The following is a 56,976-nucleotide window of genomic DNA, read 5'->3' as shown; positions in this document are numbered from 1 at the left end:
GTTCCAGCAACATGCATAACGGCAGCCGCCCAGGCTTGAGCCCCTTCAGAGAGTGGTATCTGCTGAACTAAACTAGTCTTTTTGCACTCGATGGGAACACCATCTGAGATGAAACATGGAAGCCCTGCAGCTTGTGCTTCAACCACCGTTAAGGGAAGCCCCTCGTTATGAGAGGGAAACACAAACACGTCCATCGCTTGCAAAAGATCCGCCACATCATTGCGAACTCCCGTAAATATAATCCGTTTTTCGATACCTAATTGGCAAACTTTTGTATATATGTGATTATGTAGGTCTCCATCTCCTACCAACAACAAGGTTGCCTCTCTCTCCTTAACCAGCTCAGCAAAAATATCAATCAAAAAGTCATGGTTCTTTTGAGGAGAAAATCGTCCAACATGCCCCACCACAAAGCTGTCCAGATCAATTCCAAGCGCTTTTCTCTGTGTATCTCTAATCTTTTGATCAAACTGATAAGAGCTTGCATCAATGGCATTGTTCAGCACTTCAAATTCTCGACCACCAAACATCCACCTGCCAGCTGCTTGGCTGCAAGCCATAAGTTTCGTGGCATATTGGGGGATTCTATATTTATATAGAAGTTTTAAAATGTACTTAGCATCTCTATCTTGATTACTATTGTGACTATGGGCAATGCGAACAGGAACTCCAGCTTTTTTAGCTGCCTTAAGAGGAATGGCACTCATACAGTCAATATGACTGTGTACAATTCTGTATTCGGGATGGTCAAAAAAGAACTGCTGCAATCGATTTCTGTAGTGAGGGCTAAAGGGATTCAGCGGGGGCAGGCGATAGATTCTTCCACCCAACGACTCAATCTCATCGTCATAGGCCGCTCTTTTCTCTCGATGAGCCAGAAAATCAAATTGCAACTGATTCCTATCGATATTTCGATAGTAGTTCATCAGCATGGTTTCTAAACCACCGCGATTCATATGCGTAACCACATGTAGCACCCGAATTGGTCCGCTCATAATCCTAAACCTCTCAATGTTTTTTGTACTACCTTCCTCTTGTCGAACACATCTTCCATATGCATACGCCCAGCCAGACCCATCTTCCGCTTTTCCTCATGACTCAACTTCAAAAACTTTTTCATCGTCTCATACAGGCTCTGGGCATCCTTCCGCTGGCACAGAAGGCCGCTTACGCCATCCACCACAGCCTCTTTACAGCCGTGGATGTCGCTGGTAATGACAGGCCGACCACTGGCGGCACACTCCAGATTCGTATTGGCCATACCCTCATGCCAGGAGGGCAGCACAAAGCAATGGCTCTGGGCAATGAAGGGCCGGACATCCTTCTGATAGCCGTGATAATGCAGCCATCCGGCCTCCTGGTATTCCTTCATCTGCTGGGCATAGTTCTCTTCAAATCCACCCAAGACATCCAAAGTACAGGAATAGCCCTCCTGATGCAGCCGCTGCATCGCAGAAAACAGCTCATCGATTCCCTTTTCCTGCATGACTCGCCCCACAAACAGAAAGCGAACGCCACCATGTTCGTCAGGATAGTCCGTCGCCTGGTAGTGCTCCAGGTTTACCCCAGCACCGTTCAGGAGACACGTCTTCTCAGGCTTTACCAACTTCTCATCGATGAAAATCTGCTGATTCTCCACGTTCTCAAAGAACATCACTTTGGCCCCGCTGGTGCCCAGGCGATACAGTGTTGTCACTACCCGGCGCAGCATGCCGTGACCCTGGAATGCAGTACCCAGCCCTGTGATATTCACGGCATAGGGAACCTTTAATAAGCGGCAAGCCATACCGCCGTATACATTGGGCTTAATGGTGTAGGTAATTACCAAGTCTGGTTTTTCTGTCTTGATCAGCTTCCTATAGCGCAGGAACAAGCCAAAGTCCTTGACTGGGTTCACTCCCCTGCGATCCACAGGGGTATCTATAAATTCACAGCCGGCTTCCCGGAGGGGCTCCACCATCTCACCATACGGCAGTGACAGAACTACGGAATTGTCTTTCAGAAGCTCTTGCAGCAATTCCTTCCGAAACTGATACAAACCCACATCGTTATTAGCCAAAACTAATATTTTCATACTTTCTTCCTCGCCGGGACTCCGATGTATGTCCCCTGTTCCACAATATCTTTGCACACCACAGCACCAGCACCAATCATGCAGTTAGCGCAGATGTTTAAGTTATTGCTGACCGTGGCACCAGCTCCTATCCAAGTATGGTGTCCAATCTGGACTGTTCCTGCCACATGGGCTCCCACGGAAACATGTACATAGTCCTCAACGATGCAATCATGGTCGACCGAAGAACAGGTATTGATAATACAACCTTTTCCAATCCTAGCACCGGGATTTATCACCGCACCTGCCGCCACCACAGTTCCCGTTCCAAGCTGAATATCCTCCGCCACCACTGCACTGGGGTGGACCAATACCGGAACGTACTTCTCCTCTCGCTCCAGCTGTTCCAGCAGACGGCTGCGCACCATCGGATTTCCAATAGCGACAAATGCATGGCAGTTGCACTCGAAAATGTTCTGTGTTACTCCGACAACAGGATAAGTACCACAGTAGTCTACCTCTGGATTGTCATCAAAAAACACGATCTCTTCGTATCCCGATTTCTTAGCAATATCAGCTACCACCTTACCGTGTCCGCTGGCACCAATAATCCCAAGCACTTTCATTTACTTTCAACAGTCCCCTTAAACTCTTCCATGGTCGCTGCCGTTTCCGAGTTAATACCCTCTCGCTTGACAAACGCCTTGAGTACTGTACCCAGAATGATCTTCACATCCCCCACAAAGGTCACATGATCCACGTATTCCACATCCATACGGAACTTGTCTTCCCAAGACACGCTATTGCGCCCATTGACCTGGGCATACCCGGACAGACCGGGACGCACCTCATGTCTGCGCTTCTGTTCCTCGTTATAGAGAGGTAAGTACTTGACCAGCAGAGGACGGGGACCGATGATGGACATGTCCCCCTTGAGGATGTTGAACACCTCGGGCAGCTCGTCCAAACTGGTGGAACGCAGCAGCTTCCCGAACTTGGTCAGGCGCACATCATCAGGCAGAAGATTCCCATTCTCATCCCGGGCATCCGTCATGGTGCGGAACTTGTACAGCTTGAAAATCTTCTCGTCCTTGCCCGGTCGGTCCTGGGTAAACAGCACAGGACTTCCCAGCTTCAACCGAACCAAAATGGCCACGATCACATATAGCCACCAAAACACCAGAAGTGCCATCAAAGAACAGAAAATATCTAGAGCACGTTTAAAAAAACGCTCATACAAACCATAGGGTGTGTGCTTTGTCTGCACCATACTCTCTCGTCTCTCCTCCATTATGCAAAACAGCTCTTCACGATCTCAATGACCTGGGCCTGTTCCTCTTCGGTCATCTTATTATCACTGGGCAAACACAGGCCACGCTGGAAAATATCCATGCCAACGTCAACACCAGAACCCGCAATGTAAGCGTTGGTATTGGCCCGACCATTGCCTTCACGGGTGACAAAAGCATGCATCCGGTAAATGGGCTGCATATGCATGGGCTTCCAAATGGGGCGTCCCTCTGCGTTGTACTGGGCCAACTTCTCCAAAATCTCAGTGGGGCAGCTCTTCCCCGGCTCGCTAATATACAGAGCCTCCTGCTCCCCTCGCACCTGACGGCACATGGCCTCCTGGTTGATGAGCAGACAGGACAACCAGAAGTTGGGCTCGCTATTGGCTTCATCGTAGGGGTTCATGGTCACAGGCAAATCTTTGAACCCCTCTTTGTACCGCATGTAGATGGCCTTCTTCTGAGCAATGTGTTCTTCCAGATGAGGGTACTGTCCACGTACTACACCGGCAATTACGTTGCTCATGCGGTAGTTATACCCAAGCTCCTCATGCTGGTACCACGGGGCATTCTCACGACTCTGTGTAGACCACTTGCGGGCCTTGTTTGCGGCATGCACATCATCGGTAAGAAGCATACCACCGGAGGAACCAGTTATGATTTTATTCCCGTTGAAGGAAATGGCTCGATAGGAACCAAAGGTACCTGTTTGATGCCCTTTGTATGTAGCTCCCAGCGACTCAGCAGCATCTTCAATGAGTACCGCGCCATGTTTGTCACAAATGGTACGAATCTGATCCACTTTAGCGGGTGTACCATACAGATGTACCAGCACCACCACCTTGACCTCAGGATACAACTCAAAAGCCTTCTCCAATGCCACTGGATCCATGTTCCAAGTATCACGCTCAGTGTCAATAAACACCGGCTCGCCACCCTCGTACACCACTGGATTGACCGTAGCACCGAAAGTCATATCAGAACAAAACACCTTGTTACCAGGCTTTACCCCTGCCAGCTTCACGGACAGGTGCAGGGCAGCGGTCCCCGCAGACAATGCCACTGCGTATTTGCATCCCACCTTTTCACAGGTCATGCGCTCCACTTCATTGATATTCTCACCCACCGTAGACATCCAATTGCTCTCATATGCCTGCGTTACATAACGCAGTTCTTCTCCATGCATAGTGGGGGTAGAAAGCCACACTTTTTTCTCAAACGGCTCCACGATCTTCAACGCTCCTTTTTCTCAATGCAACCAGGCACTCTCTCATGTTTGATTCATGCCTCTGCAATTCCATTTCTTTCATTCAGGATCACAGGGCAGACACAGTTTATTCTACCCCATTCCAACTTTTTTTACAATACATCCCCTTACCCTCTAACCGTAGAAAATCCTGCCATTCACACCCTATTTATTGTACATTCCCTCAGCAGTCACCAGAATTTTCAGGCACCATTCATTAAGATGCACAATTTTTCGTATTTTCCCCCGAATATACATTTCATTATTCATTCTCAGTACGAATGCCCACCAAAGAAAAAAGCTCTGCGGCGATACCGCAGAGCTTTTCCCTCCACCGTGCACGAAGGCACAGATAGCAACCCTAGTTTTATTTCACGACAGGATGGTACCAGCGAACTGTCGGATATCCATATTTCGCATTTGGAAGTATCCTTCGCATTATATCCAGTTCCAGATGAACTGTCAATCTCCATTTCGCCTATCCAAAACCATTGGCTCACATTTCTTATTCAGTCTGTTCTAGGCCTGTATAGGTCTTTCCCCTTACAGTCCAATTTCCCTAAGCATACACACTTCCCGATAGCTGCGGGCCGCATCCCCTTGTGTCATAGCTTGTATGGTCGCTACAGAATGCCCCTTTCGGCGCACGAGCCCCGTCCAGCAACGGCAAAACCAAGCCACAGGCAGCAGCCAAGAGTGCTTTTCCGCGGGAGAGAAATACTGCATAAGATATCGTTTTGGCGGGAATAGATAGCTTTTTGCCAATCTCATGCGGTATTTCCATCCCGTAGTATCCATCCCGCCACGCAGCGCCTTTTTGCGATAAATATCCCCTGCATCATGCGTCTCAAAGCCGAAGGTCCCTCCAGCTATGATATACGCCTCCAAATCATCTAAGGTCTGTTGCGATACTGTATCATCGGCAGGAACCTCTACAGAAAACCAACGACGACATAACCCGAATACCGCCAATGTCGTTTTCCATAGTTGAAACTCCTGGAGCACAGACTTCACCCGCTCCCACTCCATCTGGTTTGCCCGCCGATACATAAATGCCGCAATATCAGCTATCATCCGTACACCAGCTCCCGTTGAGCTCAAGTGCTTGGCAATATGGTAGATGAGATAGCAAAAATGGTACTCCCATTCGAGGCAGAGGTATCCGTTCTCTTCGTGGACATGCATCATCGCATCTGAGAACATCGTTGGGTAATCAACTCCATTGCCCAGACTATCCGCAGCGACTCGCGTATGCATCTCAATCACAATGCCATTTCTATTATACATCCACACTGGCTCTGCGTCCACCTGACACTCATAGCCCAACTGGATCATCAACTGGTGGGCCTTGGCCCGGTCTTCCCGTCGAATCAGGCAGTCCATATCTCCCATGGTGCGCAGTTCCGGCACAGGATACAACTCTCGCAGCTGCGCCCCCTTAAAGAACACTAACTTGATACTCGCTTTCTCGAAGGTTTCTTCGATTTCCGTTCTACTGGCCTCCTGAGTCACCGACATATACACAGCAGAATGATACGCTCTTTGCATGTGCTGAAACAATTCTGGCTTCTGCTCCATCAACTGCTTCCGTTGTTCCCGAAGCATGTAGTACACAACAGGTTCAAGGCTATGGATATGCGCTAGATAAAGCAAGTCCTCCAACTCATCGCTACAATCTGGATAAACACCCTTTCTATCCACCGCAAAATCTCCTACCATACGAAGAAACAAATCCCGAGTTTCCCAATTTATTTCCATGGCACTTTTTCTCATAATGTCGGCCCCTCAATCACCAAAATACCCTTCCCTCGTATATTCGCCTGAATCATCTTTCATTCCTGCCACTATATCCATACATTCCATAACGGCCATATCCATATTTCCCATATCCATAGCCGTCCCCCCCTCGATTCTCAGGGCATGAGTTAAATGCATATCCCAGAAAAGTAGCCAGTTGTCCGCCCAATGCGTGAATACCTTCCCGAATCGCACTGGCAGGCAGGCGATCATAGCCCACAAGATACAAGACGCTATCCACGTATTCAGCCAGAATGGCTGTATCTTGAAACATTCCACAGGGTGGGCTATCAATTATAATATAATCCACCTCTGCTCGCAAGGACTGCATACAGCGTTTCAGTTCTGAGCTATTGAGTAGTGACGCCGGCTGATTCAACACTTTTCCTCCTCCCAAAAACAGCAGACCACTCTCTTGCAATGTAGCGCTATTTCGCTCAATTCCCTTCCATACAGCTGCCATATCCGACTCTTTACAAGCCTCCATCAATCCGTACTCAGCCGTGAGGTTTAGAAGTTGCCCATCCTGCTGTTTTCTCAAATCGCCATCTACCAAGAGAACTCGGGCACCGTCTATGGCCAATTGTCCAGCCAGATTTACCGCTGTTACAGATTTTCCTTCCCCAGGAACCGTACTGGTAACCAATAGCACCTTTTGATTTTTGGACTCCATTGCCTTCACAACTCGATTTTTCAGCACACGGATACTTTCCGTATAGCCGTGGGGCAGAGATGGATTAAGAAAAGAGAGCTGCATTGTACGTTTTTTTGTCCGTGCCTTTACATGCACCCGAGGGAGCATGGCCAGACACCGCATACTGGTGATCTTCCTCATCTCTTCCTTCGCGCACACATTTTTGCGAAAGATTGCCAACAATAACAAAATCGCCATTGAAAGCAACATTCCCAGGCCAGCTCCAAGCAAACAGCTTTTCCCTATGCTGGGCCGATTATACGGCTCACTGGGAATCTGAGGCTGTGTCAGCATGGAAAAACTAATATCCCCTAGCACAAAGTGGGCCGCTTCTGGATAGATTTCAATCGCAGTCGTTAAGATCGCGTACGCATCTTGTGGACTAGAGCTTTGCACCTTCATGGTCACCACATTGGAGCCCGAAATCGTCTCCGCTGTAATGGTTCCATTCAAGTTATTTGTCCCCAGATGTTCCAACAATACGCTGCGGAAGTACCCACTCTCCAAAATATAAGGGAATGTCATAGACAACTGGTCAGCTGTTCCGCTGTCATAGTAAAAGCTATAACTTCCACTTTCCTCCCCCGTTGCCACGGTAAAACTAGCACTACTTTGGTACATCGGGCTTCGCAAAACGAAGAGCGCCCCCGTCACTAGCGCCGCACTTCCTAAAACCAAAAGCACACACAGCCACCATAAGTGTCGAAAATGTTTTCCCATGTCCAACAATAGTTGTAACAGGTCGATTTCTTCGTCATCGTATCGCCCCTGGATCTCATCTTTTATTTCTTCCATATTTCAGACCCTCTCCACCGTCCTCAGCCATGTCTCCATTGGAATATGTTCCATATTTTTCGTATTGATAACCGTAGTGCTTGGAGGACCACTCTTTATGGAATGCATTCAGTATAAAACCAGAGAAATCCGTGTGATTTTGTCGAACAACATCCACTCCATCATTGATATACCGCACATCTGCCCAGTCCTCTCTTACCACCAGAAGCACCGAATCCACAGCCGCCATCCAGATTTCCGCATCCGCAGCTGCTGAAATGGGGGCACAGTCCACAATGATATAGTCCATTTGTTTCTTCCACTCCGTCAGGAGTTCCCGCATACGTCCTTCCCTGAGTGCACCTCCGGGATCTTTCGCCTGCAAAAACTGGAAGAGCATCCAAAGGCCACTCTTACGGCTATATCCGACGATATCTTTCCAGTCTTTTTCTCCCTCCAACACCCGGGAAAAAGATACCGTGTCATCTCTTCGGACCTCAAACACCTTGTACTGGGAAGGTTTTCGTAGATCAGCATCCACCAGCAACACCCGTTTTTGTTTTTCCGCCAGTGCCAAAGCTAGGTTAGCTGCAGTGGTCGATTTCCCTTCGTTTTCCGCTACACTAGTCACCAGAAGAACCTGGTATCCATGGTGTCGCAGGTGACGCTCCAGCCGGGTTCCGATATTTCTCATGGCCTCAGCAAAATTCATACTCACCTCAGGGGAATTGAGCAAAAAAGCCTTCTTATTCCGCTTTTTCCCTAGGGCCATATTTCTTCGTTCAAAGGGTATCGTTCCCTGAATCGGTCCATCCAACTGGATGCGAGCAGCCTCCGCCGTTTTCACAGTAAATCGAGCAATGTAGCACAACGCAATAAGGAACGCCATTCCCACTGCCCCTACAACCATAAGTATTCCCTGATATTTTAGGAACCACGAGGTGTTAGATGGGGCGAGCGGAACATCTGGCTCCTGAACGATTTGAAGTTCCGCATTAGAAAATATCTGATCAGACACCCCTTCATAGTGTTCCAGGGCTGAATTAAGGTAGACGTACGCCTGTCTGGGCCGTGCGCTGGTGGCCTTAACCACCAGCAAGTTGGTCTGAGTTACCAGAGAGCAGCTGATTTCACCCTGCACATCAGCTCCCACATCAGTGGCAATTCTCTCACGAAGGGCATCACTTTGAAACACCTGGCCAAACACCTCTGCCATCTGTGAGGCCAAAGACAGAGAGGAATAGATACTGCTATCTCCTTTCACTCCAATGACCAGGGTGGCCGAGGAAGTATAGGTGGGCTGGTAGGTAAGGTTGTGTAGTCCCGTAGAGGCACACCACATGGTGATTGCGGCCAACACAATCATCCATAGATTGCGTAGCAGATCCACACACAGCCCCCGCATACTCACCTTGCTCATCCAATTTTCTGTTTGCCTCATGTCGCCCCCCCTTCCACAATCACCGTCAACCAAGTCTCATAGTGATTTCCTTGAAAATCCTCCACCTCATAGTGCACTTCATAGCATCCAGCCGTCTGTGAATTGACCTGGGAGGAAACCTGTACTGCCGCAGGGTCAATCTCAGAGCCATCTGCTGCGGTCACATGTTGAATATACTGAGCTGGGTCCAGGCTTTGCCCTTTTTCCAGATATACCAATCCTGTGTTAAGGGCAATGCCCCCTTCTCCGATCTGCGTAGGAATCACATGTACCGGAAGTTGTACCGACGAACTATCTCCAAAGCTGTTGCTCACCTCAAAAGAAACCGAATACGTTCCAACCGTCTGAAAATTTAGATTGGTAGCCGTTCGAACGATCCACTCTGTTCTGTCTCCATCCAATATATCTTGGGCCCCAAGGGCCTCCACAATCTGATTGTAGGAGCCCTGTCCCTGCTCGTAAACCAGGGGAGCCACAAGGGTAAACCGGGGCGCGTGATAATCTATAAATCGCACCTTTCGAGTCAAAGTCGCCGCCTGATCTGTGTCGTCAAATACCACATAGGTTAGATTGCACACGCCATCTTCCAAAAAACGAGAAAATGCGCTCAGCACCACCTCGTCGGTTAAGTCCCCATCTTCCTCATCCCACGCCCGGATACCTTTCATCAAGTCCTGTCGGGTATAGGCACAGGGCACTTCAATCAAATTGGTTTCTGCAGACAATTGCGGTGGTACCGGGTCTCTCGTCTCCCATCCGACTACCTCAGAGATCACAAAAAGGCCAACCGCCAACACAGCACAAATCAGCAGCATAATACGAATGATTTTCATGGTGTTTCCTTTCTTTATAGAGCCCATCTGTATGCTCCGGTTTCGCCTTCCTTACTCTCCATGCAAAAAAACCTGAATTTCTACATCATTCACCTCATCGAAGCGTCCATTTTGTATTTTATAAACACGATGGCACATGGAAAGAACGCTGGGACGGTGCGCCGTGACAATGATGGTCTGCAATGGGTCCCGGCGTAGGATGTTTTTTAACACACGTCGTTCCGTAACCATATCCAAGGCACTGGTGGCCTCATCCAACAAAAGTACCGGAGTGTGAAGGAGTAACGCCCGAGCAATGGAAAGCCGTTGCTTCTGTCCCTCAGAGAAGCGGTTTCCTCCCTCGCGAACTTGGGTATCGATCCCCTCCTCCAGCTTTTCCACAAACTCCCATGCATCTGCTGTTTGTAGCGCTTCAATAATCTCCTGGTCGCTGGCATCCGGCCTCAACATACGCATATTATCTGCAATTGTCCCAGAAAACAGGGTATTCCCCTGAGGTATGTAGCTAAACAGGCAGCGAGTCCCTGCGCTCACAGGCTCCATTTCGCTCCCGGGATTGGCCACCATGACCTGTCCTTCCTGGGTGTGATACAACCCCAGCAACACGCGAAGAGTTGTAGTCTTACCCTGGCCAGAAGGGCCAATGAGGCCAATAATCTCACCAGGCCGAGCCAACAAGTTGGCATGTGTATACACCGGGCCATTGTCTCCGTATGCCACGCTCACATCTCTCATTTCTACTTGGACACCAGTCCTTCTGGCCCGCTCCAACATGATACGTCCCTTTTCCAGGTCTTCTTCCGACTCTCGAGGTAACTGGACGACCTCCATGATACGTCCGGCGCTGATACCTGCCCGCATGGCGGTGGGCAGCAAATTCAGGACTCCAGAGAAGGAGCCCCGCAGGGAAGTTGCCATGGACACAAAGAGGGTCATGGTACCATAGGTGATCTGTCCCTGCCACAGGCGGAAGACTGCGAACCCATAACAGGCGTAGCCAATGAGCTGCCCAATCAGTCCCGTGAGAATGGTCATTTTGGACTGGAAGGTATTCTGTACCATAGCGTATTCCAGGGACTGGTCCTGTACCTCTGTATACTGCTGGATGAAGTAGTCCACCAGTCCAAAGGCTTTGATCATCTGCATGTTTTGCAGGGCCTCTTGGTTGAATACCGTTTTGTGGCTCTGTAGTTCCATCTGCTTTTTCTGGAACTCTCGCATTTTCCGCATGGAAAAGCGGGTGCTGAGGAAGGAGATGGGGGCACCAGCTAAGGCAATAAGTGCCATCCAGGGGTCATTTTGCATCATCACCCAGAAAGCACCACCAAAGGAGATGAGGATAGATGCCACATTGGGCAGATAGGTCAAAATGTTGTTGACCACTACAGAGGTATCTCCGTTAATTCGATACAACAAGTCTCCCGAAGAGAATTGAGACAGGTGTTCCCACTCCGTCCTCAGAATTTGGGCAAAAATATCACTGCGAATTTTGTTGCCCACCTTCATGGTGATGCGCATGGACAACCGTGTTCGCAGTGCGGAAATCACCAACTGAAACAGCCCCACTCCAGCATAGCCCAGAGCGGATGCCAAAATCTTCACCGTGCTGTCTCCAGTCACCGAGTCCACCAGGTTTCGAGACAGCAGAGAGGTTCCCAACCCCATAAGGGAACCGGAGGCCCCGATGAGGGTGTAGAGCCCGATGAGTAGCCAGTACTTGCGGACATAGCCCCCCATCCAAAACCATTGGGAGAGCAGCTCTTTGAGTCTGCCCTCCCGAATACGTCGAATAATACGACGAATATGAGAAAACAAAGTGTTCCGTTCCTCCCTCAGGATATCCGGTTCAGTTCCCGTTCCAGTAACTCCACCGCCTCTCGGTCTGCCTTGTTATCTAGACGATAGACGGGCACTTGGGTGAGAAGTCGATCTAAAATATTCGTACACAACTCCCTCCCCCCGTCCAACCATGTAGGGTAGAATACATGATCGGCGACCTCCCTAACCTTTTCAAAACCAGCGAGCTCTCGCAATGCGTTATAAGGAGCCTGTTTCAGCACCACCAATGCCTTCACTGGCACAGAAGTATTGAGGCAGTATGGGGAAGAACCATGCCACGGAGTACCCCATCCCAAAAATTCTGTCCCTGTCCTCTGGACAAAGACAATATCTCCGTTAAGAATATCAGCCCCTCTAAACTGTGCCCAGCGCTCCGCCTGTGTGGTCTTTCCCACGCCAGAAGGACCTAAAAACAGCACCCCACGTCCTTGGATGTCAATAAGAGACGCGTGCAATTGGAGCATCTCACAACCAATTCCTCTGGAGTAAAACAGATGATTAGATAGAACTTGAAATCCAGTTGGTCTGGAAATCGGCAAAACAACACAAACACTCCAGTCCTGATTCGTAAACAATATATCCGATTCAAATCGAAACATCTGTTGAAATGCAGCTTGAGACGGACAAAAATACTTTTCCACCTGATAATCCACAGAGCATTTATCTAAAATTCTCATCACTATGTCGGGATGGCCTTTCTGGCCATCCTCCGACAAGAAGCATTTCCATGCACTACCGGGAAGCCATCTGTCCTGAACCCCGTGGATTTCAAGGCCAATGCCTGCAATTTGGAAGGATAGCATTTCTTTCTCACTGTGTACCAGCAGTGAAATAGACACAGTGGTTAGCTTGTAGCACACCAATATGTTTATTCAAAAAAGCCGCCTTCTTTTCTGCATCCCAATCTGACATCACATCATTAAGGTCATTAGGCTTCACATCTGTCAAATAATTTTTGAAGTCTTGTTCCGTTTCATAGTACTTATTTATATTGTTATCAGGGTCGTCAAAGTACCAACCCGTTCCAGTATACCCTCCCTCTCCCGTTACATTATCATATCTCCACCGAATCCAAACAATAAGATAGCCTGCCCCATCCATCTGCTCTGGATTACCCGAAATCATAGCCATTGGTGCAATGCCCCCGTTCACCACGCTAGCATCCACCTCAATATAAGTCTCGCCAAAAGTCATAACAAATCACCTTTCTTTTGTTTATATAACATCTGCACCGATTTACAGTAGGACTTTGGTGCATGTTTCACACTGCCACTTAATGTCGCCAGAGATGCAGCACATTTCAGGCAAACAGTACTAGCCGAACATGTCTTGCATTCCTCAGGCCAGTCCAGGGTTTCTTCATAGCAAAGCAACTCCCTCCACGCCCTCTGAAAAGTCAATTCATGTACCGGAATATTTGGCTCATTCAAAAAGCTACAAAACCGCATCTCACCATTCCATGTGATCCAGTACCCCACCCTATAATCCTTGCAATAGGTACACGGCTTTCGATTCGGATCAATAGGGTGCTGTAAAAAATACTCCACCTGTTCTGATGTGACCGGACGGTTTTTGTTCTCCAATCGGACATCAAACACATTTGTGTCTGCACCTCGTAGGGAGGGCTTTACACTGCCCGTAGGAAGCCAAGACAGTCCATGGCATTGAGCATACCAAGCCATATTGAGTAGGTCCTGTTCATTTGGGTGTATAATCGTGCTTACTAATTGAACTGGAATTCCTAAACCTAACAGGGTGTGAATCCCCTCGTTCACCCGCTCAAATCCATTCGTCACCCCACAAGTAGCCTCGTACACCTGGTCACTTGTTCCATATAATGTAACCTTGGCTTTCCACGGAGGATATCGTTCTAGAAGGTCAGCGATCGGCCCGGTAATCAACGAGGCGTTGGTCTGAAGAGCGAGGAAGAAGCCCATCTGGCTCAACTCCTGCCAAATAACAGAAAACTCAGGGTGAAGAAGAGGTTCTCCTCCTGTAATACACAGCCAAGTGGTTCCCTCCTCCCAAGCCTCGTGAGCAATGCGTATCCACTCCCGAGCGGTAAGTTCCCGGCCATAGCGCGGAATCTGCGCTGATTTCAAGTGGACATAACACATCTTACAATTAAAATTGCACCGAGGAGTAAGCTCAAAAGTTCCAGAAATAGGGGTGCCTTCGACAAAAGCCTTTTCCCACACTCTCCTGTAAAACGGGTCCAACCACTCCATCCTCCGGCAAGCTGGTTCAAAGTCCCTTAGGCCCATGTCCAGCTTTCTCCTTCCATATCTTATCCCACAGTTCTTTCCCAATTCGAGCTGAGCTTCCTCCTCGGATGATTCCATCGTCTAAGATGTTGTTGTCTGCTAGAATTTTGAGAAATCTTTCAATATCCTGAGCAGCCTTTTCTTGGGTTACACCGTCATAGCGCTCTAAGATAAGTCGAACTAAATCATCCTTAGTGAAGTCTTGTTCCTTCATATAATCCCACAGATAGGCAGCGGAGGACGAAATATAAACCACACCCGTCACCTCTCGCACACGCTGCCCCGTAGGTACAATGACATATTCTCCAGCCACTTCACGCAGAATCAGCTGATCCTTTAATTTCACCATGGCACCTCCTATTTCCCATTTTATCACAATTTCAACATTATTTCCAGCCCTATCACCAAACGGCCCATTCGTCTTATTGCGCTTGCCAGCTTTTCCATCACTTTACAGCGCAAAAGCCCAAATGCAGTGGCTATCCGCCTTAATCTAGATTATACCACTAGTCGGAGATTCTGCCATCACCCATTTCCCCCTTTAAAACGGGCAATAATATTTCCAGCATTTACCGCAGCATATGTTTTTTGAAATCTTTTCGACGTTTAATCCCGAGTTTTTCCATTGAGGTTGACAAATAACGCTTCACCGTATTCGGTGAGATGTTCATATGTTGTCCAATCTCCTGATTGGTCCATCCCCGGGCTGCCAGCATGGCAATGGTAAACTCCGTAGTGGTCAGGTTATCCGCTACATTATTTCCCGTCACTGGGTTGTGAATTTTACGCCAACCGTCAGCAAAGCGACAAGTAATGTTGATAATGCGCTTGAAATCCTCAGGCCATTGGGGCTTTAAGACCGCCTCCAGCATTCCACCCAACAAGCCATGATGCTCCCCGAATGCCTCGATTAAATCGTCTGGACGGGCCAGGGCCCACGCAGCCATTAAATGTTGTTCTGCTCGGGCTACCTTTCGCAGGCTCATGCAGTCCATAACAGCTACCAGATGTAGATAGATGGCGGGGATAGGATAGTTCTGCCCCCCCATAGCCAAAGTAGCCTCTACAATGCCCAAACTGGTCTGATAGTCCTCTCGCAAATAGAGATAATGGCACAGTACATACATGGCAAAGGCCCGCAACCCCAGGGGCAGAGCAGGAAGCAACTGCTGCAAAGGAGGCAATTCCTTGGGCAGTGGTAGATGGAGGAGGACCGTTGCCGCAGCAGCTACAAAGGATTCGATGGTCTTAGCCTGAGTCGAAACGATTTTTTCTGATTCCATGGCCGCCCGGATCTCCCGCAGGGCCATCCTGGCTTGCTGAATCTGCCCCTGTGACAGGTTGGCATATCCATAAATCAGGCAAGCAGACAACCGAACCGCTAAGTCTGGACTTGTCAAAAACAGTTCTGCCGCCTGGGCGGCCTCCTCTGGTCGTCCACTAAAGTAGTGATATTCAGCCAAAGCAATCTTTTTCTTTGGCCCATCTTCCATCATATCGATAAATTCCAAACACTTTCCAGGTTGAAACGGATGGTTCATCAGCGGCATAAGCCCCTGGAGCGCCTCTTCCTCACAGGAATATGCTCTGGAATCTATGTGTCTCTCCTTCCGCGGATCTCTGGGTTTGACTGAATGGGACGGAATTTCCCAAGACACACCAAACTTTTTAACCCCTTCAATCCGTCCTTCTGCACAGTACTTTTGTACCATACGATTGGAAACTCCCCACTTTTTTGCAGCTTCAGTTACAGTAATATACTCCATGAGGCCTTCCTTTCTCCGCGAGAATTTGTGTTCGCACTTGCGCACACTTTCCTTCAATCTAGCTTTTGTGCTTTTAAGGGAAAAACAAACATTTTCAATCGCTATTCTTATGATATCTAACAAATAATTTCAGTTTTCTCATCATCTTCCAGACTTTCATTACAGTCGCTATTCCGTCACAGGTATTTTCCCAAAGCCGCAGGGATCGCTAAAAAGCACAACCCGTCCACGGGTCAGCACACTGGTAATCTTCTGTTTCAACGCCCGAGGTACGATAACGGTGTGCTCCATGCGCTGGACTCCCTTTCTGTGCACAGGATTGTATTATATTTTACCACTTGTTTCTATCTCCTGTAAATCACCCGAACGTATGATGCAAGTGGTACAACGAAGCTCCTTCCAACCGCCAAAAGGGCCCGGCAGAATGCAACGCATCCACCAGGCCCTTTTCTTTTGTTGTGCGGTTTATTGCTTACTTCAGGCCGTTCTCATAGGCCTCGATCATCTTCTTGACCATCTGGCCGCCCACAGAACCGGCCTGACGGCTGGTGAGGTCGCCGTTATAGCCGGCCTTCAGGTTCACGCCCACCTCGTTGGCAGCCTCCATCTTGAACTTATCCATGGCCTCACGGGCACCGGGAACCACCAGCTTGTTAGAACTATTGTTGCTAGACATATTGTTGTCCTCCTTCAAACTTGTGTTGGATTTGGAATCCGAGCATAGTTTGAGCAGACAGCGTTTTTCTATTCGCCATTTTATCTGGAAAAATTCAGCATTCAAACCAATGGTTCTATGGGAATATGGGCTCTATTTAGTCCCCTTGTGTCAGCAGCGCGAAGATATTGGTTTTCCCCACAGTCCGCACGGCCAGCGCACAGCCTGCCAGATAGCACAGCACAAACACAGCAATCGCCAACCAAACCATGGGCTGTCCGCTCCACACGGAGACAACCAGGCCGCTGACCAAACTGCCCATCAGGCACAGCCCCACCTGTTCCAGGAAGAAGGAGCCAAACACCAATTTCTTAGGGGCACCCATGCCCCGCATGATGGCAAACTCCATGCGTCTGCCGTTGACCATCAGCCAGGATACCACAAAGCCCAACACTCCCATCAGGATAAAGAGCACCGGGAACAGGATTTGTCCCAAGGTGATGTAGCGGTTCAAGGCCTGCACCGTCTGGTTAAAGATGTGGTCATTGAGCACAACCGTAACCCGGTTGCTTCCATTGCTCCCCGGCTGGTTATATCCCTCTTGGGCCAGATATTCCCGGAACGCCTCCAGATGATAGGCCGAGCCCAAGGTAAAACAAGCGCTGGGGAAGCTACCAGAGGGCGGAACGCTCTCCCGCTGGTCCTCGGTATCCCAAGGCGGCAAACACCAATAGCTCAGGGGTAAATAGAGATTATCCTCGCCGCCCGCCGGGTTGAAGCTGCCCACAATTTTCACCGGGACTGCCCCATTCAGCATCTCACAGTTGACCGGAATCTCATCTCCCAAACTCAAGTTTTGCTCCTTCATCCAGCGCTCACTGGCCACACAGGGCCAAGGCGTCTGAGACCAGTTCTCGTGATAGCTGGGATCGGCCAAAAAGCTCTCGTCCCATCCATCCAACCAGGTGACGCTTGGCACCTCTCCGTAGATAAACTCCGGCGCAACTTGCAGCCCGTTGAGGAATACCATGGAGGACTGGTCCTTGATCCAGGCCTCTTTGCGGTCTGCCCCATAGTCGTTGTTGGCAAATTGGGGCATCTCACCCTCCAGCCAGTAGTGATAGGTGACGTTGACTTCGATGGAAGAGAGCATCCCGGAGTTCCATATCTTCCACGGATTGGCCAAGACCAAGCCCGTGTACTGTCTTCCGTTGGTGGAGGTAAACTGGCCTGTGATGGTGGTGTTCTCATAGAGGGTGGCTCGTTGATCCGCCCATCCCTGGGCAGTAGCCATCAAAAAGCCCAGGAACGCAGACAACACCAGAGAAACCACCGGCACCACCAGGGAGCGCCAACCGCCCCGGCGAGCAGAGAGATAGGCAAACCGCAGGGCACCCTTCCCTGCCACACTGGTGGTACTCTTTGGCACCCGCACCCGGGTTTTGCCACGGCGCAGGGTGTTCTTCCGCTGCGCCTGTCCCACAAAGGCCACACACAGCACTAGGGCCACACCAAAGACCACAACACCTGCCACCAGGCTGGGCCACAGGGGCAGTTGATGGACCATCTCCACATCCTTCGTGATGCCCAAGGCACCATTGCTATACCGCTGATCTGCGGCATAGAAGGCCGCAGCCGCTTTCAGCACCAGCTGCACCAACAATTGCATCGAGGCCGCAGAGATCACCATCCCTGCCAGCACAGCCACGCCGCACACCAAGGTGGCACCGGACAGCAGCCACAGGCGAATTTTTCCCTTGGGCGTACCCAGAGAAGTCATCACATCCACTGCCTGCTGTTGCCGCCCCACAAAGAGGAACGCAAACAGGAACAGCACGGCCACCACACCGATCAGAGAGGCAAAGGTGACCCCCTGAGCTGTAGACTCCATGGCCTGCAAGGGCTGGGCTGCGGCAGAATACCCCTGGTCAAACAGGGTGATGCGCACCCCATCGGGGACCAGAGCCTCCATCTGTTCCACGGCCTCTACCGCCAGATCATTATCCAGCACAGCCCGGCCCAGCTGATAGCCAAAGAACGACGTCCGAGGAAACTCCTGTCCTCGGGACACCCAGACACGTCCCTCATAGGTCTCCGCCTGGTTGGCAATGCCCACTACCGTCCACGTTTGGGCCTCGCCCGTCTCCTCCAAGGCGAAGGGGTCCTGCGGGGTGGACTGCATCATGGACAGCGGGAGGCTGTCTCCCACCTCCAAATCCAGCTCCTCGGCAATGTCGTTGCTAATCACGCACACACCTTGCTCCCCCGCGGCGGGAAATCGTCCGTCCAGAAGATAGAGCATTCCCTGCTGGAAGGGCTCCAACGCCCCAATGTCATCGCTGGCGTCCACACGGATATAGTTGTTGCCTAACTCATACTTTTCCGCGTACTCAGCAAAAACCCCCTCGTGGAGCACCGGGTCATCATAGCTGTCAAACGCCACCCACGGAGACGCTTCACAGCCCTCATAGAAGTCCGTCACCACCATGGCTCGGTTGGAGCTTCCGCTGTCAAAGATTTCACCGTGCAGCAGATACCGCACATCCTTCTCCGGAACAAATCCACTGTCTCCGGGATCAATCTGGATGGCTACGCCGCTCTTTCCCTCATAGGAGTAGAGGTTCTCGCCAATAATGCCAATGTAGCCCATATCTGCCATGTACAGGCCGGAGAGTTCCTCGGTCTCAGCGTTATAACTGAAATAATTCCCTTGCTCAAAGAGAAACGAGATGTCTTTGTTCACACCTCGGGTCTCGTCCACCAGGGTGATTCGAGTACCCATCGTACAATAGACATCGGGCAAGTTTTCTGTATCCACCGTTTCCGTAGACAGGTCCAAAAAGGGAATGTTCTCCCACATCTCACTACCCAGCTTCACGGTGGCCGCACTGTTATTCGCATTCAGGAAAAGCAGGTAGTTGTCCGGCAAGTCATTGGAGGGCAACACCCCCCACACCTGTTCTTGCTTGGCCACCAGATTGAACACCGCCACTACCAGTTGGTTCTCATAGGGCACGGTACTACCCCGCCGCTGGTATCCATCCGTAAGTGCCATACCCCAGCTGGTGGTCTCCCACAACTCCACACCGGGAACCTGATCAATATCTCCCAGCTGGTTCAATGCCTCTCGGGCGGCTTCGTCTGCTACATACTCCTCCGGGTACTGGTCTCCCATGTACTCCACCACAGCAATGGAGGTGTACGTCTCCTCCATGCTCTGCAAGGTCAGGGTACAATAGCTCCACAGGCCCAATCCCAGCCCCAACGACAACGTCAGGACAAAAATCAGGAGGGTAAACAGCACCGTTTTCCCTTTGGAACGCACCGTGCTAAGGATTCCGTTTCGAATAATCATCTGGCATTCTCCTTCAGCCCACCACCTGACCGTCCCGCAACTCCAGGACGTCGTCAGCCTTCTGGGCCAAGGTGCGATCATGGGTGACAATGATGACACAATATCCATCTTCATGGGCGAGCGATTGCAGAATCGAGAAAATGTTCTCACCGTTTGCGGTATCCAGGTTTCCGGTGGGCTCATCGGCCAGCATGATCTTCGTCTCCATCCCCAGGGCACGGGCAATGGCCACCCGCTGCTGCTCGCCGCCGGACAGCATGGTGGGATAGCGGTCCAATACCGTGGCAGGCAGTCCCACCCGCTCAATCAAGGCTTTCGCCTTTCCCAGCGCCTCTTTGGGGCTCATCCCCCGCAGCTCCATGGGGTACATCACGTTTTCCGCCACGGTGAGCAGGGGAAACAGCCGGAAATTTTGGTAGATCACCGCCACCTTCTCCCGGCGGTACATCTCCAACTGCATCTGACTGGTGGCCACATCGTGGCAGAGCACCTCTCCCTGGGTGGGCAAATCCAACCCAGCCATTAGGGAGAGTAGGGTGGTCTTACCACTGCCCGACTTGCCCACGATGGCGTATACCTTTCCGGCGTCAAAGTCCGCCGAGATATCTCGCAGGGCCTCTACCTTCTGATACTGTGTCTGATACGTGTAGTTGACATGTTGAATGCTCAGTGCATGCACAACAATTCCCCCTTTTCTCTCTTGATACACAGAGCTTACGCTCCATGCTCCACTCTCATAACCGGAAGGCGCACACTGCCCCAGGTCTGCTGCGGCCACTGCACCCGATAGGGCAGTTCCTCTTTCTCCAGGGTAAATGCAATGGCGTGTTCCAGAAAATCATGGCGCTGCTGCTTGTCTCCCACAGGCTCCACCACCGCCAGATCGGCGCTGTATGTGCCAGACACTAGGGCATCCGTGTCCAGCGTCAGGGTGAGCCTCTGTTCCGCCGTTCCATCACTGGCAAACGGCTGAGATACCGCCGTGGCCACCGGTGTTCCCCGGGCATTGGCCACGGTCAGCCGAAGATGCAGCCCCTTTCTCGGCTCTTTGCTGCTCAAATCCAACTGGAGGTTGAGCCAATGGTCCTTCTGGCTCACTTGTGCCCGCTGCATCCGCATCAGCTGCGCCGTTCCCTTCCGGGGCACATCGGTGAAATCATAGCTGTCTTGTACCGTCAGGCGCTGCATCATATAGTGGTCAATCCCCTGTTCCACGTCGCCGTCGTACACCACCTGTCCGCCGTCCAGCACGATACAGCGGTCACACAAGCTGCGCACAGTATCCATGTTGTGGCTGACATAGAGGATAGTTTTCCCCTGCTGCTGGGAGATCTCCCGCATTTTGTCTAGGCATTTCTTCTGAAATGCCATGTCTCCCACTGCCAGCACCTCGTCCATGAGAAAAATATCTGCATCTAAATGAGCGGTGACCGTAAATCCCAGCCGGAGATACATGCCGGAGGAATACCGTTTCACGGGGGTATCCAGGAAGGTCTCACACTGGGAAAAAGCCAAAATTTCCGGCAGTTTTTCCTGAATCTCCTGGGGCTTCATTCCCAGAATCGCACCACTGAGAAAGATATTCTCCCGGCCGGTGAGTTCCCGGTGAAAGCCCGTCCCCACCTCCAGCATACTGGAGATTTTCCCGTTGATGTATATGGTCCCCTCAGTGGGGGCGGTAATGCGGGCCAGCAGCTTGAGCAGGGTGGATTTCCCCGCCCCGTTGCGGCCCAAAAGCGCCACGCGCTCCCCTTTGTAAATGTCTAAATTGATATCCTGCAAGGCCTGAAAGGAGGTGGGAGCGCCTCCCCCTTCTCCCTTGCGCCAAGCCTGCCAGCGCCCCTGAATAGTGGCCGCTCCGCTGGTCTTGCCCAGCCGGTAGGTTTTTCCCACGCCCTCCAGGCGTAAAACCGTCTCTGCCATGGTGTCCACCTCCCTCAGATGGTGTCAATAAATTTCCGCTGTGCCCGGTGGAACATCCACAGTCCCAGCACTAAAATGAGCACCGTCATTCCCACGCTGATACAAATGGCGCTCAAAGAAGCTGTCCCTGTGCCAAACCAAGCGCCACGGAAGCACTCTACCACGGGTGCCATCGGGTTGAGCAGGTACAGCCAGCGCCACTGCGCCTGAATTTGAGAAGCTGGGTATACCACCGGAGTAGCATACATCCAGATTTGCAGGCCAAAGGAGACCAGTACACGGATGTCCCGATAGCGCACGGTGGCGGAAGCCAAAATAAGGCCTGTTCCAGTGGCCAGGGCCAGCAGCTGAATCACCAGCAGCGGGGTGGCCAGTACCCACCAGGTGGGGCCCCAGCCTCCCCCCTGCCTCAGCAGCACGCCATAGACCAGAAAGAAAATGCAGGTCTGAACCAGAAATTGAAACTGTCTGGAGAGCACCACCGAAATGGGGGCGCACAGGCGAGGAAAGTAAACCTTCCCCATCAGTCCCGCGTGGTTGAGCAGCGAGTCTGCACAGCCTGTGACACATCCGGAAAAGTTCATCCACAGGATGTTGCCGGACAGATAAAAGAGAAACTGTGGAATGCCGTCGGTGGATATCCCCGCAATGGTGCCAAACACCAGGGTCATCACCGAGCTGGACAGCACCGCCGAGATCACCAGCCAGATGGGCCCCAGCACCGTCTGGGCATACATGGTCTTTAGATTTCGCATCACCAGGGTTTTGATGAGGGTGCGGTACTCCCACACCTCTCCCATACCGTTCCACCAGTGGTCCCCCCGGGAAGAGATCACGGTGGTCCAGGTCTCTCCGGTTGTCTGCTTCATCTGCTTGTCCCCCTTCCTGGACATTGGAATCTTGGTATGAGAGAGCCGTCTGATCTCAGACGGCTCTCCCCTTCCAGTTATCTTCTGTTTTTCTTCTCTGTCTGTTCCTTTTTCTTTACCCGCTGTACCGTCCGCCAGATGGCACGGCAATGTTTCATGGAGCGCCCCGGAGTGGCAAATACCATACGCCCGCCTCGCACCAGCCAGCAGGCTGGGAGCAGCGCCGGATGTCGCCGCAAAATGGGATACATGCCCTCCATGTTCTTCCGGGGCAGGAAGATACAGTGCCACAGATAACGAAGGCCTGCCTGCTCCACGCTGCCGAGTCCTGCGCGATGCTTGTTGATTAGATTCTCCTCCAACTTCCATCTAGTTCCATACACCGCAGACCCCAGCATTCCATTGGCCATCTCTTGGGCTCCGTCTGTCAGCTCCATCTTCTTCTCATGAGGTGCAAACCAGTATTCCGCAATCTGTTCCACATTTCGGCGGAACTCACACAATTCCATCTGCTCCAACCGCTCCTGGAGATACGCTTCCTCTAGCTTTTTACCATATCGCGTGCCATTCCAAGGAACACAAAGCTTTATGCACGACCTCCCCGGATGGCCGCAACTTATCATAACCACTTTAATCCAATCCGTCAAGTAGGATTTTCCATAAATTCCAGCTGTATTTTCAGATCATACAATCATAAAATCAATCCCCAAACTCCACGCTTTCGTCGGGAATGTCGGTGCCCTCTGTCTCCTCGGAAGGCGTGGTCTCCTCGTCGGTCACCTCAGGAGTCTGGGTGGCTTCAGGTGCTTGGGTGTTCTCCACTTTGGGGCTGACCTCCTGGGTCTGGACCACCTCAGGGCTGGTGCTCTGCTCCTGGGGCTGAGGACTTGTGCAGGCCGTCAGGCACAGAAGGGCCAGCAAGCCTCCTACCAATGAGCCAAATCTTCTCATTCGAATTCTTCCCCATAATCAGGCACACCTTCATCAGGACCAACAGTCACACTAGACGTGCGCATCAGGTCCTCGTCCTCAAACTTGGTAATCTTCACTTCCGGCTCCATAAACAGCTTCTTCATAGGTGTTAGCTCCTTACTCAATCAAAATATTTTGTCCCTCTGGTCTGGCATAGTCGTCAGCCATCAGCTGTGAGCTGTCCCTAACTCCTTGATTTACCATCGGTACACTGGGATTTATCATACCCAGTCCCCTCTGTTTTGTCAGGCCGGAATTATCAGATTCCAAATTTTTGTGGTTTCACTCTGTTCCGCATGGCAGCAACCGCATAAATCCGCAGCATCCTATCTCAGACATTGGCGAAAAGCCCAAGGATTTATAAAAGGCTATGGTTTTGGGCGTGTCATCTGTGGCCAGTTCCATCTGCCGCACATGGCCAAAGCGGTCCAACACCGCTTGCAGTAACGCCGCTCCAATTCCTTTTCTCTGATGCTCCGGGAACACCAAAATATCCTGTACAAACACGATGGTGTATCCGTCTCCCACAGTACGAATCAGCCCCACAAGCTGCCCATTTTCATATGCCGCAAGGGTCAAAAGAGAGTGTTCAAATCCCTGCCGCAATGTGTCCGGGGCATCGGTGTAGGCCGTCCAGCCTACGCTGGTATACAGGGGCAGAATTTCCTGTTCGTTGTAGGTTCGGTATTCTCTGATTTCCATATCAGTAACCTCCAGTTTTTCGTTTTTGGATGTTACCTATTCAGCGCAATCTCATTTCACACCCTCCATTTATTCGTCCGGTTCGTCCAATACCCACGGCAACGTCACGAAAAACTCCAGGTCAAAATGGGGCTCTGGAAATCCCGGAGCTCCATATGGGTACGGGTTGTGGCCACACCCGCCCCCTCCCCAGGAATACTCCACAAGATCTTCCCGTTCTTTTTCAAGCTTTCGACCTGCAACGCGATAACTAATCTCATACAAATGGCCTTTATCATTGTGGTCCAGTTCACACACATAGGTGGCTTTCTCCGGCACAATGGAGAATTTGTCCAGCAGTTCCATCATCGAAGGCAGAAGAAGCCTCTGTTTTGCCAACGCCAAAAAATTGCGGCAATGACCACATGTACACGGCCACTCTTCCGACTGGCTGTACCACTCTTTGGTGTGCTCCAAATCTATCACGACCTCAGAGCCCAGTATCTCTCCTCTGTATTGACTCATAAGTCACCTCCTGGATTTGCGCTGCTTACCGTGATGCAAATTATTTCTGTCATTTTCAATATAGCACATAGCAACAGGAAAGAAAAGCAGCTATCTTCTCTTGCCGCTCTTCCCAGGTACCTATATAATAAAGGACAATCAATCCTGTATGGATACAAGGAGGAAGACCATGAACGTCACCTGCTTTGGCGACTCCAATACCTACGGCTATGACCCCCGCTCCTTTCTGGGTGGACGGTATGACCCAGATCACCGCTGGGTGGATATTCTGGCTGCGGAAACCGGCTGGACTGTGTACAACTTGGGGCAAAATGGCCGAGAGATCCCCACGGCTCTCCCTGCCCTTCCGTCTGACACCGATCTACTGATTCTCATGTTGGGCACCAACGACCTGCTCCAAGGCCTCAGCCCAGAAATGGCAGCGGCAAAACTGGAACGTTTTCTTCATAAAATACCGCTTTCTCCCAAACAAATATTGCTCATCGCCCCGCCGCCCATGGCCCTGGGAGAATGGGTGCCCAACCAGCAACTCATTGACCACTCCCACACCTTTGCCCAAAACTGTACCGCACTGGCCCAGCGACTTGGTATCCACTTTGCCAACGCCGGAGACTGGAATATTCCCCTTTCTTATGACGGCGTTCATTTTACCCAGGAAGGCCACAGAGCCTTTGCCACTGGACTTTTGAACGTACTTTCCACGCTCCCTTTCTGAAAAGGAATTGTCTTTCTCTTCAAAACACCGTATAATGGCCATAAGACACATCATAAAGGTGGGATTACAATCATGGCGAGAGTATCCACAAAAGAAAATAAAAATATTTACCACAAGACCCGGGAGGCGTTGCACCTCACCCGAGAAGCGGCAAGCGAATTGCTGGAGTCCATTGCACCGGAACGCATTGAGCGGATTGAAAACGAGCGCTGTTACCCCCATCCGGATGAAGTGCTGATTATGGCCAGACAGTACAAGCAGCCCAACCTCTGCAACTATTACTGTGCCAATCAATGCCCCATCGGGCAGCAATATGTGCCAGAAGTAAAGGTCAAGGAGCTATCCCAGATCGTTTTGGAGATGCTGGCCTCTCTCAACTCCATGAATAAGCGGAAGGACCGTTTGATTGAGATCACCGCAGACGGTATGATCAGCGATGACGAGCTGACCGACTTCATCTTCATTCAACAGGAGTTGGAGCGCATTTCTATCACGGTTGAAACCCTCCAGCTCTGGGCAGAGCAGATGCTGGCCACTGGCGCCATTGACGCCCAACAATACCACATGTGCAAGGAGCGGCTGGACAAGTCAAAGAATTAACGGGGCAAATTTTCTATCACAGGGGAAATAGACCGCTTTAATTTGCGGTATCTGTCATGGTATCCGCTTCACCCGAATGGTAGAATATCTCCGTAACCGGAGATCGCACATTCTGAGATGTCCCCCCTCTATACGTACATGGGAGCCGGTTGTTACACCGGCTCCCATGTACCATTCTCTCATATTTTCACCCTGAGGGCCGCACAGAATTGTGAGGCTCTTTTTGCAACTCCCACAAAACATAGAAAGTAGGATGAACACCCGTATGGACGACGGCATAGGCACAAAAAACACGCAACTACTCTGGATTCACTGGTCAAACCACGTCATATCCTTCCACGAAGAGGCCGGATATGAGCGACTGGAATTCCCTACCTATGAGAAAAAAATGGAATATGTTTTTGGAAAGACTTCCAATGGTTTTCGCATCCAATAACAAGCCCTCTGCAAAGGCACTTGCATTCTTAAAATGTGAGTCTACCGCAACTCCTGTTGCAGTGGCCTCACGTTTCTACCTTCTGGCATGGAAGTTACTTTCATAGCATTTTCGCCTTCTGTATGCTATAATGGCCGTGACAATGAGGACAAAAGGAGGTATCTGCCATGGCCTTGGAGAACGGGGAATGGATCATGCGGGGACTGGATTGGGATAACCCCTACCGCATCTGCAGCTGGCAAGAGCTCATAGACTGGGTGGACGAGGTGGGTTTTCTCCCCCTATTTAAAAATGAAATTGACGGGTTCTCGGTGGAAGAGCACACCTCCAACCTCTACTGGTGGAGTGGTGACCCGGAGCAAGACCCCTGGGAGTGGCGGAAGTTCATCGCCCGCAGTGGCCGTGTGGCCTACGGCAAATTCTTCGGCAAAAAGGCCGGATTCATCTCTAAGACCTGGTTCCCCCACTTCGCCAACTGGCGGCGGGACGGCTACGACTTTGACAGCCGGTGGGACGAGGAACTGGCCAGCCTGCGCCAGAAGCGCATCATGGACCAGTTTGCCACCCAGGAGGAGCTGTTCTCCTTTGAACTCAAACTCCTGGCTGGATTCGGTAAAGGCGGCGAGAAGAACTTTGAGGGCACAGTCACCGATCTTCAGATGTACGGGTATCTGCTGATTCGGGATTTCCGTCGTCGCCTGAACAAAAAGGGCCAGCCCTATGGATGGCCTGTCTCGGTCTACACCACGCCGGAGGCTCTCTGGGGCTATGAGCATATCTCCTCTGCCTATAATCAGGAACCCAGCCAATCCAGACAGCTGATTTATCAGCAAGTACAGAGGAATTTCCCAGCGGCCACAGAGGCCACCCTCCACGCAGTCCTGAGCTGGGGTAAATGAAGGGAGCAAACCAACTATGATACGAGATATCTGCAAAGATGAGACCTTTCTGGCCCAGAAGGCAGAGCCCGCCACAGCGGAAGACCAGTCCGTGGCCGCCGACCTGCTGGAGACCCTGGAGCACCACAAAGAGGGCTGCGTGGGCATGGCCGCCAATATGATCGGCGTCAACAAGCGCATCATTGCCTTTGACAACGAGGGCACCTACATGGTCATGTTCAACCCGGAGATCGTCAAGAAGTCCGGCCCATATGACGCCGTGGAAGGCTGCCTCTCCCTCACTGGGACCCGCCCCGCCAAACGGTGGAACTCCATCAAAGTGCGCTGGCAAAACGAGAAGTTCCAGGAACGGCTGAAAACCTTCACTGGGTGGACCGCTCAGATCATCCAACACGAAATCGACCACTGCGAGGGTATTATCATATGAAAAAGTGTAAGATTACCGTCATGCGCATCACTCAATACCCAGACCTGATGGCTCAGTACGAGAACCCCATCTCCCACGCCTGTGACATGGAAGTGGGACAGGTCTTCCTCGCCAACGGCTGGGAAAAACCAGAGGGCTTTTGCCAAAGCGCCTGGGACACCCTCTCCCCCTTTGTCCTGGCCCTGAGCCATGGAGCAGAGAATTTCTATGACGGCTGGATGAAGAATCCCACGTCCGCCATGCTCTCCTGCAACGATGGCTTTCGTCCGGTGAGTTTTCTGGTGGAAGCCCTGGACGAAGACGCAGAGTGAGGAGGGATCGCCATGTTTGAAAACGAAGGAACCGTGGCCACCGAACAATGGATGAAAACTGCAATTTGCTACTATTCCCGGCACCACGGAAACACCTTGAAGGTATTGGAGGCCATGGCAGAGGAAGACGAGGTAGACCTCATCGACGTGACTACTCGCCAGCTCGTCCGACTGGAGGAGTATGACTGTGTGGGCTTCGCCTCCGGCATCTACGGTTTTGAATTTCAAAAGGCCGTGGTGGAGTTTGCCCGTCAGTATCTGCCCCAGGGCAAGCCGGTCTTCTTCGTCTATACCTACGGCGGGGCGAAAGGCACCGGCGCAAAAGCGGTGGCGGAGATTGCCCAGGAGAAAGGCTGCCCAGTTCTAGGCGAGTTTTCCTGTAAAGGCTATGACACCTTCGGCCCCTTCAAGCTGGTGGGCGGTATCTCCAAAGGACACCCGGACACCGAGGATTTAAAGCACGCCCGCCAATTCTATCGAGCCATTCAAGAGACCTATCAGCGAGGTGAATCGGTATGAAACTCGCCATCCTCTCCGACACCCACGGCCTGCTGCGGCCCCAAGTGGAGGAGCACCTGAAAACCGCAGATGCCATCCTCCACGGCGGCGACATCAACAAGCCCGCCATTGTGGAGCAGCTGCAACAGTACGCCCCCCTCTACATCGTCCGGGGGAACAACGACAAGGAGTGGGCAGAAGACATCCCCCACGACCTCACCGTCACGTTAGAGGGCATCACCTTCTTCATGGTCCACAACAAAAAAGAGGTCCCAGTGGACCTCTCAGGGGTGAATGTGGTGGTATTCGGCCACTCCCACAAGTATGTACAGGAGGAAAAGGACGGCCTTCTCTGGCTCAACCCCGGCTCCTGCGGTCCTCGGCGGTTCCACCAGGAGATCACCATGATGATGGCGGAGATCGAAGGCGGAACCATTCAGGTAGAGAAGATCGAGATCCCCCATGAGACGCCATGAGAAAACAGCTTTCTTCCCACACATTTGATTTCCGTCTCTATCTCTCTTTGCTGGTTATGGGCCTATGTCCTGCCATTTACACCACTGTTCGCATCCATTTCTTAGGCCAAATGCCTGACCCATGGGCCTATTCCATTGCAGGACAGCTTGGGTGGGTGAATCTAGCTTATGAAGTTATTCAAGAAGCTGTGCTGCTCCCCCTGTTCTACTTTTTGGGCCAATCAGGAAAGGAGACCACTGAATTTCATAACCGAGTCCGAAGTGGCCTACTTGTCACCGCCTGCATCTATACAGTCATGTCTCTGGCGCTGTGCGTCTTGGTGCACCCCTTGCTGCACTGGATGGCGGTGGACCCCGGCATGGTAGATGCCTCTGCATCCTACATCCGTCTGGAGTGCTTGGCCAATGGTCTGGGCATGCTGGGTTCTTTTGCCCTGGTGGCACTGATCACCCTGGGCCGAACCAGATATCTCTATCTTCTGACCCTATCCCGGTTGGTTTTGAGCGTTGTTCTGGATACCTTGCTCATCTCTCCCCTGCCCTGCTCCCTCCACTTGGGTATCAATGGAGTGGGATATTCCAATCTTCTCGTCAACACCTTGCTGCTGATGGTATCCCTTTCGATGCTGTCCAGAGAAGGCGTTCGACTATTTGCCAGGGAACCTATCTCTTTTGGCTGGCTGAAAGAGTTTTTCAAAGTAGGAGGCCTTTCCGGCCTGGAGTCCTTTGTACGAAATCTGGCCTATATGCTGATGATTGTGCGCATGGTGAATGTAGTCCAGGAACAGGGCCTCTATTGGGTGGCAAACAGCTTTATCTGGAGCTGGCTCCTGCTTCCGGTGACACAGCTGGCAGAGGTCATCAAACAAGAAGTTTCCTCCGATCCCGCATCTTGCCCGGTGCGCCAACGTACCTACTTTGCTCTCACAGGCGTGATTTGTGTAATATGGCTGGGCTCCATCCCCCTCTGGAAACCATTTATGCAGTACGTTCTGGGCTATGCTGACACGGACGCCCTGTTCCGCTTGGTGCTGCTGTTGCTGGGCTTTTATATGGTATACGCCTTTCAGAATGTGTTTGATGCCATCTTCTATGCGTTGGGCAAAGCCAATTACATGCTGTTTGAGTCCATCGCCACCAATGCGCTATATTATGGCGGTGCCTTTCTCCTCTATTGCACCGGAGTCTGGACCCCTTCCCTCACCGGGATTGCGCTGCTGTTCGGCTTTGGCATGGCCTTTGACGGTGTTGTGTCCCTGCTGGCCTACCTATATTTAATGAAAAAGAAGCGTTTTGCGTAAAAAGCTAACATCAACAGAGCATGCCTTCCAAACGGGTCGGAAGGCATGCTTCTTTTTTGTCAGGAAAACGGGCAAACATTCCAGGTTCCCTTGGTAGCTTTTTTCTCGTGAGAACGGTATACTGGACATACAAGACACGGGAAACCAGGAGGAATACACCATGAGTTTGGGAAGCAGTTTATACCACGCCCGGAAAAAGAGCGGGCTGACCCAAGAAAATGTAGCGGAAAAACTGGGGGTCAGCCGCCAGACCATCTCCAAATGGGAGACCAATGAGACATTGCCTGATATTCGCCAGTCCAAGGGACTGGCCATGCTCTACCACATGACCTTGGACGAGCTCATCGAATACGACTTTGACGAGCAGCAGGCCCAGCAGATGATCGACAGCGTCAGCGACGAGGCCCAGGCCCGCATTGACTGGAACAAGGTGTGGAGCAAGAAATATCCAGTGTTGGCCACCTACCACAAAACGGTACGTATCAACGACTACGCCCCCGCCCTGCAGGAGATGCTCACCCAACTGCGGGTGGACTACGACTACAACCACACCGACGCCCTACTGGTGCTCAAAGACATTCTGGCCCGGGTCTGGAAGGGGCAGATGTAACCCCTCAGCGGCGTCCACCCTGCCGCCGACGGAAGTTCGCCTCAATGGCGTCCTTCCAGTGGGCATCCAAGGGAGCACTGCACCGGACGGCGCTCACCGCCTGGCTGATGGCCTCGTAGTTGAGCTGGGTGCCCTGGCTGTCGCAGTGGTAGTTCACCGCTCGGTCCGGGGCAATGCCCAGCTCCCCCGCCGCCTCCACGGCGTCGATGTTGGCCCCCAGGAAGAGAAACTCCCAACTGTACCGTTCCTTTTGCCGCTCAATCATCTTCTTGACTTGCTGGGCGGAATAGCGGCGGCTGGCGTTCTCCATGCCATCGGTGGTGATGACAAAGAGGGTGTGTTCCGGCACATCCTCTGGGCGGGCATACTTGTGGATGTTTCCAGTATGATGGATGGCCCCGCCCACCGCATCCAACAGCGCGGTACACCCCCGGACGTAGTATTCCTTGCGGGTGATGGGCCGGACCTCCCCCACCTGTACCCGGTCGTGGAGCACTTGGGTGCGGTCATCAAAGAGAATGGTGGAGACAAACGCCTGGCCGGGCTCCCGCTTCTGCTTTTCCAGCATGGCATTGAAGCCGCCGATGGTGTCCCCCTCCATCCCTTGCATGGAGCCGCTGCGGTCCAGAATGAATACCAACTCAGTCAAATTCTTTTTCATAAAAAATCCCCCTATTCTGTGTTGTGATTTTACAAACACAGGATGGGGGAATTTTCCTTCTATGTGGTCGCCTGGAAAGCGACAATTATATTCTCAACGGTGGAACAGTCTGGAACAAGGCATCTGTGTCACTTCGGCACGAGGCATGGTATCAGCCTCCCAACAGGCTCTGGTCGAAGGCGAACAGCGCCTCATTGATTTCAAAGATATTGTAGTTTTGATGGGCAATGAAATACTCCACGATGATGTCAAACTTGCTGGCATGGGAAAAGGCAAATCCGGCCTTTTGAAGCAGTTCCCGGGCCTCCTCCAGAGGCAGCTCCAGGGCGATGGCAAAGGCCATGGCGGTGGGTTTGGAGGGCTTATAGTGAACGTCTGAGCGAATCTTGGAGAACAGTTTGCGGTCAATATTGGCCTTTTTATAGCATTGGGCGTCGGTGATGCCCCGCTCGTCAATTTTCCGCAGCAGCATCTGGGAAAAGCTCTCGTCCAGCTGGCCCAGGGCCTCGTCCAGACTCAGGGGTGCGGAGGCGCACCACAGCTGGGCCTCCATGGGTTCCGCTTCCCAGGACATATCCCGGTGGCTTTGGGTATGCTCATCCACATAGTGGTCGTCAATGTAGGCGGCGATGTTGGAAAAGAGCTTGCCGCCGATGGTATAGGCCGCCCGGTCAAAAATCACCAGGTAGACCGTCATGTCATGGCAGAGCAAAAAGTCCCCAATGGTGTCCACCGCCACTTTGAGGGCCTGGTCTTTGGGGTAGCCGTATGCCCCGGAGGAAATGAGGGGGAAAGCCACCGTCTGGCAGCCATACTCCATCGCCAGTTCCAGAGAGGAACGGTAGGCGGAAATCAGCAGTTCCCGCTCCCCGTAATCTCCACCCCGCCAGATTGGGCCTACCGTGTGAATCACGTATTGAGCGGGCAGGCGATACCCCTTGGTGATTTTAGCCTGTCCCGTAGGACAGCCGCCCAGGGTGCGGCACTCCTCCAGCAGCTCCGGCCCGGCGGCGCGGTGGATGGCTCCGTCCACGCCGCCCCCGCCCAGCAAGCTATTTTTGGCGGCGTTGACAATGGCATCCACCTTCATGGTAGTAATATCATTGCGTACCATCTGTAGGGGCATAGGGCCACCTCCTCCTTGGATGGGCTTATCATACCACGCTTCTTTCCCGCTGGCAATCAAAAGAGAGGGGCCCTGCACACAAAGCAGAGCCCCTCCTCATTCAGCATTTTTCCAGATGAATGTTCAGGCGATACCGGGGCAGCCAGGTCTTCTCCTCCCTGTCATAGTCACCGGCGATACTCTCCCCTCGCAGGACGGATAAAGCCAAACCAATCAGCCCCATATTGACCACGGTGTTCCAATTCCCCGCCATCAGCGGAAAGTTCGAGGCATACAGGGCATACCCCAGGTTCCACGCCACGCTACAGAGGGCCTGACCACATAGAACCACCAGGACCGTCAGAATCACGGCTTTCCCCAACTGGCTTCTGTGCTTGAGGCAGCGGCACCACAGCCACGCCATCAGCCCTGCAAAGAGAAGTACAATGGCCAGAAACGGCCCCCATCCCAGCCGATATATGATGGTAGTGAGAAAGGCGTCCGCCTCACAGCCCGGGACCATCCTCTCAAAGGGCAGAGAGCTGTTCCATGTGCCCTCCCCCAGCCATCGGGACGCATCCAACACGTCTCGGATGGTACAAGCCTGGTACCCCATCCCCATGGGGTCTTGCTCCGGGTAAAGGAACACTTGCAGCCGCTGCACACCGTAGCCGAACCCAAACAGAACCATCCACGCCACGGCGGCAAAGAGCACGCCACAGGTCAATACCAGCAACATGCCCTTCCGCTTACCCACGCCAAACCAATCATTCCAAGCCGCCGCCAGCATAAGCGCAAACCCACTCACCAACAGGAGCAGCAAACCAAGCATGTGGGGGACTCGCATGCAAATCCACGCCAATGGGGCACCGCCTCCTAAGGCCAACACCAACCCCCACCAGCCCTTTTTACGGCAGGTATACAGCCACAGCGCATACACCACCGGGTAGCACAAGGTGACATATCGGGCATAGGTGGCAGCCCCATAGGTTTGTGGGGACAGAGCCGCCGCCACCACGCCAGCCACCAGGGCACCTGCATAGATGATTCTGCCGTGGCGAGCCAGCCGGGCATCGTCCAAAAAGTAGCCCAGCAAAAGGGCCCCACACCCCAAAACGAATACCCCCTCTGTTCTCAACGGGTTGAGGTCCAGATTTGGATTCTCCCATGTGGCCGTGAGCCACAGCTGGAGAACCGTACCCAGCAAGGCCAGCAAGATGGTACCCATCAGCAGCCCCCACTGGGGTCTGGGGCGGTGGAGTCCATCCAGCTGGGCCCCAATGGCCACGGGGTCCCCCATCTCCTCCACTGCCAGCTGCTCCGGGTTTTCCTGCCCTTCCGCGGCAAAGGCATCCCGCTGGTCCTCCAGGTGCTGTCGCAGCTCCTGAGTCACCACAGGCCGGGCCCGCCTCCACTTGATCTGTTCTGCCACAGCCTCCAAATAGCCGTCGATGGTCTTACCCTGCCACACAACTAGCTCCCCCTTTCAGCACCTGATTCACCGCACGGGCGTATTGATTCCAAGACTCCTCTTTTTCTTGCAGGGTTCGGTGTCCCTGCTCCGTCAAGTGATAGTACCGCCTGGGCTTCCCCGCCACCGCATCCTGCTCATAGGCGCAGACACAGCCCTTCTCCTCCAGTCCATGGAGCAGGGGATACAACGAGCCCGCTTTTAGATGGAAGGTGTCATCCGAGCGTTTTTTCAGCTCTTCAATCATCTGATAGCCGTACATGTCCTTTTCTTCCAGCAATTTCATCACCAGCAGTCCCATGCTGCCGCTGACCAAGCTCTTGTCCAGTTCCATAAAGCCCCTCCTATATAGGTTATCTATATACCCAATTATATATAGGCGTTCTATATATGTCAAGGGCAAAATAGAGGCGGGCGCTGGTTGCGCCCGCCATGGTGGAACCGCAATACTCACGCCATCTCAATGGCAACCTTGATGACTCCGTCCTGTCGGTTCTCAAACAGCTGATAGGCCTCCTCGATCTGAGAAAGTGGATAAGTATGGGTAATCAGGGGCGTGGTGTCCAACTTCCCCCGGGCAATAAGCTGCAAGGTCTCCGGACAGTTGCAGCCGTTCACGCCGCCGGTCTTGAAGGTCAGATTCTTCCCGTACATATCAGGAAGGGGCAACGTCTGGGGGCCGTCATAGAGGGCCACCACAGTGACCATGGCGTTGGGCCGGGCACACTCCCAGGCCATGCGGAAGGTCTCCGCGCTCCCCGCCACTTCCAGCACCACATCGGCGCCCCCGTGATCGCTGTGGGCCACCACAAAGTCGTTCAGCCCGTTGGGCGTTGTGGTCAGCACGCCGGGGTGGTGTTGGCGGACAAAGGCCAGTCGGCTCTCGTCCAGGTCGCAGACAATGATGCGTTTGGGGTGGTACAGGGTCACACACTGGAGGGTACACAGGCCCGTGGGCCCAGCGCCCAAGATGAGAACCGTGTCCTCTTCCTGGATTTCAGAAATCTGTGCGGCCCAGTAGCCCGTGGCCAGCACATCCCCCACCAACAGAGCCTGTAAGTCGGTGACGGTGTCTGGAATCTGATTCAAGCCCTGGTCTGCATAGGGCACCCGGACATACTCCGCCTGTCCGCCGTCGATGCGGCACCCCAGGGCCCAGCCGCCGTTTGGGTCGGTACAGTTGTTGACCCATCCGTGCTGACAGAAAAAGCAGTCCCCGCAGAAGGTCTCCACATTCACCGTCACCCGGTCCCCGGGCTTTACGGTGGTGACCGCGGAGCCCACCTGCTCCACCACCCCCACCATCTCGTGGCCCACGGTGATGCCGGGTACCGCACGGGGCACGCTGCCGTGCTTGATGTGCAGGTCACTGGTGCAGATGCTGGCCAAAGTCACCTTCACAATGGCGTCCCGGTCGTCCAGCAGCACCGGCTTGGGTTTGTCCAGCAGTTCGAATTTCCCCTGTCGGATATAGGTATAGGCCAGCATAGTACTCCCTCTTTCCTTCGATAGTATTTTTATATTGTACTCAATCCCGACACAGAAATCAAGCGCTCCTCCAGTCTATTCTATTCACTTTGACCGGAAACACATTTTTTATTGCAGAGTTTTTATGGATATGTTACAATACACTCAATATGAAGGGAGGACTACCCATGATTTGCACCCTGATGCACAAACGGCTGGCAGTGGCAGCGCTGGAACTGGACGAGGCCACCGGGTCGATTCGACATATCAGCACCGTGTACACACCCGAACACCTCCCGGTGGGCACCTGTGCCCCCAGTGGAGAGGTGGACCGGGCCGCCCTGAACCAGTGGTGGACGAGCCGCTGCATCCCCACCACCCGCATCGGCATACGGGAGGCCCTGGAGACGCTGGGACTGTCCAGCCCGCAGCTGTTGCCCCTGCGCAGCTATGGGCTGAGTCTCTCCGATCACTATTGGATTTGCCCTCAGGACGCCGGGGTCATCTGGGACACCATCAACTTCTACGACAATCCCTTCTCCGACGACGTGGGCAGCGTACTCTTCGGCCAGCCCAAACCCAGCGCCGGGGTTGACTTCTGCTCCCCGGACAATACCACCGACGGGTATCTGAGAAAGTGCTGGAAGATCGTGGACGGAGCCCGCTGTCTCATTAAAGGCGGCAGCGCCCCCTTCCAGCAGCAGCCCTTCAACGAGGTCATTGCCACAGGCATTATGGAGCGTCTGAACATCCCCCACGTCCCGTACCGTCTGCTCTGGAGCAACGGCCAGCCCTACTCGGTGTGTACGGACTTTGTCACCCCAGACACCGAACTGGTCACCGCCTGGCAGGTGATGCAGACGCAGAAAAAGAGCAACAGCCAATCGGTGTATCAGCACTTCATCTCCTGTTGTCAGGCCCTGGGTGTAGACCACGTGGTGCCCGCCCTGGACCAAATGCTGGTGGTAGACTATTTTCTAGCCAATGAGGACCGCCACCTGAACAACTTCGGCCTGCTGCGCAACCCGGAAACTCTGGAGTGGCTGGGCATGGCCCCCATCTTTGACAGCGGCACCTCCCTGGGCTACGACCGAACCGCGGAGCGGATTCCCATGGACCACGATGTGGTGTGCAAGCCCTTCAAAAACCACCACGACCAGCAACTGAAGCTGGTGTCCTCCCTGGACTGGGTGGACTTTGAGGCGCTGTCCGACTTAGATGAGCTGGTTCGGGACACCCTGTCTGGCTCCCTGGCACAAGGCTGTGTGGGTGCTGACCGCATCGAGGCCATCGCACAGGCGGTCCAGCATCGGGTCCAGCGGCTTCAACAGGCTGCACAGTCCCAACAGAGCCCCGATCTCTCCTCCACCACCGACGATGTGGAGCAAAACGTGGCACAGAGCTACCAATAACAACGAACAAGGGTCTCCCACGGCGGGAGGCCCTTCTGTTATGTGTTTTTCAAAAAGACGTATAAATTCTCCTGGGAGTGTTGGGGTGAAACGCGGTAGTCCAAGTGGTCAAAGGCACAGAGGTCCTCCGGGCGCTCCACCCGGTGCTGGGCCATGTACCGCACCATCTCTCCCCGGGCCATCTTACACATGGTGCCCTTTTCCACCACTTTGCCCCCCTGCTCTTCTCCGAACACGCAGGTGATAAACCGGGTGTTGGGCGGCACATAGCGGGAGACGCACACGCTGTACTCCTTGGAAGCCAGATTGATGATGCAGTCCGTCTCTCCCCACAGGTCCCGGGCCAGATGGTCGCCCCAGAAGGCGTACAGGTCCTTGGCCTGGCCCACTGGGAGTTTGGCCTGCATCTCCAGGCGGTAGGGCGTCACACCGTCAAAGGGGCGCACCAGGCCGTAAAACCCGGAGAGGATACGCAAATGCTCTTCCACGTACTCCAGCTCCTCCTGGGTGAACACGCCAGGAGCCATATACCGATACTGAATCCCCTCATAGCTGAGAATGGCTGGGGTGAGGTTGCGGTGCAAGTCCATGGTTTTGAGCCGTTCCACATTCAGCTGGGCGATCTGGTCGTTGCACTTCCAGAGCTTTTTCAGCTGGTCGTAGGACATGCCTTGGAGCACCTGGCACAGCTGCTGAGTCTGCTCCAGATGGGCGGGCAAGTTGCGCCAGGCCAGACTGTCCGTGTCCTCCCGCATCTTCTTGGCGGGGGAAATGATGATTCGCATGGCCAGTTACACCTCTCCGTCCAGGTAGGCCAAAATCTCGGCGGCGTTGGTGTCTGGCTTCACCTTGGGCATCACCTTCTCAATGACACCCTGAGGGTCGATGACATAGGTGGTGCGCACCACTCCCATACTCACCTTGCCATAGAGCTTCTTCTCCTGCCACACACCGTAGGCCTGGATGGCCTCCAAGTCGGGGTCAGAGAGGAGCACAAAGGGCAGCTCATACTTCTGGGCAAATTTCAGGTGAGAGGCCACGGAGTCCTTGCTAACACCGATGACCACCACGTCCCGCTGGGTAAAGCCCTCATAGTTCTGGGCAAACCCACAGGCCTGCCGGGTGCAGCCGGGGGTGTTGTCTCTGGGATAGAAATACAGCACCACTCGCTTTCCTGCGAACTGGGACAGGCTGACCTCTTGGCCCTCCTGATTTTTCAAGGTAAAGTCTGGGGCTTTGCTTCCCACTTCTAACATGACGATTCTCTCCTTTGCATGAGGTGATTTCTGACTTTCATCCTACCACAGGATTTGACCCCACACAACCGCTTTTAGAGTCGCTTGTTGCGGCGTGCCGTCCAACGCACCATCCAAATCACGCCTCCCACGCAGACCACGATGACCACAATCACCGGGACAAAATACATGGCATACACGGCCAGATAGGGGTTTTGGAAGAAGCCCAACAGTTCCTGCCACCAGGACTGGTCCACCTCTATGCGCAGATTTTCCTCTGGCAAAGTGTCCGAGACGTACTGATAGGTACGGGGCGCCACCTTTTCAAACTCCAGGTTGCTGTCCTGAAGCACTGGCATGTCCTCGTCCAGGTGGAGGTTGATGGTCAGGTTGGAAAAATCCTTCCACAGGGCCGCAGGCCGCAGGTAATACTCCAAGGTGCCCCGCTTGACATTGTAGTCATAGTCTGGATATCCTCCCAGTCGGTAGGTGTAGGAGACCACAACGTCATACTGCTGGCGGGGTTCAAACTCCAAGGCAAAAAGGATGGTGTCCACGGTCTGTCCCTGGCCCACATCGGCGGCTTCCCCGTCCAGCACCACGTACTGCCAGTCCTGGGTGTCGATCTGGGTGACATCCCCCAGGGCATAGCTCTCCACCACAACCGGTACCTCCTGCCCATCCACCAGGACGGTAGCATCCCCCGCCTCCACGTTGGGCGAGAGGAACATGGACGGGGTCACCACCTGCTGGTCCGTGGTGTTCTCCATGGTATAGGTGGCCATGATCTCCGCCTTGGCCCCCTTCACGGTGATGTCCAGCACCTCCGAGGTCACTGCAAGCTCCTGATTTTTCTCAAAGGTGATGGAGGTCCCCACATCTGGATTGGCAGGCGCAGCCATGTTGGCATGGGCCTTGGGGGTAAGCAAGAGTAAGAGAAGCAGGGGACATAGGGCCGCAAGCTTACGTGGTATGACCTTCATACTACCATCTCCATTCCTGTATTCTCTCCCCATCCGAGACCTTATGGGTTCAAGTTCAGTGTATCAGAGTGGCATGGGTTCAGCAAGATAATTCCGCAGAAATCCAGCGTTTTTCCAGACCCAGACGCTCTGGCAACCACGGGTCATGAGAAATCAGCAAGAGGCCTCCCCGCCGCTCCTCCAGTCTGTCCGCCAGCGCCTCCCGGGCCACTGAGTCCAGGTGGTTCAACGGCTCGTCCAGGAGGAGAAAGGGGGCCTCTTTCAGCAGAGCCCGGGTGAGCAAAATTTTCTTCCGCTCCCCGGGGGACAGATTCTTTCCATCCCCCGCAATGGCATATTCCAAGGGCTTGGCAAAGGCCAGGTCTGCCAAGAGCTGGGCAGCAGCTCCCCGCTTGTGCTCTGGTAAGAACAGATTGTCCCACACGGTCCCCGTGAAGATGACGCTGTCCTGTTCTTGTAGGGCCACACTGCGGCGCAGCCGCTGGAGCGATACCACCGCTCCCCTCTCGTCCAAAATTTCTCCCTGATCTGGCGGATAGATGCCGCCCAGAAGGGACACCAGGGTGGACTTTCCGCACCCGTTTTCCGCCGCATAGGAGAAGCCCACGTTGTGCAGCGCCAATATCTCCAGGGGCTGCATTGTCCCTTCGTCCGGCTTCTCCTCCCGTTCCTGATAGAAGTATTCCATCCGAGCGCCGTCACCGTGGACAGCTCCAGTACCTCCGGGTCGGTGTCAAAGGTGACGGTGAACTTGTTTTTATACCGCACCTTATCCGCCATGAGTTTTTTCATCTCCTGGGCCATGGACTGCACTGTCCTGCCCAGCCGTTGAATCTCATAGGAGCCACCAATGGCGATCTCTGTATCCAGGTCTCCGTTTTCCAGCTTCTCCACCGACTTTTGCAGCTCCTCCACTGGGCGGGCAATCTGGGAAGACACCGACTGGTTGACCAGGATGATGAGGATGGCCAGACACACCACACCAATCAGGCCCGCCAGCTGGATAAACAGCACGTCGTCGGAATAGATGCCCACGGGGGCCACCCGGACAATCTTCCACCCGGTGTATCCCACCGTCTTGACGGTGATCACCGAGTCCTGCCCGTTTACCTTTCCGATGTAGTTGCCGTCCTCCTCCCCCACGTAGGCCAGGCTGTCCTCTTCAAAGAGGTCGGAGTACACCAGCTGTTGGCGGGGGTGGTAGATCATCTCCCCGTCCTCCCCCACCAGGTAGGCGTAACCGGAGTCCCCGTAGCCGGCGTTGTTGAAAATTTGCTCGATGCCGGAGAAGTTGATGTCCAACAGCAGCACGCCCTGGCCCACCTGTCCATTCTCCGTCAGCTCCACCGCTCGGGACAGGGACACCACCCAGCGGTACCGGCAGTCCGGGTCGTCAAACAGGTTCTGCACATGGGGCAGAGAGAAGTGAAAGTTCTCGATCTTGTCCAGGGCCTCCCGGAACCACGCCTGATCTTTTGCCGTCTGGGCCTCCTTCTCCTTGGCTGCCGGGGCACTGGTCAGCACGTTGCCCTCGGGGTCCAGAATGACAATGCTCACCAGCAGGTCCTTGTTGGCGTCGTACAGCAGCTCGATCTGCTCCCCAATGTCATCCACCGCCAGGTCATGCTTTTTGATCACCCGGTAGTAGGCCGTCTCGGACACCCGCATCATGTTTTTCAGGTACATGTCCAGGTTCAGTCCAATCTGTTCCACCAGACGGGTGTTGTTCTCCTTCATCATGGTCTCCGCCGAGGAGAAAAAGCCGGTGTACAGCACAATCCCCACCAGTGTCATGGCCACCAGGGTGATGCCGGTAAAGGCCAGAGCGATGGTATACTGGATGTTCTTGCTGCGAAACCCCTCCAGCCAGTGGGTCAGTACCTGCTTAACCCTCCCCATCTTCACCCTTCTCCTTCATATAGCGGTACTTCATGGGGGAGACCCCGTACCGCTTTTTAAACACGTAGCTGAAATAGGCCGGTTCGCTGTATCCCACCTGTTGGGCGATCTCCCCCACCGCGCTGTCCGTGTTGTCCAGCAACCACGCCGCCTGGGTCAGCCGCACCTGGGTGAGGTAGTTGACAAACCCGCACCCCGTCTCCTGCTTGAACAGAGTGGAAAAATGGCTGACACTCAAATGCAGATGGGTGCACACCGACTCCAGGGACAGGGCCGGGTTGCTGTAGTGCTTCTGAATGTAAGTCTTGGCCTCCTCCGCCACCAACTGGGTGGCGTTGTTGCGCTTTTGCGCAATGGAGCGGCTGATCTGCTGGCACAGCTGGATGAGGCGGCTCTCAAAGACCCAGGGAGAGTTGAGATTTTTTAGTAACGTCAGTTCCACCAACTGCTGGGACAGATCGTCGGTGTCCTCCAGCTCATAGGTCTTGATAACCCGCAGCAGCTCGGTGGCCAGCTCCATCACCGACAGCCGGTACTGGGACACCGGCATTTTCTTGGCCCGCAGCACCGAGAGAAAGTTGCGCACTGTCTCCTCAATCTGGTCATTGTCCTCCAAGCGCATGGCGGCCAGAAGCTCCCGGAAGGAGTAGCCCTCCAGAGCGGAGGCCTCGGTGGTCTGGGGCTCAATGTCCCCGATGTACACCACCGGCTCCTCCCCCACCATGGTCTGATAATCCAAGGCATTTCTGGCCTCCATGGCAGATCGGCGCAGCTGGGACAGGGCGGTGCAAGTGCTTCCGATGCCCACCGCCAGCTCCAGCTGGAGGAATCGCTGGGCGGACAGGCAGATCTGGCGCATGCCGTTGATGAGCTGGAGCATGTCCTGCTGCTGCTCGATGGTAGCCAACACCGCCACATAGTCCTGGTAGAGGAAGCAGATCACCGGGCAGTACCGGGGCAGCTCCTTCTCCGCCCGCTGCCGCACCATGTGGGGCAGTAGCTCCCGCTCCCTGCTGGCCCCGTCTCCCCCGTTGTAGCGGATGAGGGCAATGGTCCACTTCTCTCCGATGATGGTCAGGCGCATTTCCCGAGCCTTTTCCCGGGCCCACTCCTCCTGGACGCTGCTGTCCAACAGCCGGGCCAGCAGCTGTTCCCGCATGGCAGGCAAACTCATCTCGTACTGCTCTCTCAGCCGCTTCAAATCGTACTGCTTGGCCAGGTGCTGGTCCAGCTTCTCTCGAATTCGCCCCATGAGAGCGGTAAACTCCCCGAAATTCACGGGTTTTAAGATGTACTCGGTCACATTCTCCTGAATGGCCCGTTTGGCGTAGTCAAAGTCGTCATACCCGGTGAGAATCACCAGGCAGATATCAGGAAACATGGTGCGCAGGTTGTGGCACAGCTCCAGCCCGCTCATAAAGGGCATACGAATGTCGGTGATTACCACGTCGGGGGCTACCGTTTTGGCGGTCTCCCAGGCCTCTTGGCCGTTGGACGCCTCTGCCACCAGCTCAAAGCCACAGCGGTTCCACTCCACTTTCTCTCGCACGCCTTCCCGCACTTCCTCCTCGTCGTCCACCAGCATGACCCGGTAACGGTACGGAAACTGCACGCCACTCTCACCCTTGTCTCTGTCTTGCCACACCACGGTAAACTCCCCCGCTTCCTATGTCCGGCCCGTGGGCCGCTCCACTGTTCCTCCATTGATATTTTACTAAATTAAAGCACATTACCCACTTTTTTTCAATCTCATTTTCGATTTTTGTGCACCTTGTCTGTCCTCCCACCATATGTGTCCATTTATGTCCTGTTTCTCCCATACTGGCGTTTATTGCCTCCTATTACGGGTCAATGGTACTTTTTCCCTCAATTCCTCTTGCAATTTCCGGTCAACTATGCTTTGATAAATTGGATATTACAGTCAGGAACAGGAGGGATATACCGTGCCAATTTCTCTGGAAACCATACATTCTGTGGCTGCCATCGGAGCAGGCGGCAAGACCACCGCCCTGGGGCGGTTGGCTGTAGCCCACCGCCGGCGGCGGGTGCTGCTGACCACCACCACCCGCATTCGCCCCTACCCGGACACCGTGTGTGATCGACTTCTTATAGACCCCACACCTCAAGAGTTGACGGAGGCATTGGCCAAGCCGGGGGTCACCTGTGCCGGATGTACCTCTCAGGAAGGCAAGCTGCGTGCGCTGTCTCCGGAACTTCTGGAGCTGGGCTGTAAGACAGCCCAACTAGTGCTGTACGAGGCAGACGGGGCGAAAATGCTGCCCTTGAAGCTGCACCGCTCCTTTGAACCCGTGATCTTGCCCGATACGGACCTGTGTCTGGTGGTGGCGGGGCTGTCTGCGGTGGACCGCCCGGTGACCGAGTGCGTCCACTGCTACCAGCTCTGCCCGGACTGGGCGGAACATCCCCAACACACCGTGGACACCTCCGATGTTCTCTATTGCATTCAAGACACCATGGATGCCGCAGGGCTGCCCCTTGATAAGTACCATGTTCTGCTCACCCATGCCGACACCCCTCGCCGCCAACAGGTGGCCGCCCAAGTGAAGGAGGTTCTCTCCGCCCGTGGGATTTCCTGCACCATTTGCCCATAAAAAATGCCTGTCCGGCCGAAGCCGAACAGGCATTTCCCATTTATACTTGGCTGGGCGCCTCTTCAAACAGCACCTCAATGGTGCCGCCGCAGATCATGCCGGAGCGCCCTGCTTCCCCGGAGCGCATGTCATAGGAGACCAACATGGGGCGAGGGTGGTCCAACAAATCCCGCCCCTGGCACACCGCCTGGTATTCCGCCAGGCCACCGCCGATAGTGCCCACGGTGGTGCCGTCAGGACGAATCAACATCCGGGTTCCCACACCCCGAGGGGCAGAGCCGGATTTTTTCACCACCGTGACCATAACGCCCCCAGCCCCGGACCGCAGCGCCTCCCGGAGCTCCCTGGGGAAGACAGAGCCCTGGCCACACTGGCGGGTGGCAATCCACTCCGCAGCGATGGACACGGCAATCTCCTCGGGGGTCTGGGCCCCGATGTCCAGCCCGATGGGGGCGTGGACCCGCTCCAAAGCCTGGGGGGCCACCCCCTCCTCCTGGAGCAGCTGGAAGATGGCCTGATTTTTTCTCTTACTGCCGATCATCCCTAGATAGGTCAAGGGATGTTTCACCGCCTGACGCAGACACGCGGCATCTCCCCCGTGGCCCCGGGTGACGATGACCACGGACAGGTCGGGATGCTCCTCCCAGGGAAAGGTGTGGGACAGGTATTCCTCGAAGGGGGCGCACACGGTGTCCACCCCCGGCTCAAACCGCTGGGGCTGGGCAAACTCCTCTCGGTCGTCCACCACCGTCACCTGATAGCCCAGCATCACCCCCAGTCGGGCCACGGGCACCGACACATGGCCGCCGCCGCAGATGAGCAGGGTCTTTTCCCGGCGCAGGCACTCCACCAGCACCGCCCGCCCCTCCTCATCGGTAGTCTGACAAGGGGGCTGGAAGCCATGGCCTAGCCAGGCAGGGCGCTGCTCCAACTGGACCGCCTGGCCCAGGGTCTCCCCCTCCAGAGAGGTAACCCGCCACACTAAGCCCTTCTCGTCCAGGGCCCGGGCCAGAGCTTGATATCCGTTGTCCACCTGCATCCCTCCTAAATGGTCAGTTGAATGATCTGCTGTGGGTGGATGTTCCCCCGCTCCAGCACAGTCTCCATGGCCGCCTGAGTCTCCGGCGGGGCACTCCACGCCAGTCCACACCCGGCGCTGAGGACCTGGGGCACCGGGATCAGCCGTCCCTCCAGGCCCTGCTTCCGGGCCAGTTTCTCGGTTTTCAATGCCTCCGCCGTGGTGTGAAAGGTGATGACCAGGCGAAGCTGAGGTTTTCTCAACATGGGTTTCTCCTTATATGGGTGATAGCCGCCGGGCCAAGTCTGCCACAGCGTCCACGGCTTGGGCTACCTCTTGGGGGGTATTCAGATGGGAGAAGGAAAACCGCACGGCACCCCGGGCTGAAGTGCCCAGGGCCTCATGGATGAGAGGGGCGCAGTGGGCCCCCGCCCGGGTGCAGATTCCAAACTCCTGGGCCAGCACGTCCGCCACCTCTCCGGCGTCCTCCTCCCCCAGGTTCAAAGACACCACCGCCGTGCGGTGGGGGGCGTCCACATCCCCGTATAGGGTCACGCCGGGGAGGTCTCGCACCCCGTTTACGAAAGTCCGGGCCAATTCCATCTCTTTCCGATACAAGTTTTCCCGGCCCTGTTCTTTGATATAAGTTATCCCGGCCAGCAGCCCCGCCAGTCCGTGGGCGTTAAGGGTGCCCGCCTCCAGGCCCTCGGGCAGGTCCTGGGGGTGCCTGCGGTCATAGCTGTGCACGCCGCTACCCCCCACCACCAGAGGACGGAGAGTCACATCCGGGGCCACGCTCAGCCCGCCGGTGCCCTGGGGGCCCAGCAGTCCCTTGTGGCCGGTGAAACACACCACCGACGCCCCCACCGCCTGCTGGTTCACGTCCAGCACCCCCGCAGACTGGGAGGCATCCACCACAAAGGTGAGTCCATGAGCCCGGCAAAAGTTCCCGATACACTTCAAATCCAGGGTATTGCCCGTGACATTGGAGGCGTGGGTGCACACCACCCCTCGGGTATTTGGGCGCAGGGCCCGGGTAAAGTCCTCATAGTCGATGTTACCCGTTTCGTCGGCGGGAAGAATGGTCAGCTCCAGCCCCTGCTCCTCCAGCCGATACAGAGGGCGCAGTACAGAATTGTGCTCCAGGGCGGTGGTGATGACGTGGTCCCCCGGGCCGTACAGCCCGCAGATAGCGGCATTCAGCGCCGCCGTGGAGTTGGGGGTGAAGCAGACCCGTGCGGGGTCTGTGGCACCCAACAGCTCCGCCACCGCCTCCCGGCAGGCCCACACGGTGCGGGAGGCCGCCAACGTCAGAGGATGGGCTCCCCGTCCTGGGGAGCCCACCGTGTGCATGGCATCCACCACAGCCTGGGCCACACAGGGTGGCTTCAAAAAGGAGGTGGCCGCCGCATCCAGATAAATCATGGGCTCACCCCTCCCCCAGCAGGCAACGGGTGAGGCATCTCTCCTGGGCCAGGTGGAGCAGGGCCTCCAACACACCCCCAGCAATGGCCCGGGCCTTGTCCGAGACGGTAGTGCAGTTCTCCCGCTCCCCCAGTCGGGGGTCAATGTCCGCAATTTTCAGGCCCTTGGTCACCGGGTATCCCGCCCGGATGAGCCCTCGGAGCACGCCGTCAATGGTGGCGGGTACCGGCACGTCCCCCAGCACAGCCAGGGTCTGCCCCGTCTGCACCACGTCGCCGATGGCGGTGCAGGGAACCAGAGTCCCGTCCGCCGGGGCGTGAATGACCCGCTCCTTGTCGTAGCCACCGATCTTCCCCGGCACCCCCGTGTTGGGTTGGGCGGCCCCGGTGTACAGCACCCGGCCCAGACGGTGGCCCCGCATGGTCTCCACCACGGCGTCCACATCCTCCCCGGCCACAAAGCCAGGGCCCAGGGCCACGGTGATAGGGGCCATATCCCGAGTGGTACCCAGGTTGCGCTTGGCCAGAATGGCATCTACCAGGGCCACAGGCCGGACCTGAGGCAGGCACGCCCCGGTCTCGTCCACCAGCAGGGGAATTCCCCCGGCTGTCCACACTTTTTCGGCTTCTTCGAGAGTGTCAATGCGGCGACAGGTCACCCCTTCCACCTGGGTCACACCGTCATACACCGCCTCACAGAAGGCCACCGCCCGGCGGATGGCGGTGGGCTGGGCACACTCCAGCACCAACACTCGCACCCCGCACTGGTACAGGCGCAGGATGGTCCCGGTGGCCAGGTCTCCCCCGCCCCGGACGACTACCACGCCCCTCATGGGCGGATGACCTTTCCGGCCTTGGCCATGGTCTCGGCAATGACATACATGTTGGTGACGCCGCCCACCGCCAGCTTCTCGGTGAGGCCGTAGTGGTTCAGGCAGGTGCCACAGGTGAGGATTTCCGCCCCGGCCTCTTCCAGGGTCTTCAGGTCCGCCACCGTCTCCGCCCCCTCCACGGACAGCTTGGCGCCGCCGTTGTAGAGCAGTACGGTGTCCGGGGCCTCATCCAGCTGGGTGAGGGCGTAGACAAAGCCCTTCATCAGGGCCCGGCCCAGCACCTCATCCCCCATGCCCATCTGGTCCGAGGACAGCACCACCACAGTGGGGCCCTGGACAGGCACAGTACAGGGGGGAATGTTCTCCATGAGGTCTGCCACCTCCTGGCTGTCCGGGTCAAAGCCCTGTCCTGCGGCGGTGAGGGTAATGCGCCAGCCCCCATTCTCCTGCTGGGTGGCGGCATTCAGGCCCATCTGACGGGCCATCTTCTCCACGTTCTGCCGGGCAATGTCGTTATCCACCAGGGTCACCACCGGAGCGCCGTGCTCCCGCAGGGCGTTGCGGGTCTCGATCACGGGCACGGGGCAGGCCTTGCCACGGGCATCCACCAGAACTTCCATATTCATTTCCTCCTCTTGTTTACGGTTCTACAATGATCTCTGCGTCCAACCGGGGCAGAATGGTCCCGATGTCGCCGCAGGGCAAATCTAGCATGCGCAGTTCCTCCAGCAGAAGTTGAGCGTCCGCCTCCTCCACCGCCAGCAGCAGTCCCCCCGAGGTCTGGGGATCAAAGAGCAGTTCCTCCTGGGCAAAAGTGAGCCCGTGGAGCACCGCCCGCTGGGCGGCAAAGTTGCGGTTGCGCTGCCCGGCGGCGGTGAGGTAAAACTCGTCGGCACACTCCAGGGCCGTGTCCAGCACGGGCAGGGCGTGGGCAAAAATCCGGGCGGATAAGTCGGGGCGCATCATCTCGTGGAGGTGCCCCAACAGACCAAACCCCGTCACATCGGTGGCGGCGTGGACCCGGTATTTGGCCGCCACCTGGGCGGCGTATTTGTTTAAGGTGGTCATGGACTTCACCGCTCCCTGGAAGGCCTGGGGGTCCGCCTGGCCCAGCCGGGCAGCAGTGCACAGCAGGCCCACCCCCAGGGGCTTGGTGAGGATGAGGTGGTCCCCCACGGTTCCGGTGTTGTTGGCCAGAATTCGCTGGGGGTGGACCACCCCTGTCACAGACAGGCCGTACTTCACCTCCTGGTCGGCGATGGAGTGGCCCCCGGCCAGGGAGCCCCCGGCCTCCAGCACCTTCTCGCTGCCGCCCCGGAGAATCTCGCCCAGGATGTTCAGGTCCATCTCCTCAGGAAAACAGACGATGTTCAGCGCCGTTTTCACCTCTCCCCCCATGGCGTAGATGTCACTGAGGGCGTTGGTGGCAGCCACCTGCCCGAAGAGGTAGGGATCGTCCAACATGGGTGGGAAGAAGTCCAGGGTCTGGACGATGGCCAGGTCATCGGTGAGGCGATACACTGCGGCGTCGTCGCTGGACTCCGCGCCAATGAGCAAATTGGGGTCGGTGGGCCGGGGCAGCTTCTCCAGCACCCGGCTCAGGGCCGCAGGGCCCAGTTTGGCGGTGCACCCACCGCCTCGGCAAAATTGCAGCGGTTGACCCATGAAACACACCTCATTTCTCGTATTCTCAGCCCAGCACAAACCGATCGCTGTCGGTAATGTCCAGGTCGGCGTTATAGAAGGCGGTGAGGGCCTGGACCATATAGGTGGAATCCCTCACCCCCGCTGTCTCATAGGTGGAGTGCATGGCCAGCTGGGGCAGGCCCACGTCCACGGTGTGGAGGGACACCTGCTGGGTGGACAAGTTACCCAAAGTGCTGCCTCCTGCCATGTCGCTGCGGTTGGCGAAGGTCTGCACCGGTACCTGGGCATCCTTACACAGCTGCATGAAGATGGCGGCGCTGATGCCGTCGGTGGTGTACTTCTGGTTGGCGGAGAACTTCACCACGATACCCTGATTCATATACACACAGTTCTCCCCGTCCGTCTTCTCCGGGTGATTGGGGTGGACGGCGTGGGCGTTGTCGCAGGACACCATGAAGCTCTTGGCCACTGCCCGGAAGTAGTCCTCGGGGGCATGGCCCAGGGCAGCGTGGACCCGCTGGAGCACGTCCCGCAGGAAGGTGGACAGAGCACCCTGCTTGGTGCCGGAGCCCACCTCCTCGTTGTCAAAACAGCAGCACACGTTGACCCCGTGGGGGTTGTGGCTGTCCACCAGGGCCTTCATGGAGGTATAGGCGCACTGGAGGTCGTCCAGGCGGGGGGAAGAGATGAACTCCTCCTTGGCGCCCCACAGGGAGGGGGCCACCCGGGGGTAGAGGTACAGGTCACAGCCCACAACGTCCTCCGGCTTCACTCCCAGCTCCTGGGCGATGAGCTCATAGTAGCTGTTCTCTCCACACTCCCCGGCGGAGAACAGGGGGAGCATGTCCACCTGCTGGTTGTACTTCATGCCGGAATTCACGTCCCGGTTCATGTGGATGGCCACATTGGGGATGAGCAGCAGGTCCCGGTCGATGTTAAGAAGCCGGGTCTCCACCACGTTGCCCTGGCGCACCAGCACTCGGCCAGCCAGAGACAGAGGCCGGTCCAGCCAGCTGGAGCAGATCATGCCGCCGTACCCTTCCGTGTTCAGCTGGAGATAACCGCCCTTGCCCTTGAGCTCCGCCTTCTCCTTCACCTTATAGCTGGGAGAGTCGCTGTGGGAGGCGGTGATCTGGAAGTGGTAATTGTCCAGCTGCTGGCCCACATGGAAGGCAATGATGGACGAGCCGTTGCGGGTGACGTAATACTTGCCCCCCTTCTCCAGCGCCCAGCGCTCACACTCCATCAGGCGCTGATATCCGGCCTGGTCCAGCATTCGGGAGAGCTGGTGCACGGCGTGGAAGCAGCTGGGGCTGTGTTTGATAAAATCCAACACCTCACGGGATGTCTCTTGATACATGGTTTGGTTCCTCCTAGTCTATGCTTTTCTACATTATACTAAATTCTGATGATTTTTCAATCACAGCATGGAAAAAGCCGGAGTGCGTGATGCACTCCGGCTCAATTTGTTTCAAAGCTAGCATCCATGCAAGAAGTTGTGACAACCTCGCTCAGTCAAAAGCTCTCGGCAGAGTTTTCCCGCCCCCCGGGCGGGAAAATAAATTGAAATCACGTATTTTCCCAGGACATGCGCATGGGAAAATACACTTCTGGAGCCCGCCAGTGTGGAATTGGGTCGCCCTTTGACCCAATTATGCATGCAGCGGGCTGCACCCTCTCAAAAATTCTTGCATTTTTGAGAGATTAGCCGAAAAACAGCTTCATGTCCTCCTCCACGGTGCCGATCCCTGCAATGCCGAAGTTGTCCACCAGCACCTTGGCCACGTTGGGACTGAGGAAGGCGGGGAGAGTGGGACCCAGGTGGATGTTCTTCACTCCCAGGTACAGCAGAGCCAGGAGCACAATCACCGCCTTCTGCTCATACCAGGCGATGTTATAGATGATGGGCAGGTCGTTGATGTCCTCCAGCCCGAACACCTCCTTGAGCTTCAGGGCGATGACCGCCAGAGAGTAGGAGTCGTTGCACTGTCCAGCGTCCAGCACCCGGGGAATGCCGCCGATGTCACCCAGAGGCAGCTTGTTGTACTTGTACTTGGCGCAGCCAGCGGTGAGAATCACCGTGTCCTGGGGCAGAGCCTTGGCAAACTCGGTGTAGTACTCCCGGCTCTTGGCCCGGCCATCGCAGCCGGCCATGACCACAAACTTGCGGATGGCGCCGCTCTTCACCGCCTCCACCACCTGGTCAGCCAGGGCCAGCACCTGGGCGTGGGCAAAGCCGCCCACAATCTCCCCGGTCTCCAACTGGGCGGGAGGCTCACAGGTCTTGGCGTGGGCAATGAGGGCAGAAAAGTCCTTCTGCTCCCCGATCTCGCCGGGAATGTGGGTACAGCCGGGGTATCCGGCGGCCCCGGTGGTGTACAGCCGATCCTTGTAGCTGTCCTTGGGGGGCACAATGCAGTTGGTGGTCATGAGGATGGGGCCGTGGAAGGCCTCAAACTCCTCTTTCTGCTTCCACCAGGCGTTGCCGTAGTTGCCCACAAAGTTGGGATACTTCTTAAAGGCGGGGTAGTAGTGGGCGGGGAGCATCTCCGAGTGGGTGTACACGTCCACCCCGGTGCCCTGGGTCTGCTCCAGCAGCATCTCCAGGTCCCGCAGATCGTGGCCGGAGACCAGAATGCCGGGATTCTTGCCCACCCCGATGTTGACGCGGGTGATCTCAGGGTTTCCATAGGCGGAGGTGTTGGCCTTGTCCAGCATGGCCATGCCAGAGACACCGTACTTGCCTGTCTCCATGGTCAAAGCCACCAGCTGATCCACCGTGAGGCTGTCGTCCAACGTGGCAGCCAGGGCCCGCTGCAAAAAGGCGTCCACGTCCTCGTCGTCCTGGAGCAGAGCGTTGGCGTGCTTGGAGTAGGCGGACAGGCCCTTGAGACCGTAGGTAATCAGTTCCCGCAGGGAGCGAATGTCCTCATTCTCAGTGGACAGCACCCCCACCGTCTTGGCCTTCTCCTCCCAGTCCCCAGCGCCGTCCCATAGGGCGGCCTGGGGCAAGTTGGAGGTATCGCCGAGCTGGGCCAGCAGCTGGGCTTTGGCCTCCAGCGTAGCCCGAATGCGGGCCTCAATGCTCTCCCGGTCAAAGTTGGCGTTGGTGATGGTGGTGAAGAGGTTGAGGGTGATGAGATGGTTGATCTCCGGGGCAACCGTCTTTCCCTCCTTGCGCAGAGCCGTGGTGACGGCGGAAATGCCCCGGCTGACATACACCAGCAGGTCCTGCATGGCAGCTACGTCCGGCTGCTTGCCGCACACACCCACCATGGTGCACCCACGGCACCCGGCGGTCTCCTGGCACTGGTAGCAAAACATCTTTTGTTCCATGTTGATAAGCTCCTTTTACTCGTGTTCCAGCCAGCTGATGGCGGTGACCGGGCAGGAGTCAATGGCCTCCTGCACCTGGGACAAGGTCTCCTCCGTGACCGCCTGGCTCACCCCCGACTTGCCGTCCTCTCCCATACGAAACACACGAGGACACAAGGCGACACATGCGCCGCACCCGATACACAGATATTGATCCACTGTCGCATTCATATCAGCACTTCCCTTCCGGTTGATACCCATAGAATGCCACCGCTGACAGCGTCTTAAACCTTTCTTATGACAAGGAGCATGGTAGCACAGGTTTGCCGCCTCTTTCTGTTGTTATTCCAACAGGTTTTCAAAAAAATTTTGCCAGGTGGGGAATCTCCCCACCGGGCATAGCGATTGGTTTACGGACAGCGGAACTCCCAATCCATCTCCTGGGCGATAAGCTGGACCTGGAAGCGGCGGGTGTCACACAGAGACTTCCCCCCAGGGACACATCTTCGGGCACCACAAAGCGGATGCACTGGACCTGCACGTCCCGGCATCCCGGCTGGGTGTGGGCGGGAATGGTATACGCCTTAAACCCACGGGGCTCTGTTTTCCCGTCCGGGCCCACCTCCTCTAACATCACACCTAAGGCCACCCGGCGGTTGGGACAGACGTCCTTCACCGTCACCTCCAGCTGGATGATACGCCCCTGGGCGCCCAGCGGCACGCCTGACATGCTGCCGGAGCGGTCCAACACCAATACAATATCGGTGGGGTTCTCAATGATGTCTGGGGCCGCCGTCAGTGCCAGCGTCACCTGAAATTCGCCGTCACAGCTCACTTCGCTGCGGTCCACCACTTTATTTGAACTGGTAATTCCCATCTAGGCATCCTCCTTCCAGGGGTTTCCCCCTTCATCCTATGCCCTCCCCCCATTTTCTGCTTGCACCACCGCCTGGAATGTGCTATAGTTTGCATAGGGTAACTTCGCCCTGTTCTTTTTTGCACAAAACGTTAGCTTTTGCTAACTTTCTTTTTTCATTTCTGTTAGCCTGAGCTAATTCAAAGGAGAGGAGATTCCCATGATGATGGACAAACGGCTGTTGGGCATGGTGCCGGACAGCAAAAAATTTATTGCCGGAAATGTGGCCTGCCAGTGGATTTCCATGGTGGCCAATGCCGCCCTGGTGTTTACCCTGGGCTGGCTCCTGGGACAGCTGCTGGAGGGCCGCCCGGTATCCTCCAGTCTCCCCTTTGCGGGAGGAATTGCCCTGGTTGCTCTGGTGGTGCGGTGGTTTGCCCTGCGGGCCGCCGCCCGCATGAGCCATTTGGCCTCTCGGCAGGTGAAATCCACCCTGCGCCGGGCTCTATTTGACAAGCTGTACACCCTGGGGGCCTCCTACCGCCAGCGCACCTCCACCGCTCAGGTGGTTCAGGTGGCGGTGGAGGGCGTAGACCAGCTGGAGATCTACTTTGGCTCCTACCTGCCCCAGTTCTTCTACAGCCTGCTGGCTCCCGTGACCCTCTTTATCTTCTTGGCCCCCATCAGTCTGATGTGTGCCGTGGTGCTGCTGGTGTGCGTGCCCCTCATCCCCATTGCCATTGCGGCGGTACAGACCTTTGCCAAAAAGCTGCTGGCCAAGTACTGGGGGAAGTACACCAGTCTGGGCGACCACTTCTTGGAGAATCTCCAGGGCCTGACCACCTTGAAAATCTATCAGGCCGATGAGGCCCGTCAGGAGGAGATGGCCCAGCAGGCGGAGGAGTTTCGCAAGGTGACCATGAAGGTGCTCACCATGCAGCTCAACTCCATTGTCATTATGGACCTCATCGCCTACGGCGGGGCGGCTCTGGGGGCCATTCTGGCCCTCATCCAGCTGTCCCAGGGGCACATCACCCCTGCCGGATGCTTTGCCATCATCCTGCTGTCGGCGGAGTTCTTCCTCCCCATGCGGCTGCTGGGAAGCTTCTTCCACGTAGCCATGAACGGCATGGCAGCAGCCCAGAAGATTTACGCCCTGCTGGACCTGGAGGTGCCCGCCCCTTCTGCTGAATCCGTGGAGGGCAATCCCACCCTGGAGTGCCGGGGCGTCACGTTCTCCTATGACGGCCAGCGGCCCATCCTCCAGGGGGTGGATCTGACCATCACCCCCGGCTCCCTCACCGCCGTGGTGGGCGAGAGCGGCTGCGGAAAGTCCACCCTGTCCGCCCTGCTCATGGGCCGCAACCGAGGCTATGGAGGACACATCACGTTGGGGGGCAAGGAGCTGTCCTCCCTGTCCGAGGACAGCCTCATGGCCCACTGCACCTACATCGGACACCGAAGCTATCTCTTCAAGGGCACGGTGCGGGACAACCTGCTGCTGGCCCGCCCGGAGGCGCTGGACGACGAGCTGTGGGCAGTGCTGGAGCAGGTAAATCTGGCCCCCTTCCTCCACAGCGAGCAGGGGCTGGACACCAAGCTCCAGGAGGGCGGCAGCAACTTCTCCGGTGGCCAGCGCCAGCGTCTGGCCCTGGCCCGGGCGCTCCTTCACGATAGCCCCATGTATATTTTTGATGAGGCCACCTCCAACGTGGATGTGGACAGCGAAAACGAGATCATGGACCAGATTCACCGTCTCTCCCGCACCCACACGGTGCTGGTCATCTCCCACCGTCTGGCCAATGTGGCCGGGGCGGACGTCATCTACGCCATGGAGGGCGGCCTGGTAGTGGAGCACGGCTCCCACCGGCAGCTGCTGGACCAAGGCGGGCTGTATGCCCGGCTGTGGGACCAGCAGCAAGAGCTGGAACAATTCAACCAAGAGGAGGTACCCGCATGAAACCCCGCAGCAATCTATCCTGTATGGCCCGCCTCATCACGCTGGTGGGCCCCCTCACCGGAGTGATGCTTCTGGCCATCACCCTGGGGGTGCTGGGCTTCATCGCCGCCACCCTGATCCCGGTGCTGGGCGGCGTGGGCATTCTCTCCGTCCTCAACCACCAGGACACCCTGTCCTTGATTTTCCTGGTCGCCGCCCTGTGCGCCCTGCTGCGCGGGGTGTTCCGCTACGGAGAGCAGACCTGCAACCACTACATTGCCTTTAAACTGTTGGCCATTTTGCGTCAAAAGGTATTTGCCGCCCTGCGCCGCCTGGCCCCTGCCAAGCTGGACGGGCGGGACAAGGGGGATTTGATCTCGGTCATCACCTCCGACATTGAGCTGCTGGAGGTGTTCTACGCTCACACCATCTCCCCGGCCGCCATTGCCCTGGTGATGAGCCTGCTCACCGCCGCCTTTCTGGCCTGGTTCCACTGGGCCTACGGGGTGTTGGCTCTGCTGGCCTACGCCACCGTGGGCATTCTCCTCCCCGTGCTGGCCTCTCGCCGCTCCGGGGATACCGGCAACCGGATGCGCCAGAAAGCGGGGCAGCTGTCCGCCTTTGTACTGGACAGCCTGCGGGGAGTGGATGAGACCATCCAGTACCACGGCCAGGCCCAGCGTCTTGGTGAGCTGGAGGGCCGCACCGACGATCTGAGCCGGGTGCAGCAGGACATGAGCCGTATCACCGGCACCAACACCGCCGTCACCCACACCGTCATCTGGCTCTACGACCTGGCGCTGCTGGCCCTGGGGCTGGTGCTGCTGGAACAGGGTCAAGTAAACTTTGGCGGAGTGCTGGTCCCCCTCATTACCCTCATGTCCTCCTTTGGCCCGGTGGTGGCTCTGGCCAACCTGGGCGCCACCCTCCAGAGCACCTTTGCCGCCGCCCGGCGGGTGCTGGACATTCTGGACGAGACCCCGGTGGTGGAAGAGGTGTCCGGACAGTCCGCCACCCGATTCCACGGGGCCGCCTGCGAGGATCTCACCTTCTCCTACGGCGGTGAGACCATTCTGGACGGTCTGACCCTGGACTTCCCCAAGGGGAAGGTGGTGGGCATTGTAGGCCGCAGCGGCTCGGGCAAGTCCACCCTCTTAAAGCTGCTCATGCGGTTCTGGGACCGCCAGAGCGGAGAGGTGACCATCTCGGAGCGAGACGTGCGGAACATCAATACCTCCGATTTGCGCTCCATGCAAGGGTACATGACCCAGGACACCGACCTATTCCACGACACCATTTTGAAAAACATTCTTCTGGCCCGCCCCGACGCCACCCGAGAAGAGGTGGAGGAGGCCTGCAAGAAGGCCTCCATCCACGACTTCATCCTCACCCTGCCCCAGGGGTACGATACCCCGGTGGGAGAACTGGGGGACACCCTGTCCGGCGGCGAACGGCAGCGGCTGGGGCTGGCCCGTGCCTTCCTCCACAACGCCCCTTTCCTGCTGCTGGATGAGCCCACCAGCAATCTGGACAGCCTGAACGAGGCGGAGATTCTCCGCTCCCTCCACCGAGAGCGGGACCAGCGCACGGTGATTTTGGTCAGCCACCGCCGATCCACCATGGGCATTGCCGACCAGGTGCACTCGGTGGAGCATGGGAGGGTGAGCTGATGGCCTCCGCTGTGGAGAACAAACGCCTGCGGGAGAAAAAGGTGGTGGGGCAGATGATTTCCATCTACTGCCACGGCGTCCACCACACCCACACCGGGCAGCTGTGTCCCCAGTGCCAGGCGCTGAAGGACTACGCCATGGAGCGCAGCGACAAATGCCCCTTTATGGAGACGAAAACCT

At 55.4% G+C, this 56,976-nt stretch carries 61 protein-coding genes (2 of these 61 cut by a window edge); 15 read left to right on the top strand and 46 right to left on the bottom strand.

Annotated elements, in window-relative coordinates; genetic code table 11:
* The 25 genes from B5F22_RS02660 to B5F22_RS02550 all read right to left on the bottom strand — a co-directional run.
* Positions 1-956, bottom strand: the 5' portion of a protein-coding gene (locus B5F22_RS02660) for a glycosyltransferase family 1 protein (protein ID WP_242955041.1). 112 nt of this gene lie to the left of the window's left edge; 956 of the gene's 1,068 nt are visible here — the first part of the coding sequence; its start codon is at positions 954-956; its stop codon lies beyond the left edge, outside the window.
* A gap of 35 nt (positions 957-991) precedes the next feature.
* Positions 992-2,074, bottom strand: coding sequence for a glycosyltransferase family 4 protein (locus B5F22_RS02655; RefSeq protein WP_087390521.1), 1,083 nt, complete (start codon positions 2,072-2,074; stop codon positions 992-994).
* Positions 2,071-2,679, bottom strand: coding sequence for an acetyltransferase (locus tag B5F22_RS02650; RefSeq protein ID WP_087390518.1), 609 nt, complete (start codon positions 2,677-2,679; stop codon positions 2,071-2,073). Before B5F22_RS02650 ends, B5F22_RS02655 begins: the two co-directional genes overlap by 4 nt.
* Positions 2,676-3,323, bottom strand: a complete 648-nt coding sequence (locus B5F22_RS02645; protein ID WP_087390515.1) for a sugar transferase — start codon at positions 3,321-3,323, stop codon at positions 2,676-2,678. The genes B5F22_RS02650 and B5F22_RS02645 overlap by 4 nt, the downstream gene beginning before the upstream one ends.
* A 20-nt stretch (positions 3,324-3,343) precedes the next feature.
* Positions 3,344-4,528, bottom strand: coding sequence for an aminotransferase class I/II-fold pyridoxal phosphate-dependent enzyme (locus B5F22_RS02640; protein WP_087390654.1), 1,185 nt, complete (start codon positions 4,526-4,528; stop codon positions 3,344-3,346).
* 603 nt (positions 4,529-5,131) lie between these two features.
* The gene (locus tag B5F22_RS02635; protein WP_087390511.1) at positions 5,132-6,361 is read right to left on the bottom strand and encodes a nucleotidyltransferase family protein; all 1,230 of its coding nucleotides are present in this window, start codon (positions 6,359-6,361) and stop codon (positions 5,132-5,134) included.
* A 52-nt stretch (positions 6,362-6,413) separates the two neighbouring features.
* Positions 6,414-7,874, bottom strand: coding sequence for a polysaccharide biosynthesis tyrosine autokinase (locus B5F22_RS02630; protein ID WP_087390507.1), 1,461 nt, complete (start codon positions 7,872-7,874; stop codon positions 6,414-6,416).
* Complete coding sequence (locus tag B5F22_RS02625; protein ID WP_087390503.1) at positions 7,855-9,294, bottom strand: polysaccharide biosynthesis tyrosine autokinase; 1,440 nt, start codon at positions 9,292-9,294, stop codon at positions 7,855-7,857. Before B5F22_RS02625 ends, B5F22_RS02630 begins: the two co-directional genes overlap by 20 nt.
* The gene (locus B5F22_RS02620) at positions 9,291-10,127 is read right to left on the bottom strand and encodes an immunoglobulin-like domain-containing protein (RefSeq protein WP_158096590.1); all 837 of its coding nucleotides are present in this window, start codon (positions 10,125-10,127) and stop codon (positions 9,291-9,293) included. Before B5F22_RS02620 ends, B5F22_RS02625 begins: the two co-directional genes overlap by 4 nt.
* Before the next feature lie 51 nt (positions 10,128-10,178).
* Positions 10,179-11,864 (bottom strand): ABC transporter ATP-binding protein, encoded by a 1,686-nt coding sequence (locus B5F22_RS02615; protein ID WP_087390651.1) that lies wholly within the window; start codon positions 11,862-11,864, stop codon positions 10,179-10,181.
* A 95-nt stretch (positions 11,865-11,959) separates the two neighbouring features.
* On the bottom strand, positions 11,960-12,805 hold the full coding sequence (locus B5F22_RS11945; protein ID WP_143482162.1) for a hypothetical protein: 846 nt from the start codon (positions 12,803-12,805) through the stop codon (positions 11,960-11,962).
* Positions 12,777-13,160: a hypothetical protein gene (locus tag B5F22_RS02605; RefSeq protein ID WP_087390493.1), complete on the bottom strand. Its 384-nt coding sequence runs from the start codon at positions 13,158-13,160 to the stop codon at positions 12,777-12,779. The genes B5F22_RS11945 and B5F22_RS02605 overlap by 29 nt, the downstream gene beginning before the upstream one ends.
* On the bottom strand, positions 13,157-14,164 hold the full coding sequence (locus tag B5F22_RS02600; protein WP_242955040.1) for a radical SAM protein: 1,008 nt from the start codon (positions 14,162-14,164) through the stop codon (positions 13,157-13,159). Before B5F22_RS02600 ends, B5F22_RS02605 begins: the two co-directional genes overlap by 4 nt.
* 46 nt (positions 14,165-14,210) lie before the next feature.
* On the bottom strand, positions 14,211-14,576 hold the full coding sequence (locus tag B5F22_RS02595) for a PqqD family protein (RefSeq protein WP_087390648.1): 366 nt from the start codon (positions 14,574-14,576) through the stop codon (positions 14,211-14,213).
* Between the two features lie 223 nt (positions 14,577-14,799).
* A complete protein-coding gene (locus B5F22_RS12235; protein ID WP_158096589.1) occupies positions 14,800-15,996 on the bottom strand; it encodes a LuxR C-terminal-related transcriptional regulator in 1,197 nt (398 codons plus the stop codon).
* A gap of 472 nt (positions 15,997-16,468) precedes the next feature.
* The gene (locus B5F22_RS02585) at positions 16,469-16,672 is read right to left on the bottom strand and encodes an alpha/beta-type small acid-soluble spore protein (protein ID WP_087228682.1); all 204 of its coding nucleotides are present in this window, start codon (positions 16,670-16,672) and stop codon (positions 16,469-16,471) included.
* Positions 16,673-16,808: 136 nt separating this feature from the next.
* A complete protein-coding gene (locus B5F22_RS02580) occupies positions 16,809-20,006 on the bottom strand; it encodes an ABC transporter permease (protein WP_087390488.1) in 3,198 nt (1,065 codons plus the stop codon).
* Between the two features lie 13 nt (positions 20,007-20,019).
* Positions 20,020-20,685 carry an ABC transporter ATP-binding protein gene (locus B5F22_RS02575; RefSeq protein ID WP_087390487.1) on the bottom strand — a complete coding sequence of 222 codons (666 nt, stop codon included), beginning with the start codon at positions 20,683-20,685 and terminating at the stop codon, positions 20,020-20,022.
* A 35-nt stretch (positions 20,686-20,720) separates the two neighbouring features.
* The gene (locus B5F22_RS02570; protein WP_087390483.1) at positions 20,721-21,929 is read right to left on the bottom strand and encodes an ABC transporter ATP-binding protein; all 1,209 of its coding nucleotides are present in this window, start codon (positions 21,927-21,929) and stop codon (positions 20,721-20,723) included.
* A 14-nt stretch (positions 21,930-21,943) separates the two neighbouring features.
* Positions 21,944-22,798, bottom strand: coding sequence for an ABC transporter permease (locus B5F22_RS02565; protein ID WP_158096588.1), 855 nt, complete (start codon positions 22,796-22,798; stop codon positions 21,944-21,946).
* 77 nt (positions 22,799-22,875) lie between these two features.
* Positions 22,876-23,280: a hypothetical protein gene (locus B5F22_RS12230; RefSeq protein WP_204210492.1), complete on the bottom strand. Its 405-nt coding sequence runs from the start codon at positions 23,278-23,280 to the stop codon at positions 22,876-22,878.
* A 217-nt stretch (positions 23,281-23,497) separates the two neighbouring features.
* Complete coding sequence (locus B5F22_RS02560) at positions 23,498-23,719, bottom strand: hypothetical protein (RefSeq protein ID WP_087390478.1); 222 nt, start codon at positions 23,717-23,719, stop codon at positions 23,498-23,500.
* Between the two features lie 26 nt (positions 23,720-23,745).
* Positions 23,746-23,874, bottom strand: coding sequence for a hypothetical protein (locus tag B5F22_RS12725; protein ID WP_275532470.1), 129 nt, complete (start codon positions 23,872-23,874; stop codon positions 23,746-23,748).
* 178 nt (positions 23,875-24,052) lie between these two features.
* Positions 24,053-24,472 carry a GNAT family N-acetyltransferase gene (locus tag B5F22_RS02555; protein ID WP_087390473.1) on the bottom strand — a complete coding sequence of 140 codons (420 nt, stop codon included), beginning with the start codon at positions 24,470-24,472 and terminating at the stop codon, positions 24,053-24,055.
* Positions 24,473-24,541: 69 nt separating this feature from the next.
* Positions 24,542-24,976 carry a hypothetical protein gene (locus B5F22_RS02550; RefSeq protein WP_087390468.1) on the bottom strand — a complete coding sequence of 145 codons (435 nt, stop codon included), beginning with the start codon at positions 24,974-24,976 and terminating at the stop codon, positions 24,542-24,544.
* 169 nt (positions 24,977-25,145) lie between these two features.
* Between B5F22_RS02550 and B5F22_RS02545 the strand changes: the two genes are divergently transcribed.
* The 10 genes from B5F22_RS02545 (at position 25,146) to B5F22_RS02505 (ending at position 31,249) form a co-directional block, all read left to right on the top strand.
* The gene (locus B5F22_RS02545; protein ID WP_087390464.1) at positions 25,146-25,691 is read left to right on the top strand and encodes a GDSL-type esterase/lipase family protein; all 546 of its coding nucleotides are present in this window, start codon (positions 25,146-25,148) and stop codon (positions 25,689-25,691) included.
* A 72-nt stretch (positions 25,692-25,763) separates the two neighbouring features.
* On the top strand, positions 25,764-26,291 hold the full coding sequence (locus tag B5F22_RS02540; RefSeq protein ID WP_087228696.1) for an XRE family transcriptional regulator: 528 nt from the start codon (positions 25,764-25,766) through the stop codon (positions 26,289-26,291).
* 265 nt (positions 26,292-26,556) lie between these two features.
* Positions 26,557-26,727 carry a hypothetical protein gene (locus B5F22_RS12225; RefSeq protein ID WP_158096586.1) on the top strand — a complete coding sequence of 57 codons (171 nt, stop codon included), beginning with the start codon at positions 26,557-26,559 and terminating at the stop codon, positions 26,725-26,727.
* 167 nt (positions 26,728-26,894) lie between these two features.
* Positions 26,895-27,626, top strand: a complete 732-nt coding sequence (locus B5F22_RS02535; protein WP_087390459.1) for a hypothetical protein — start codon at positions 26,895-26,897, stop codon at positions 27,624-27,626.
* A 16-nt stretch (positions 27,627-27,642) separates the two neighbouring features.
* Positions 27,643-28,053 carry a peptide deformylase gene (locus B5F22_RS02530; RefSeq protein ID WP_087390457.1) on the top strand — a complete coding sequence of 137 codons (411 nt, stop codon included), beginning with the start codon at positions 27,643-27,645 and terminating at the stop codon, positions 28,051-28,053.
* Complete coding sequence (locus tag B5F22_RS02525) at positions 28,050-28,364, top strand: TIGR04076 family protein (protein WP_087390455.1); 315 nt, start codon at positions 28,050-28,052, stop codon at positions 28,362-28,364. Before B5F22_RS02530 ends, B5F22_RS02525 begins: the two co-directional genes overlap by 4 nt.
* Before the next feature lie 12 nt (positions 28,365-28,376).
* Entirely contained in the window at positions 28,377-28,883 is a 507-nt protein-coding gene (locus tag B5F22_RS02520) for a flavodoxin family protein (protein ID WP_343223917.1), read from the top strand.
* Positions 28,880-29,338 carry a metallophosphoesterase family protein gene (locus tag B5F22_RS02515; RefSeq protein WP_087390451.1) on the top strand — a complete coding sequence of 153 codons (459 nt, stop codon included), beginning with the start codon at positions 28,880-28,882 and terminating at the stop codon, positions 29,336-29,338. The genes B5F22_RS02520 and B5F22_RS02515 overlap by 4 nt, the downstream gene beginning before the upstream one ends.
* Positions 29,335-30,639, top strand: a complete 1,305-nt coding sequence (locus B5F22_RS02510; RefSeq protein WP_343223916.1) for an MATE family Na+-driven efflux transporter — start codon at positions 29,335-29,337, stop codon at positions 30,637-30,639. Before B5F22_RS02515 ends, B5F22_RS02510 begins: the two co-directional genes overlap by 4 nt.
* A 160-nt stretch (positions 30,640-30,799) precedes the next feature.
* Positions 30,800-31,249, top strand: a complete 450-nt coding sequence (locus B5F22_RS02505; RefSeq protein ID WP_087390448.1) for a helix-turn-helix transcriptional regulator — start codon at positions 30,800-30,802, stop codon at positions 31,247-31,249.
* A 4-nt stretch (positions 31,250-31,253) separates the two neighbouring features.
* Here the strand turns inward: B5F22_RS02505 and B5F22_RS02500 are convergent, their stop codons facing one another.
* The 5 genes from B5F22_RS02500 to B5F22_RS02480 all read right to left on the bottom strand — a co-directional run bounded on the left by B5F22_RS02500 (position 31,254) and on the right by B5F22_RS02480 (position 35,974).
* On the bottom strand, positions 31,254-31,910 hold the full coding sequence (locus B5F22_RS02500) for a VWA domain-containing protein (protein ID WP_087390445.1): 657 nt from the start codon (positions 31,908-31,910) through the stop codon (positions 31,254-31,256).
* A 151-nt stretch (positions 31,911-32,061) separates the two neighbouring features.
* Complete coding sequence (locus B5F22_RS02495) at positions 32,062-33,036, bottom strand: O-acetyl-ADP-ribose deacetylase (RefSeq protein ID WP_087390442.1); 975 nt, start codon at positions 33,034-33,036, stop codon at positions 32,062-32,064.
* 100 nt (positions 33,037-33,136) lie between these two features.
* On the bottom strand, positions 33,137-34,486 hold the full coding sequence (locus B5F22_RS02490) for a permease prefix domain 1-containing protein (protein WP_087390439.1): 1,350 nt from the start codon (positions 34,484-34,486) through the stop codon (positions 33,137-33,139).
* Positions 34,473-34,820 carry a PadR family transcriptional regulator gene (locus B5F22_RS02485; protein WP_087390436.1) on the bottom strand — a complete coding sequence of 116 codons (348 nt, stop codon included), beginning with the start codon at positions 34,818-34,820 and terminating at the stop codon, positions 34,473-34,475. The genes B5F22_RS02490 and B5F22_RS02485 overlap by 14 nt, the downstream gene beginning before the upstream one ends.
* Before the next feature lie 116 nt (positions 34,821-34,936).
* Positions 34,937-35,974, bottom strand: a complete 1,038-nt coding sequence (locus B5F22_RS02480) for an alcohol dehydrogenase (protein ID WP_087390433.1) — start codon at positions 35,972-35,974, stop codon at positions 34,937-34,939.
* Positions 35,975-36,141: 167 nt separating this feature from the next.
* Here B5F22_RS02480 and B5F22_RS02475 point away from each other — a divergent pair, with 167 nt between their 5' ends.
* Entirely contained in the window at positions 36,142-37,365 is a 1,224-nt protein-coding gene (locus B5F22_RS02475) for a HipA domain-containing protein (protein WP_242955039.1), read from the top strand.
* 38 nt (positions 37,366-37,403) lie between these two features.
* Here B5F22_RS02475 and yaaA read toward each other — a convergent pair whose 3' ends face one another.
* The 6 genes from yaaA to B5F22_RS02445 all read right to left on the bottom strand — a co-directional run bounded on the left by yaaA (position 37,404) and on the right by B5F22_RS02445 (position 43,094).
* On the bottom strand, positions 37,404-38,150 hold the full coding sequence (yaaA, locus tag B5F22_RS02470) for a peroxide stress protein YaaA (protein WP_087390430.1): 747 nt from the start codon (positions 38,148-38,150) through the stop codon (positions 37,404-37,406).
* A gap of 6 nt (positions 38,151-38,156) precedes the next feature.
* On the bottom strand, positions 38,157-38,621 hold the full coding sequence (gene bcp, locus B5F22_RS02465) for a thioredoxin-dependent thiol peroxidase (RefSeq protein ID WP_087390427.1): 465 nt from the start codon (positions 38,619-38,621) through the stop codon (positions 38,157-38,159).
* 74 nt (positions 38,622-38,695) lie between these two features.
* Complete coding sequence (locus tag B5F22_RS02460) at positions 38,696-39,583, bottom strand: hypothetical protein (RefSeq protein ID WP_087390425.1); 888 nt, start codon at positions 39,581-39,583, stop codon at positions 38,696-38,698.
* A gap of 79 nt (positions 39,584-39,662) precedes the next feature.
* Positions 39,663-39,866, bottom strand: coding sequence for a hypothetical protein (locus B5F22_RS12415; RefSeq protein WP_204210506.1), 204 nt, complete (start codon positions 39,864-39,866; stop codon positions 39,663-39,665).
* A complete protein-coding gene (locus B5F22_RS02450; RefSeq protein WP_087390422.1) occupies positions 39,845-41,482 on the bottom strand; it encodes a cache domain-containing protein in 1,638 nt (545 codons plus the stop codon). The genes B5F22_RS12415 and B5F22_RS02450 overlap by 22 nt, the downstream gene beginning before the upstream one ends.
* The gene (locus tag B5F22_RS02445) at positions 41,469-43,094 is read right to left on the bottom strand and encodes a response regulator (RefSeq protein WP_143482160.1); all 1,626 of its coding nucleotides are present in this window, start codon (positions 43,092-43,094) and stop codon (positions 41,469-41,471) included. The genes B5F22_RS02450 and B5F22_RS02445 overlap by 14 nt, the downstream gene beginning before the upstream one ends.
* Before the next feature lie 331 nt (positions 43,095-43,425).
* On the opposite strand from B5F22_RS02445, the gene yqeC reads away from it, so the two are divergent.
* Positions 43,426-44,094 (top strand): selenium cofactor biosynthesis protein YqeC, encoded by a 669-nt coding sequence (yqeC, locus tag B5F22_RS02440; RefSeq protein WP_087390416.1) that lies wholly within the window; start codon positions 43,426-43,428, stop codon positions 44,092-44,094.
* A 40-nt stretch (positions 44,095-44,134) separates the two neighbouring features.
* Here the strand turns inward: yqeC and B5F22_RS02435 are convergent, their stop codons facing one another.
* The 10 genes from B5F22_RS02435 to B5F22_RS02390 form a co-directional block, all read right to left on the bottom strand.
* On the bottom strand, positions 44,135-45,127 hold the full coding sequence (locus B5F22_RS02435; RefSeq protein WP_158096584.1) for an XdhC/CoxI family protein: 993 nt from the start codon (positions 45,125-45,127) through the stop codon (positions 44,135-44,137).
* An 11-nt stretch (positions 45,128-45,138) separates the two neighbouring features.
* A complete protein-coding gene (locus B5F22_RS02430; RefSeq protein ID WP_343223915.1) occupies positions 45,139-45,378 on the bottom strand; it encodes a DUF3343 domain-containing protein in 240 nt (79 codons plus the stop codon).
* A 10-nt stretch (positions 45,379-45,388) separates the two neighbouring features.
* Complete coding sequence (locus tag B5F22_RS02425) at positions 45,389-46,537, bottom strand: aminotransferase class V-fold PLP-dependent enzyme (RefSeq protein ID WP_087390410.1); 1,149 nt, start codon at positions 46,535-46,537, stop codon at positions 45,389-45,391.
* Positions 46,538-46,541: 4 nt separating this feature from the next.
* On the bottom strand, positions 46,542-47,369 hold the full coding sequence (gene yqeB / locus B5F22_RS02420) for a selenium-dependent molybdenum cofactor biosynthesis protein YqeB (protein WP_087390407.1): 828 nt from the start codon (positions 47,367-47,369) through the stop codon (positions 46,542-46,544).
* Positions 47,366-47,989, bottom strand: coding sequence for a sulfurtransferase-like selenium metabolism protein YedF (yedF, locus tag B5F22_RS02415; protein WP_087390405.1), 624 nt, complete (start codon positions 47,987-47,989; stop codon positions 47,366-47,368). Before yedF ends, yqeB begins: the two co-directional genes overlap by 4 nt.
* Positions 47,990-48,008: 19 nt before the next feature.
* Positions 48,009-49,034, bottom strand: coding sequence for a selenide, water dikinase SelD (selD, locus tag B5F22_RS02410; RefSeq protein WP_087390402.1), 1,026 nt, complete (start codon positions 49,032-49,034; stop codon positions 48,009-48,011).
* Between the two features lie 25 nt (positions 49,035-49,059).
* On the bottom strand, positions 49,060-50,376 hold the full coding sequence (locus B5F22_RS02405; protein ID WP_087390399.1) for a M18 family aminopeptidase: 1,317 nt from the start codon (positions 50,374-50,376) through the stop codon (positions 49,060-49,062).
* A gap of 344 nt (positions 50,377-50,720) precedes the next feature.
* The gene (gene hcp, locus B5F22_RS02400) at positions 50,721-52,352 is read right to left on the bottom strand and encodes a hydroxylamine reductase (RefSeq protein ID WP_087390395.1); all 1,632 of its coding nucleotides are present in this window, start codon (positions 52,350-52,352) and stop codon (positions 50,721-50,723) included.
* 15 nt (positions 52,353-52,367) lie between these two features.
* On the bottom strand, positions 52,368-52,562 hold the full coding sequence (locus tag B5F22_RS02395; RefSeq protein WP_087228756.1) for a ferredoxin: 195 nt from the start codon (positions 52,560-52,562) through the stop codon (positions 52,368-52,370).
* Positions 52,563-52,689: 127 nt separating this feature from the next.
* A complete protein-coding gene (locus B5F22_RS02390; protein ID WP_087390392.1) occupies positions 52,690-53,208 on the bottom strand; it encodes a hypothetical protein in 519 nt (172 codons plus the stop codon).
* A gap of 202 nt (positions 53,209-53,410) precedes the next feature.
* Between B5F22_RS02390 and B5F22_RS02385 the strand changes: the two genes are divergently transcribed.
* The 3 genes in view from B5F22_RS02385 to B5F22_RS02375 are tightly spaced (each overlapping or abutting the next) and all read left to right on the top strand, a layout consistent with a single transcriptional unit that may run on beyond the window.
* Positions 53,411-55,147, top strand: coding sequence for an ABC transporter ATP-binding protein/permease (locus B5F22_RS02385; RefSeq protein ID WP_087390389.1), 1,737 nt, complete (start codon positions 53,411-53,413; stop codon positions 55,145-55,147).
* Complete coding sequence (gene cydC / locus B5F22_RS02380; protein ID WP_087390386.1) at positions 55,144-56,796, top strand: thiol reductant ABC exporter subunit CydC; 1,653 nt, start codon at positions 55,144-55,146, stop codon at positions 56,794-56,796. Before B5F22_RS02385 ends, cydC begins: the two co-directional genes overlap by 4 nt.
* A protein-coding gene (locus B5F22_RS02375) for a nitrous oxide-stimulated promoter family protein (RefSeq protein ID WP_087390384.1) crosses the window boundary here: on the top strand, positions 56,796-56,976 show its 5' portion. The gene runs 164 nt beyond the window's last position; only the first 181 of its 345 coding nucleotides appear in the window; it begins with the start codon at positions 56,796-56,798; the stop codon falls past the right edge of the window. Before cydC ends, B5F22_RS02375 begins: the two co-directional genes overlap by 1 nt.

This window comes from Pseudoflavonifractor sp. An187 (genome assembly GCF_002160275.1).
GTDB classification, from domain to species: domain Bacteria; phylum Bacillota; class Clostridia; order Oscillospirales; family Oscillospiraceae; genus Enterenecus; species Enterenecus faecium.
The sequence above is the reverse complement of the archived record's forward strand: the minus strand, read 5'-3'. Positions and strand labels throughout refer to the sequence as shown.

Bases quoted from the DNA above. Each gene is read 5' to 3' on its own strand.
- B5F22_RS02500 (WP_087390445.1), bottom strand. From the start codon at position 31,910: ATGAAAAAGAATTTGACTGAGTTGGTATTCATTCTGGACCGCAGCGGC.
- B5F22_RS02570 (WP_087390483.1), bottom strand. From the start codon at position 21,929: ATGGCAGAGACGGTTTTACGCCTGGAGGGCGTGGGAAAAACCTACCGG.
- B5F22_RS02535 (WP_087390459.1), top strand. From the start codon at position 26,895: ATGGCCTTGGAGAACGGGGAATGGATCATGCGGGGACTGGATTGGGAT.
- B5F22_RS02480 (WP_087390433.1), bottom strand. From the start codon at position 35,974: ATGCTGGCCTATACCTATATCCGACAGGGGAAATTCGAACTGCTGGAC.
- bcp (WP_087390427.1), bottom strand. From the start codon at position 38,621: ATGTTAGAAGTGGGAAGCAAAGCCCCAGACTTTACCTTGAAAAATCAG.
- B5F22_RS02630 (WP_087390507.1), bottom strand. From the start codon at position 7,874: ATGGAAGAAATAAAAGATGAGATCCAGGGGCGATACGATGACGAAGAA.
- B5F22_RS12725 (WP_275532470.1), bottom strand. From the start codon at position 23,874: ATGAAGAAGCTGTTTATGGAGCCGGAAGTGAAGATTACCAAGTTTGAG.
- B5F22_RS02635 (WP_087390511.1), bottom strand. From the start codon at position 6,361: ATGAGAAAAAGTGCCATGGAAATAAATTGGGAAACTCGGGATTTGTTT.
- B5F22_RS02615 (WP_087390651.1), bottom strand. From the start codon at position 11,864: ATGGGGGGCTATGTCCGCAAGTACTGGCTACTCATCGGGCTCTACACC.
- B5F22_RS02460 (WP_087390425.1), bottom strand. From the start codon at position 39,583: ATGAAGGTCATACCACGTAAGCTTGCGGCCCTATGTCCCCTGCTTCTC.
- hcp (WP_087390395.1), bottom strand. From the start codon at position 52,352: ATGGAACAAAAGATGTTTTGCTACCAGTGCCAGGAGACCGCCGGGTGC.
- B5F22_RS02495 (WP_087390442.1), bottom strand. From the start codon at position 33,036: ATGCCCCTACAGATGGTACGCAATGATATTACTACCATGAAGGTGGAT.
- B5F22_RS02655 (WP_087390521.1), bottom strand. From the start codon at position 2,074: ATGAAAATATTAGTTTTGGCTAATAACGATGTGGGTTTGTATCAGTTT.
- B5F22_RS02525 (WP_087390455.1), top strand. From the start codon at position 28,050: ATGAAAAAGTGTAAGATTACCGTCATGCGCATCACTCAATACCCAGAC.
- selD (WP_087390402.1), bottom strand. From the start codon at position 49,034: ATGGGTCAACCGCTGCAATTTTGCCGAGGCGGTGGGTGCACCGCCAAA.
- yqeB (WP_087390407.1), bottom strand. From the start codon at position 47,369: ATGAGGGGCGTGGTAGTCGTCCGGGGCGGGGGAGACCTGGCCACCGGG.
- B5F22_RS02505 (WP_087390448.1), top strand. From the start codon at position 30,800: ATGAGTTTGGGAAGCAGTTTATACCACGCCCGGAAAAAGAGCGGGCTG.
- yaaA (WP_087390430.1), bottom strand. From the start codon at position 38,150: ATGCGAATCATCATTTCCCCCGCCAAGAAGATGCGGGAGGACACGGAC.
- B5F22_RS02640 (WP_087390654.1), bottom strand. From the start codon at position 4,528: ATGCATGGAGAAGAACTGCGTTATGTAACGCAGGCATATGAGAGCAAT.
- B5F22_RS02510 (WP_343223916.1), top strand. From the start codon at position 29,335: ATGAGAAAACAGCTTTCTTCCCACACATTTGATTTCCGTCTCTATCTC.
- B5F22_RS02585 (WP_087228682.1), bottom strand. From the start codon at position 16,672: ATGTCTAGCAACAATAGTTCTAACAAGCTGGTGGTTCCCGGTGCCCGT.
- B5F22_RS02580 (WP_087390488.1), bottom strand. From the start codon at position 20,006: ATGATTATTCGAAACGGAATCCTTAGCACGGTGCGTTCCAAAGGGAAA.
- B5F22_RS02540 (WP_087228696.1), top strand. From the start codon at position 25,764: ATGGCGAGAGTATCCACAAAAGAAAATAAAAATATTTACCACAAGACC.
- B5F22_RS02625 (WP_087390503.1), bottom strand. From the start codon at position 9,294: ATGAGGCAAACAGAAAATTGGATGAGCAAGGTGAGTATGCGGGGGCTG.
- B5F22_RS02620 (WP_158096590.1), bottom strand. From the start codon at position 10,127: ATGAAAATCATTCGTATTATGCTGCTGATTTGTGCTGTGTTGGCGGTT.
- B5F22_RS12225 (WP_158096586.1), top strand. From the start codon at position 26,557: ATGGACGACGGCATAGGCACAAAAAACACGCAACTACTCTGGATTCAC.
- cydC (WP_087390386.1), top strand. From the start codon at position 55,144: ATGAAACCCCGCAGCAATCTATCCTGTATGGCCCGCCTCATCACGCTG.
- B5F22_RS02515 (WP_087390451.1), top strand. From the start codon at position 28,880: ATGAAACTCGCCATCCTCTCCGACACCCACGGCCTGCTGCGGCCCCAA.
- B5F22_RS02520 (WP_343223917.1), top strand. From the start codon at position 28,377: ATGTTTGAAAACGAAGGAACCGTGGCCACCGAACAATGGATGAAAACT.
- B5F22_RS02395 (WP_087228756.1), bottom strand. From the start codon at position 52,562: ATGAATGCGACAGTGGATCAATATCTGTGTATCGGGTGCGGCGCATGT.
- B5F22_RS02650 (WP_087390518.1), bottom strand. From the start codon at position 2,679: ATGAAAGTGCTTGGGATTATTGGTGCCAGCGGACACGGTAAGGTGGTA.
- B5F22_RS02425 (WP_087390410.1), bottom strand. From the start codon at position 46,537: ATGATTTATCTGGATGCGGCGGCCACCTCCTTTTTGAAGCCACCCTGT.
- B5F22_RS02430 (WP_343223915.1), bottom strand. From the start codon at position 45,378: ATGTTGAGAAAACCTCAGCTTCGCCTGGTCATCACCTTTCACACCACG.
- B5F22_RS02555 (WP_087390473.1), bottom strand. From the start codon at position 24,472: ATGGAAATCAGAGAATACCGAACCTACAACGAACAGGAAATTCTGCCC.
- B5F22_RS02385 (WP_087390389.1), top strand. From the start codon at position 53,411: ATGATGGACAAACGGCTGTTGGGCATGGTGCCGGACAGCAAAAAATTT.
- B5F22_RS02565 (WP_158096588.1), bottom strand. From the start codon at position 22,798: ATGAAGCAGACAACCGGAGAGACCTGGACCACCGTGATCTCTTCCCGG.
- yedF (WP_087390405.1), bottom strand. From the start codon at position 47,989: ATGGAAGTTCTGGTGGATGCCCGTGGCAAGGCCTGCCCCGTGCCCGTG.
- B5F22_RS02530 (WP_087390457.1), top strand. From the start codon at position 27,643: ATGATACGAGATATCTGCAAAGATGAGACCTTTCTGGCCCAGAAGGCA.
- B5F22_RS02475 (WP_242955039.1), top strand. From the start codon at position 36,142: ATGATTTGCACCCTGATGCACAAACGGCTGGCAGTGGCAGCGCTGGAA.
- B5F22_RS02485 (WP_087390436.1), bottom strand. From the start codon at position 34,820: ATGGAACTGGACAAGAGCTTGGTCAGCGGCAGCATGGGACTGCTGGTG.
- B5F22_RS02545 (WP_087390464.1), top strand. From the start codon at position 25,146: ATGAACGTCACCTGCTTTGGCGACTCCAATACCTACGGCTATGACCCC.
- B5F22_RS02645 (WP_087390515.1), bottom strand. From the start codon at position 3,323: ATGGTGCAGACAAAGCACACACCCTATGGTTTGTATGAGCGTTTTTTT.
- B5F22_RS02450 (WP_087390422.1), bottom strand. From the start codon at position 41,482: ATGGGGAGGGTTAAGCAGGTACTGACCCACTGGCTGGAGGGGTTTCGC.
- B5F22_RS02550 (WP_087390468.1), bottom strand. From the start codon at position 24,976: ATGAGTCAATACAGAGGAGAGATACTGGGCTCTGAGGTCGTGATAGAT.
- B5F22_RS12235 (WP_158096589.1), bottom strand. From the start codon at position 15,996: ATGGAGTATATTACTGTAACTGAAGCTGCAAAAAAGTGGGGAGTTTCC.
- B5F22_RS02405 (WP_087390399.1), bottom strand. From the start codon at position 50,376: ATGTATCAAGAGACATCCCGTGAGGTGTTGGATTTTATCAAACACAGC.
- B5F22_RS02390 (WP_087390392.1), bottom strand. From the start codon at position 53,208: ATGGGAATTACCAGTTCAAATAAAGTGGTGGACCGCAGCGAAGTGAGC.
- B5F22_RS02605 (WP_087390493.1), bottom strand. From the start codon at position 13,160: ATGACTTTTGGCGAGACTTATATTGAGGTGGATGCTAGCGTGGTGAAC.